Below are 57671 nucleotides of genomic sequence, written 5' to 3' on the forward strand. Positions count from 1 at the left end.
GCGTTCGCGGCGGATATGCTGTTCGTATCGGCGACCAATTCGCTGATGTCGGCTTTGCTTATCAATCTGCTGCCGCTGCTTATGTTCGCGTTCGCCATCCAAGCAATTTCGTTTCTTGCGTTCGTGGCCCATTATAAAGGTTGGGGTAAACTGCTGCCGGTGGCCGGCACGATTCTTCTGATCGTGTTTATGCCGTTTTTGCTTGTGCTCTACAGTTTACTCGGCGTGTTCGATGTGGCTTTTCCGTTGCGGGAAAGGCTCTTCAAATCTAGATAAGGGTCAGGGGAGAATAAATGCCGAAATTCTTGTCGAAACGATGGCATGGACAACATATGGTATGGACGTTTGCGCTGCTTGGTGCTTTAACGATCGTACTGTTTCTGTATGAATGGGTATTGGGTGTCGCTGCTCTGTTTGCCTCGGGACTTGTGCTGTACTTCTCGTGGAAAGCGGAGAGTGCTTTTCGTCACGATTTGAATGCTTATCTAGGCACCATGACGCACCGGGTTAAAAAATCCGCCGGCGACGTGATATCGGAGCTGCCGATCGGCATGATTCTATATAATGAAGAAAAAGAAATCGAATGGCATAATCCGTTCGTCGCCAAGCTCGCCAAAAAGGACTCCGTGATCGGGGATTCCCTGGAGGACGTATTTCCAAGCTGGAAGCCGGGCAAGGAGAAGGAAAAAGAAGAGACGTATGAAGTCGAGCAGGACGGCCAGGTGTACAAAATTTGGCACCGTCCCGACGAGCGTCTTCTGTATATCCGCGATGTGACGGATTACGTCCGGCTCGTTCAGAAGCATGACGAGGAAAAAATCGCGATCGGCATCGTTCTGATGGATAACCTGGATGAAGTCACCCAGGGAATGGACGATCAGACGCGGAGCATCATGCTCGCCCGGGTAACCGGTGAAATCACGGAGTGGGCTCACCGGTACGGAGTGTATCTGCGCAGGACCTCGTCCGACCGTTTTCTGATTCTGATGAATCAGAAGGCGCTGCGCGAGCTGGAGCAGAACCGCTTCGACATCCTCGATGAAGTGCGCGATCTCACGATGGAATACAAGCTGCCGCTTACGGTCAGCGTGGGGATCGCCTCCGGCATCGAGGAGCTCGAGGAGCTCGGCCGGGTCGCTCAGACGAGCCTGGACATGTCTCTGGGCCGCGGAGGCGATCAGGTGACCGTCAAGGCGGGCCAGCGCATCTCGTTCTACGGCGGGCGCACCAACGCCGTAGAGAAGCGCACACGCGTGCGTGCCCGCGTGATCTCTCATGCGCTGAGAGATCTGATCAAGGAAAGCGACAAGGTCATCATCATGGGGCACCGCTTTCCGGATATGGACTCCATCGGCGCGGCGATCGGCCTGCTGAAGGCCGTGCAGATCAGCAACAAGGAAGGCTACATTGTGCTGGAAGGCATCAATCCTTCGATCGAGAAGCTAATGGCGATGATCGAAGAAGACGAGAAGCTGAACCGGTGGTTCATCACACCGGCGCAGGCGATGCAGATCACGACGCAGCGTACGCTGGCCGTCGTGCTGGATACGCACCGGGCTTCGATGGTCGCCGAGCCGAAGCTGTTCAACCTGACACACCGTGTCATGGTCGTGGATCATCACCGCCGCAGCGAAGAGTTTTTCCATGACGCCGTGCTCGTGTATATGGAGCCGTACGCGTCTTCGACCTGTGAGCTGGTAACGGAGCTTCTCCAGTATTTCAACGAGAAGATGTCTCTGGACGCGCTGGAGGCCACCGTGCTGCTTGCCGGGATCGTGGTCGACACGAAGCAGTTCAGTCTCCGTACGGGCTCCCGTACGTTCGAAGCGGCTTCTTTCCTGAGACGGAACGGAGCGGACCCGACTCTCATTCAGAAGATGCTGAAGGAAGATCTTCAAGCCTACATCGAGAAGGCCGAGATTATGAGGCATACGGAAATGATGTATGATCATATTGCTCTGGCGGTCGGCGAACAGAATCACCAATATTCTCAGTTGATGATTGCCCAGGTGGCTGATACCTTATTAAATATGACCGGCGTTTTCGCCTCCTTCGTCATCTGTGAACGGCCGGACGGTTTAACCGGCATCAGCGCGCGCTCGCTCGGCGCGATGAACGTTCAAATCGTGATGGAACGGATGGGCGGCGGCGGCCACCTGACGAACGCAGCGACCCAGCTTGAGCTGACTCCGCAGGAAGCGGCGGCGAAGCTGAAACAAATATTGCAAGAGATAGAGGAAGAGGAGGGGCTTTTCGAATGAAAGTCGTATTTCTGAAGGACGTTAAAGGGCAAGGCAAAAAAGGGGAAATTAAAGAGGTATCCGAGGGCTACGCAACGAATTTCCTGATCCCCCGCGGATTGGCCGCAGCTGGAACGGACGGGGCGGTTAAGCAGGTTGACCAGCAGAAGAAAGCCGAACAGAAGCGTAAGGATCAGGAGAAAGAAGACGCGGAAGTTCTGGCAGGCAAGCTGAACGAAACAACGGTGACCATCAAGACGAAAGCCGGCGAAGGCGGCCGTTTGTTCGGGGCTATCACAAGCAAGCAGATCGCGGAGCAGATGGAGAAAGCCGGCTATAAGATCGATAAGCGTAAAATTTTGCTGAACGATCCTATCCGCTCCCTGGGCGTAACGAAAGTGCCCGTCAAGCTGCATACGGAAGTAACGGCCACGATCAGCGTGCAAGTGTCGGAAGAATAGACGGTGTTATTATTCCTTCTAAGTTTGGACAGGATAGAAACTAACAATAGAACAGGTGAAGGTTCATGAACGAAGAAATGTTCATGGGACGTGTTCTGCCGCAAAATATAGAAGCCGAACAGGCCGTTCTTGGCGCCATCCTGCTGGACAGCGACTCGCTGATCACGGCGATGGAACGGATGAGTCCGGACGATTTCTACCGTCCGGCCCATCAGCACATCTTCGAAGCGATGATCGAGCTGGCGGAGGAAGACGAGCCGGTCGATCTCGTGACGCTGACCGCACGGCTGCAGAACAAGCAGCAGCTGGAGGAAATCGGCGGCGTCGCCTATTTGTCGGAGCTGGCCAATGCCGTTCCGACGGCAGCGAATATCGACTACTACGGGCAAATCGTAGAAGAGAAGTCGCTGCTCCGTAGGCTCATCCGGACCGCCTCGCAGATCGTATCGGACGGCTACGCGAGCGCCGACGATGTGGGCATGATGCTCAACGATGCGGAAGCCCGCATTCTCGAAATTTCGCAGCGCCGGGCCTCCAACGGCTTCATCTCCATCCGGGACGTTCTGATGGAAGTCTTCGAGCGGGTGGAGTTTCTTTATTCCCATAAAGGCGGCTCCACCGGGATTCCGTCGGGCTTCAACGATCTCGACAAAATGACGTCCGGCTTCCAGCGCTCCGACTTGATCATCGTGGCGGCCCGTCCTTCCGTCGGTAAGACGGCTTTCGCCCTTAACATCGCACAGAATGTCGGCGTCAGGGCGAAGGAAACCGTCGCGATCTTCTCGCTCGAGATGGGCGCCGCTCAGCTCGTGCAGCGGATGATCTGCGCGGAAGCCAATGTCGACGCCACCCGCCTCAGATCCGGCTTCCTCGAAGGCGACGACTGGGAGAAGCTGACGATGGCGATCGGTTCGCTTTCCGAAGCGGACATCTATATCGACGATTCGCCTTCCGTCACGGTAGCGGACATTCGGGCGAAGTGCCGCCGTCTCAAGCAGGAGAAGGGGCTCGGCATGATCTTGATCGACTATCTGCAGCTTATCCAGGGCAGGGGCAAGGGAGACAACCGTCAGCAGGAGGTCTCCGAGATCTCCCGTACGCTCAAACAGATCGCGCGTGAGCTGAACGTGCCGGTCATCGCGCTCTCCCAGCTCAGCCGGGGTGTGGAGCAGCGTCAGGACAAGCGTCCGATGATGTCCGACCTTAGGGAATCCGGTTCGATCGAGCAGGATGCCGACATCGTGGCGTTCCTGTACCGGGACGATTACTACGACAAAGAATCCGAGAAAAAGAACATCATCGAGATCATTATCGCCAAGCAGCGTAACGGCCCGGTCGGCACGGTAGAACTGGCGTTTCTCAAAAACTTTAATAAATTCGTCAACATGGATCGCGCTCATCAGGAGATGCCGACAGGTTGACTGAAATATCCGAACAATCATACTAGAGATAGTATGATTGTTCGCGTTTTATTGACTTTGCTTCATGCGGTCTGCTACACTAAAGTGGTGTTTAAAAGAAGTAAGCAAAATGAGTGGCGATGCAATTCGCCTAACGGAGGTAATACAGAATGTCAACAGTGGTTGTAGTCGGAACCCAATGGGGAGACGAAGGGAAAGGGAAAATCACGGACTATTTGGCGGAGTCCGCGGAAGTGGTCGCCCGCTACCAAGGCGGCAACAATGCCGGCCACACCATTCTGATCGGAGGCAAGAAGTACAAGCTGACGATGATACCGTCCGGTATTTTCAATCACGATAAAATGTGTGTCATCGGAAACGGCATGGTCATCAACCCGGCTGCTCTGGTAGACGAACTTCAATATATTCGCGACAACGGATTCTCTGTAGACAACTTGAAAATCAGCGACCGCGCGCACGTGATTATGCCTTATCATCTGCTTCTGGACGAGCTGGAAGAAGACCGCAAAGGCGCGAACAAAATCGGCACGACCCGCAAAGGCATCGGCCCATGCTACATGGATAAAGCGGCGCGCAACGGCATCCGCATCGCGGATTTGATGGACGCGGAAGAGTTCGAGCGCAAGCTCCGGCACATCGTCGAAGACAAGAACACGCTGCTGAAGCAGGTGTACGGACGCGACGGTCTGGATGCGGACGCGATTCTGAAGGAATACCTCGGTTACGCGGAGCAGATCCGCATGTTCGTAACGGACACATCCGTTGTCCTGAACGATGCGATTGACGCCGGCAAGCGCGTTCTGTTTGAAGGCGCGCAGGGCGTTATGCTCGACATCGACCAAGGCACGTACCCGTTCGTGACGTCGTCCAATCCGACGGCCGGCGGCGTATGTATCGGTTCCGGCGTAGGCCCGACGAAGATCAACCAGATCATCGGCGTAGCGAAAGCTTACACGACCCGTGTCGGCGACGGTCCTTTCCCGACGGAGCTGAACGATGCCATCGGCGACCAAATCCGCGAAACGGGCCACGAATACGGCACCGTTACCGGACGTCCGCGCCGCGTCGGCTGGTTCGACAGCGTCGTGGTCCGTCACGCCCGCCGCGTGAGCGGCATTACGGGCCTGTCCCTGAACTCCATCGACGTGCTGACAGGTCTGGAGACCGTTAAGATTTGCACGGGCTACAAGTACAAAGGCGAGATCATCGAGCACTATCCGGCGAGTCTTAACATGCTTTCCGAGTGCGAAGCGGTATACGAAGAGCTTCCGGGCTGGAGCGAAGACGTATCCAACGCGAAATCGCTCAGCGACCTGCCGGAAAATGCGCGTCATTACCTGGAGCGTGTATCCCAGCTGACCGGTATTCCGCTGGCCATCTTCTCCGTCGGCCGCAACCGTGAGCAGACGAACCTGGTCCGCCCGGTTTACGCTTAACCAATCTTGAAGAGGTCGTATTCAGACGACTCTCCTAATCATCAACCCTAAGACCCCGCGCAACCGGACTTGCTTCCGGCTGCGCGGGGTCTTTTTTATTGTCCGGAAGGAAGGAATGGCAGGGGACGGGTGACCGCAATCTTGATGCCGCCGCGCCGCGCTTGGAGCTGCGCGCTGCAGGTTCTAAGGTTTTTTTTGGCGAATAGCGGGTTGATCCGGGTCTAAACCGTCAATACTGGGCTTATAGAGAAACCAGAATAAACGAGAAGTTTCAAGGCGGTGGATGAACCAATGAAATGGTTGGGACGGTTAGGCAGGTGGACGGCCGGTGCGGTTGTGATGTCTTTTTTGTCCATTTTTACGACGTATGTGATTGTGACGACAATGGTAGATGAAGTGCTCAAGCAGTTTCAGCTGCCGCCGATAGGGAACAAGCTGTCCTTCTCTCAGATTACCGGGAAGCTGGGCGAGCAGTTCGGTATCGGCGCCATAGGCAAGGGAGGCTCGGTTAACGATCGGGTGGAGCGCATAGCGGCCTCTACGCCGAAGCCCAGTCCAAGCCCGAGTCCGACCCCGTCCGCAGCACCCGGAGGAGCGGAAAAGCCCGTGACGGGCAGTCTGGACGGCTCTGGCGCGCCGTCACCGTCCTCTTCCCCGGTACAGGGTGGCGTTTCTTCGCCGGAGCCGAGCGGAATGCCGGATGCCGTCGCCGTAATGGGCGAGTTGAAGGAGGGGCAGGCAAGCCCCGATCCGAAGGATGCGAAGAAGCGGGACGTGGTCATGTCGACGGATGACTTTTCCAAGAAGAAGGACGCTCTGTCGAGCGGCGACAAGCAGAAAATCTTCTCCATTCTCGTCGCGAAGCTGCCTGCGGAAGAAGTTCAGAAGCTTTCCGCGATGGTGGAAGACGGCATTACGGCCGAGGAGCTGAAGGAAGTGGACAGCAAGCTGAAAAAATACCTGAATCCGGCCGAATATGAACAGCTTTCGGGGATTCTGAAAAAATATGGGGGCTGATTAAGCCCTTTTGAACCCCTTTCAATCCTGATTTTTGAGCTTCTTCCAAGCCGTTCCTAATAGTGGCAGCCCCCTGTTTTCTTGAAACCGCAAGAGAAGGTGTGGTAAATTATTAAGGAAGTTTTATGCGCTGGTAGAGTTGGAGATGATCGGCTGGGCCTATCATTCTCTTGCCAGGTAAAGAAACAAACGGATAAGGAGAAGGATATGAAAGGTTTTAAAGCAGTAGATTGGGCCAGGAAGTTGTGGAATCAAAGCCGGGCTCAGTGGCATAGCTTGACCGGGAATAAAGCGGAACCTTCCACCGAACTTGCGGCCGGGCCGGCAGGGCGGGGAAAAGGGTTCTTCCTATATAGCGTCAGTTCCATAGCAATAGTCGGATTTTTAACCGTTAGCGGTCAGCAGTATGTCAAAGCGAATCTCGCGGACATTTACCCGGTCAAAGTCGGTCAGGAGACACTCGGTTATATCAGTTCGAAGGAAATTTTGCAGGAGTACAAACAAGAACGTGAAGAAAAGCTGGAAAAGCAGTATCCGGATGTACATATGGCATTACCCGACATCGAAGAACCCAAACCGGAGAAAGCTTTTATGAAGAAAACGGACGATCAGAAGGTGCTCGCGCTGCTTGACGAGAAGCTGAAGCCTGTCGCTTCCGGTGTAGAACTGGTTATCGAAGGCAAAACGTATGCGATCGTCAAAGATCAGGCCACGGCCGACCGTGTGCTGGCGGAGATCAAGAAGCCTTTCGAGCAGAAGGAAAAGGAAAGCAAGGTCGCCGTTCTGTCGGCGGACGGCAGTCCGTCTGCGGCTCCGGCCACGGTCGAGAAGGTGGAATTCGTCCAGCAGGTCAAAACGGAGGAAGCCGTCGATATCCAGCCTCAGGATGTGATGAAGCCCGAGGAGCTGATCGCCAAGATCAAGACGGGCGGCGTACAGCCGACAAAGTATACGGTGGTAGCCGGAGATTGTGTGGGCTGCATCGCCCAGAAGCTGAACATCCCGAAGCAGGTGATTTACGACAAGAATCCCTGGATTCATGACGATATGATCCGCGAAGGCGATGTGCTCGATCTCACGGTCATCCAGCCGGCTCTGTCCGTCAAGACGGTCGAGAAGATGGTGGAGAACGAGGAAGTCCACTTCGAAACCGAAGTCGAAACGGATCCGACGATGAAAGAAGGCATTGTGGAGACGATCTCTCCGGGCAAGAACGGATTGAAACAGGTCACGTACGAGCTGACGAAGATCAACGGCCAACTGACGGACGAGAAAATCGTCGGAGAAGACATCGTTGAACAGCCGGTAACGGAGAAAGTAAGAAAAGGCACCAAGGTTGTAAAAGGGGAAGGCACAGGGACATTCGCATGGCCGGTTCTTTCTCAATCCATCACCTCTACGTTCGGTACACGTTGGGGCAAGATGCACAAGGGCATCGACATTGTAGGCAATCACACGATCATGGCGGCGGACAACGGGAAAGTGGTATCGGCCGGTTATAAATCGGATTACGGCAATTATGTTCTTATCGATCATATGAACGGGTACGAAACGATGTACGCTCACATGAGCAAGGTAGAAACCACTGCCGGTACCATCGTGGAAAAAGGAGAGCAGATCGGGATCATGGGAAGCACGGGCGACTCGACCGGCGTTCATCTTCATTTCGAGATCCACAAAGGCGGCAGCCTGGAAAATCCGCTGAAATATTTGAACCGGTAAATCGCGATGCGAATCGCCTATCATAGACGCAAGTTTTTCAAGAGAGATGTGGCCTCCCGGGCGGGGGCCATGTCTCTTTTTGCGTACAGGTATGTTACAATAAAAGGGTATGGTTTTCTAGGTGAAGGACAGGTGATGAGAGAAACATGTTCGGCACAAATGGCAAAATACTCGTGGTCGACGACGAACAACCGATTGCTGATATATTGAAGTTTAATCTGGAAAAAGAGGGCTACCAGGTCGTCTGCGCTTATGACGGCGGAGCGGCGGTGGAGCTGGCTTTTGCGGAGCGGCCGGATCTTATTCTCCTCGATCTGATGCTGCCGGTCAAAGACGGGATGGACGTGTGCCGGGAAATCCGCTCCAGGCTGAATACGCCTATTATCATGCTGACGGCCAAGGACACGGAGCTGGATAAAGTGCTCGGTCTGGAGATGGGGGCGGACGACTATGTGACGAAGCCTTTCGGCAACCGGGAGCTGCTTGCCCGCGTCAAAGCACATTTGCGCCGCCAAAGCAAAACCACGCCGCTCGGACAAGCGGAGCCGGAACCGGAGGAAGCCAACGGAATCCGGCTTCACGGGCTCTTTATCGACAGCGACATGTATGTCGTCTACCGGGACGGAGAACCGCTGGATTTGACCCACAGGGAGTTCGAGCTGATTCACTACATGGCGAAGCACCCCGGCAAGGTGATGACGCGCGAGCATCTGCTCCAGGCCGTATGGGGCTATGACTATTACGGCGATGTCCGTACGGTGGACGTCACGATCCGGCGTCTGCGCGAGAAGCTGGAGGCCGATCCGAGCAAACCGGAGTATATCGTGACCCGGAGAGGGCTCGGTTACATGATGCGGGGAACGAAAAACGGAGGCTTCTGAGATGAAGGTGATCCGGTTTTTCCAATCCATCCAGGCGAAGCTGATTATTATTTATGTCCTTCTGATCCTGATCGCGATGCAGCTGATCGCGGCTTATTTCTATCAGACGCTCGACAGCCATTATAAGAATGAATTCCGCGATTCCATCAACAGCCAGGCTACGCTTATTGCGGGTCTGGTGGAAAGCCAGTATTTGAACGAGCCGAGAAACAGCGATACGAAGAACTTGTCGGAAGAGCTGACCTACTTCGTTAACAGCCTATTCGCGCCGGGAAATACGGAAATACAGATTATCGACGCCGGCGGGGTTGTGCTCAGCACGTCGCTGGAAGCGAATAAACAGATTGTGAATCAGAAAACGACGAAAACGGAAGTGACCCGCGCCCTTCAGGGAATCCGGGATAACGACCGCATGTTCACGGACGTGGACAATACGCGCAAATTCGCGACGGCCAAGCCGATTGGCAGCGGCGTCCGGGTGCTGGGCGCGGTGTACATCGTCTCCTCGATGGAGGATCTGTACAAAACGATGTCCAGCATCAACCGGATTCTTATTGTGGCGACGCTGATCGCCCTTGCGTTTACGGCCGGGCTGGGCGTCATTCTGTCCGGTACGATCACGAAGCCGATCAAGGAAATTACCCAGCAGGCGACGGCCGCCGCCGAGGGGAATTTCGACCAGAGCGTGAAGGTCTACGGCAAAGACGAGATCAGCCAGCTCGGCCATACGTTCAACTTCATGATGAACCGGCTCAAGGAGGCCATCTTCATCAATGAGGAAGAGAAGGAGAAGCTGGCCTCGATTCTGACGAATATGAACGACGGGGTGGTCGCCACCGACGAAGCGGGGCAGATCATCCTCATGAACCGCCGGGCGATGCAGATCCTCCAGGTGAAGGAGGAGCATTCCGCACAGCGGCACATTTCGGAGCTGCTCGGCCTCACCCGCGAGGAGATCGACCAGTACGTGCACGGCGAGCGCAACACGACGCTGATCGATGTGCCTCTGCCGGATGACGAGGACGTGCAGACCGTGCGTGTGACGTTCACGACGATTCACCGCAGAGGCGACGGCGTAACCGGAGCGATTGCGGTGCTCCAGGACGTCACGGAGCAGGAGAAGCTCGAGCAGTCGCGCCGGGAGTTCGTCGCGAACGTGTCTCACGAGCTGCGGACGCCGCTGACGACGATCAAGAGCTACCTCGAGGCGCTGGAGGACGGCGCGATGGAAGACAAGCAGCTCGCTCCGCGCTTCCTGAGCGTGACGCGCAACGAGACCGAGCGGATGATCCGGCTCGTGACGGATCTGCTCCACTTGTCGCGCCTGGATTCGAAGCAGGCGCTGCTCACGAAGGAGCAGACCGATATCGCCGACATGCTGGAGGAGGTAGCGGACCGCTTCTCCTTCCAGCTGCGGCAGAAGAGCATCCGGATCCGCATCGTGGCGGAGCCGGGAATCCGTCCGGTGGCGCTGGATCGCGACAAGATCGACCAGGTGCTGGACAACCTGGTCTCCAACGCGATCAAATATACGCCGGACGAGGGGGCCATCACCATCTATGCCCGGATGGCGGAGGGGGATCAGCTCGAAATCTCGGTGCAGGATACGGGCATCGGGATTCCGAAGAAGGATCAGCCGCGCATTTTCGACCGGTTCTACCGGGTCGATAAGGCGCGTTCCCGCAACATGGGCGGCACCGGCCTCGGGCTCTCGATTGCCCGGGAAATAGTAAAAGCCCATGGCGGCGCCATGTCTCTGGAGTCCGAGCCGGGGTCCGGCACGAAAGTCACCTTTATGCTGCCGGTCCTGCCGGAGGAGGAGAATGCGTCATGATAGAGAAGCTGAAGTCGGTCACGCTGACCGTACTGATTCTGCTGAGCCTGCTGCTCAGCTATCTGCTGGCGTACAGCACACCGAACTATGAACCGCTGCCTCCTTCCGAATATATTTCCAGCGAACTGGAAGGGACGAAAGCCAAGCTGGAAGATCTGCTGTTCCCGGATCAGATTGTGCTGCATTTCGGCAATCAGCAGCATACGGTTCTTTATCCGGATTCCACTTCGTACTCCACCATTTTTGAAAGCGTCAAGCAGCGCAAAATGGAACGCTTCCGCAAAGTTACTTTGAATCAGGAGCGGACGAACTGGGACGAAATCCGCGAGAAGCAGGAAGGCGTAGAGGTCCGATTCCGGGACGGCCTTCCGCTGAGCGTGCTGCAGAATACGTTCCAGATCAAAGGGGATATCCCGGACGACACGGAGCTGATTACCCGGATCTGGATTTTCGCCAGCAGCGATAAAAAGTCTGCCGCAACGTACCTGTTCACGGATTCCGCGAATACGGCTTTCGAAGTGCTCGGAGCCGATTTTACGGCGAAGGATGTAGAGAACTTTACGGCCATTGCCGGAACAAACCCTCCTTATGCGGCGGCATCCGGCGGTGAGTATTATTTGCCGGTTAACCCTATACCGGTGAATTCCTATGACTTCGGCTATAAGGAATTTCCCACGGAGCAGCTGAAAAGCAGCCTTTTCGCCGATCCTTCCCTGACGAGGAACCTCAAAGACCGGGACGGCTCACAGATCTATACGGACGCGAAGCGGGGGCTGCAGATCAACCAGGAAAAGAAGTGGATGAAATATACCGATCCGCTCGCGGTAACCGACAGCAAGAACAGCATCAAGGAAAACCTCGATGCGGGGGTGCAGTTTATTAACCAGCACGGCGGCTGGAACGGGACGTATACGATCAGCAAGCCGCAGCAGCAGCACGCTTTTTCGAATCAGGTGTTTGTGTTCCGGCAGGTGTACGACGCGTTCCCGATTCTGACCGAACAGAAGGAAGGATACGGGGCCATTCATATTACCCTGCAAAAAGGAGTCGTCTCCAACTATGAGCGCTCCGTCGTTTATTCCGATTTGAAAATCATCCATCAGCAGAAAAGCGAGCTGATCGGCGGTGAAGCGCTGAACGCGAAGATTACGAATCATCCGAAGCGCTACAATATCGTGAACGTGTTCCCGGCTTACCGGCCGACGCTGGGCGTCAAAACCGTTAATCTGTCCCCCGTATGGGCGATCGAATTTAAAGACGGGACTTACGAATTTTTCCGCTGAGTTTTACGAAGAACTTGCAGGCGTTCAAGAATCAAATCAAGCAGATGAGGCGTTTACGCGAGTATCTACTATTTTTACGGGGAAGGAGGCTGCGCAGTTGAACTGGGGAAGAGCCAAAACCATTCTGATTCTTTCGTTTTTCTTTCTGAATGTGGTGCTGGGGTATCTCGTATGGACGGGAAAAGCGAAGCAGACCGAGCTGGCGACGGATATGACGGGCGTGCTGGAGGAGACGAACAAGCTTTTGAAGGGAAAAAGCATTCAGCTCAGCCACGAGCTGCCCAAGGAAGCGCCGAAGCTCAAGGAAATCACGTTTAAGTTCGTGGAGTCTTACCAGCCTAACGTCATGCTCAAGCTTCAGTATCCGTTCAAAATCGCCAGCCTCCTGAACCGGATTTCTCCGAAGGACGATTTGCCGAAAACCGACATTCCCAAACTGGACGCGTACAAGCACGACCCGGTTCTCAGCAAGAAAGGGATGTACGTGCTGAACCAGATGTACAACGATTATCCGATGTTCGATGTTCAATTAAAGCTCTATGAAACCGATGCACAAATTACCAGTTACCGGCAGGCGTATGTTGAAGTAGAATCAGGTGGAGAGGACAAGGAGCAGAAGGTGATCCCGGCCTATATTGCGGTGCGCAGTCTGGTTGAGAAATTCCTGCTCGACGGTTCGGTAATTACGGAAGTAAGGCTCGGTTACCACGGGCAATTGTTTGATTCACAGACGCAATATATGGTGCCGAACTGGCGTGTCACGATTAATAACGGCGATATTTATTATGTGCATGCTTTTAACGGGGCGGTCGAAATGCAGTCGGCCTCGGCGGAAGATGCAGCTGCGGATACTAAAAAGTAATCCGGTCTTTCGGGACGGGATTTTACGATAGAGGAGTTAACGCTTATGGGTTTACGATTTACGGTGCTCTCCAGCGGATCGACGGGCAATGCGACCGTCATTTGCGACGGGGAAACGAAGCTGCTGGTAGACGCGGGACTCAGCGCCCGGAGAGTCGAACAGCTCATGAAGGAACGGGAGGTCAGCGGGGATCAGATCGATGCGATTCTGGTGACCCACGAGCATTCCGACCATATCAAGGGCCTCGGGGCCATTGCGCGGAAGTATGATCTTCCCGTCTACGCCAACACCAAGACGTGGGAAGCGCTTGATAAACATATCGGGGCGATAGCGGAACCGAACCGCCGGATTATGGAGACGGGTACGGAAGAGTACTTCGGGAACATCCGGGTCGAGTCTTACGGCATTTCCCACGATGCTGCGGAGCCGGTCGGATACTGCTTTCACTGCGGAGGCCAAAAGCTCGCCATGGCGACGGATCTGGGCTACATGAGCACCAAGGTCAAGGATGTCATCGGGGACTCGGACGCCATTATTCTGGAGGCGAATCACGACATCGAGATGCTGCGGATGGGGCGTTACCCGTGGAACATCAAACGCCGGATTCTGAGCGATCTCGGCCACTTGTCCAACGAAGCGGCCGGAGAAGCGCTGCTGGATATTATGACGGCCCGCACGAGAGCCGTGTACATGGCGCATTTGAGCCAAAATCATAACCTGATGGATTTAGCCAGGCTTACGCTGAATAGTGTATTAGAAGACCGGGGCGTCTCCCTCAAGGAGCGCAACATCCGGCTGATGGACACGTATTTTGACCGTCCTACGAAATGGGAGGAGCTGGGTACGGACTAAAGCTGTTGTCGAGCTTGTCCATCCGGTTCTGAAGCTCCTGCGTGGTCAGTACCCCTTTGTCGATCAGAACGTCGATGAGGGCGGTAAGAATGAGCGAATTGCGGTAATGGTCTTCCTTAAGATCGGCAAGCTTGCCGATGAGCTGGACTTCATCCAAGTGGGTGCGGATACGGTTATTCATGGAGGGTAGCTCCTTTACGGATTAGTGGGCCGTCCTTGGTCTAGCATTCTTATAAAATCATTTACTATTATTGTAGGCGGTTTGGTCCGGAAACATTCCTGATTTCTCCGTATTTTCCCGAAATGAAGTACATCTTTTACAATAATCCGCCGATAGAGCGAGAGGTGTGATCGCGTGAGTTTGTTCGATGACGATTTCTATTCTACGAAGCAGCGCAAGGATCGGCGGAAGCAGGAGGAGGGGGGCTGGTCGAAGGGAAAGCCCTTCGCCCCGGGGAATCGGCCGTTAGCGGGCCTGAGAGGGCTTCCGGACCTGCGCAGCCGCACGGTGTGGCTGGCTGGGGGAACGGGAGCCGCTGTCATGCTGGTCGTCGTCCTGCTCGTGCAGGCGCTGGCCGGGACCGGCAGCGCCAAGCCGGCTGCCATGTCCTCCAAACAGATGGAGGACTCCTACAACAATGCTGTCGTTCAGGCCGCGGAGCGGGTGAAGCTGGCCATCGTCAGCATCGTCAATCTGCAGCCGAACGACAAGAACGAACTCAAACAGACGGGCATCGGGTCCGGCATCGTGTTCGAGAAGAACGGCTCGAAGGTAAGAATCGTCACGAACTACCACGTGGTGGACGGCGGCAAGCAGTTCGAGGTGTACACGGCATCCGGCGAGAAGAAAAAAGCCGAGCTGCTCGGCAAGGACCAGATCACGGATCTGGCCGTGCTGGAGACGGACGCGTCGAACTTGACGTCCATCGCGGAATTCGGCGATTCCGGCAGCCTGAAAGCTGGAGAAACCGTCATCGCGCTTGGCAATCCGCTGGGGCTCGGCTTTTCGCCGACCGTCACCAAAGGCATCGTCTCGTCGCCCAAAAGGTCTATCCCGATCTCGTTCGCCATGGACGGCCAGTACGACTGGGAGATGGAGCTGATCCAGACGGACGCCTCCATTAACCAAGGCAACAGCGGCGGCGCGCTCGTTAACCTGAACGGTCAGGTCGTCGGCATCAACTCGCTGAAAATCTCCGATATGGGCGTGGAGGGCTTAGGCTTCGCCATCCCCATCAAGGATGCGGAACCTGTGATTCGATCGCTGATCGACAACCACAAAGTCATTCGCCCGCTGATGGGCGTGTCGACCCAGGAGCTGCAGCTATTCCAAGGGACGGAGGAGCTTAAGCTGCCTGCCGACGTGAAGAGCGGCCTGATCGTCATCGAAGCTTCGGGACCGGCCAAGAGCGCGGGCCTCAAAAGCGAGGACGTCATCGTGGCGATCAACGGGAAGAAAGTCGAGACGACCGTCCAGCTCCGCAAGTTTTTGTATAACGAAAGCAAGATAGGGGATAAAATTGAAGTTGCGTATTACCGCGAGGGAAAGAAGCAGAAGACTGATCTGACGCTTGCCGAAGCGGGAGAGAATTAAGGGAAGAAGGGGCCGAGCAATGTATTCCGTCTGTAAAGAGCACCTGGAGCTGGCCATTGACGTATTCGTGGACGAATACGAGGACGCACCGGACATCGTGGATTTGGGCAAAGTGAAGTTCGCCGAGTGGGAACCTCCCGCTCATTGCGAGCACTGCAGGGAAAAGCCGGAGTATCTGGTCGTTTGACGATGTGAAAAAGAGGCCTCTGCACAAGGTTCGCTGAGAAGCGAGCTTGGTGCAGAGGCCTTTTGGTTTGAAGGGAGTGCAAAATAAAGCGGAGTAAGTTGAGAAAATTTTCAACTTCCAATAATATAGAATATAGGTAATATTTTCTTATTGAAGGAGTGTTGGGTTGAAAACTTTCTTGGAAACTTATAACAGAATAATGGTTCCTTCTACTGCGTTTTTTATTTTCGCCCTTGTCGGGGCGGGAATTTTATTGTTTAAGCAGGATGATTCCACCGAGGCTAAACGAAGCGCAAATCGGTATTTGACAGCAGTTATCAAACATAATGCGGAGGCGGTTGAAGAGAACGTGGTATATGATTTACCGCTTACTCCCCAGGAAAGGTCAGACTTTAAAAATTTCATTTGGACAAGTGACATCAGAGATTTTGAAATAAAAGACGCTGTCTTGTCAGAACCGGGCAAGTATGAAATGAGAGTTCTTATCATGAAGGAGGCTAGTCAGGAGGAAAGCAGGATTATGGTTATAAAGGCGGATAGCAAATGGAAGGTTTTAATAAAAAAGCCCGTTTGGTAAACCAAGAGACCGTAAAGACAAAAGAATTTGTCCTTCACGGTCTCTTTAAGTTTTTTGGAAAGCCGTTAGAATAATGGCTTACTTGATGGTCGTGCGGCGTTGGTACTCCGCGATAATCGAGAACTCCTGCTCCAGCTTGCGGTAGACACGGTCATAGAGATAGTAGAGTTCGATGTACGTAGGCGAAATCTCGATGTTCGGCTCCTGGCGCTCGGTAATCGGGATGAGCTTGTTCACGTCCTCCAGACGTTCCAGCGCGCCTACGGCGTACATAGCGAGCACGACGGCGCCGAAGCTGGAGCTTTCATGGCTCTTCGGAATGTGCACCGGATAGCCGAACATGTCGGACATGATCTGGCGCCATTCCGGAGAGCGGGCGAAGCCGCCGGACGCCCGGATTTCCGTCGCCGGACCGGCCAGGTCGCGCAGGGCGATGCCGATGCCGTAGACGGCGAAGAGAATGCCTTCGAGCACGGCGCGGATGAAATGCGGCCGCTTGTGGTGCAGGCCGATGCCGAAGAAGCTGCCGCGCGCGTCCGCGTTCCAGTACGGCGCTCTTTCGCCGGACAGGAACGGCAGGAAGAGCAGGCCTTCGGAGCCCGGTGCGACTTCCTTGGCCGCCGCGATCATGACGTCGTACGGGTCGCGGCCCGTGCGGCGCGCTTCCTCGACCTCCGGCCAAGAGAACTCGTCGCGGAACCAGCGGAGCATGAGGCCGCCGTTGCTTGTGGCCCCGCCGATGACCCAGTGATTCTCCGTGAGCGCGTAGCAGAACGTGCGCTCTTTGGAATCGGTAAGCGGCTTGGGCACGACGGTACGGACGGCGCCGCTTGTCCCGATCGTGAGCGCGACAACGCCGGGCTCGACCGCGCCGACGCCGAGGTTGGCAAGCGCTCCGTCGGCCGCGCCGACGACGAAAGGCACCTCGGGATCGAGGCCGAGCAGGTCGGCGAACTCCCGGTTCATGCCGCGCATAATGTGGGTGGTCGGAACAAGCTCGCTGAGCTGATCCTCACGGATGCCTGCGATGCGCAGAGCGTCCGGGTCCCAGCTCATGGTGTTCAGGTTGAAGAGACAGGTACCGCCTGCGACCGAATGATCGACCACGTAACGGCCGAAAAATTTGTAGAGAACATATTCCTTGATCGATATGTATTTAACGGCTTTTCCGAAAATATCCGGACGCTCTTCCTTCAGCCACATGATCTTCGGAAGCGGGGTCATCGGGTGAATCGGGATGCCGGTTTTATGATAAAGCATGCTGCTCAGATTCTCGTCCTTCAGGCGCTGCACTTGGGCCACACTGCGGTTATCCGCCCAAATGATGCTGTTCATCAGGGGACGGCCGTCGGCGTCCACCGGAATGACGCTGTGCATCGCTGTGCTGAAGCCGATCGCTTCGAGCTGTTTGCCGTCGATGCCTGCGCGCTGAATCGCTTCCTTGATGGATTGAAGCACGGCTTCGAACATCAGATCCGAGTCCTGCTCCGCCCAGGAAGGCTGCGGTACGGCCAGCGGATATCCGGCTTCGCCGGCTCCGAGGAGGGTTCCTTTTTCGTTAGTGATGATGGTCTTGGTGCTCGTCGTTCCAATGTCAATTCCCATGAAATAGGTCAATTCTAGTTCACCTCTGCGTCGGTATGGTCGATCTCCTTGCCTCAATGGTCAGCATCTCTATCTTCATTATAAGGCTTATCGGGCAGACTTTCGAAAATGCAGCGCTTTTTTATCTGTTTGACGGCTGCAAACCGCACTCCAAGAGGGTTTTCTCCGCGGCAGGAGCCCTGCTGGAAATTACCCCCTACTGGCATCATACCCGCTTGGGGGGAAACGTCAAGTGTGTTTTTTTCGGATCGGGCGGCGTGAAAATACGGGAATTGGCCGGGCGGGCGTTTTCCGGGACGGGACAGGTTGATTTCGGGTTGGATTCAGGTGGGATTTGGGGTACAGTAAGGGAAGATTAAGCCATTGGCCGGTAAAAAAGGAGCGACTTCGCTATGCACATCACGATTGCCTCTGTCGGCAAACTGAAAGAGAAATACCTGGTCAACGGGATTGACGAGTACGTCAAGCGCCTTGGCCCGTATGCCAAGGTGCAGCTTGTGGAGGTGCCGGACGAGAAGGCACCGGAGAGCATGAGCCCTGCGGAGGAGCAGCAGGTGCGGGCCAAAGAGGGCGAGCGGCTGCTGGCCAAGCTCGCCCCGGACGCTTACGTCGTGGCGCTGGCCATCGACGGCGAGATGTGGTCGAGCGAGCAGCTGGCGGGCTCGCTCGATAAGTTGGCCACCTATGGGCGCAGCCAGGTGGCCTTTGTCATCGGCGGCTCGCTCGGGCTGTCGAGCGAGGTGCTGCGCCGCGCCGACGCGAAGCTGTCGTTCGGGCGCATGACCTTGCCGCACCAGTTGATGCGGCTGGTGCTGGTGGAGCAGGTTTATCGGGCGTTTAAGATAAACCGGGGGGAGCCTTATCATAAATAGGGCGAACAATTTTATTGCGATTTCACTAATAGGTTTGGCTCTGCCCAACTTAAAATATCCACGACAGTAGCTTCATCTCTTCTGTACAATGAGGAAGTTAATCTGAAAGAAAAATGCTCAGTACCTTTTTTGGCTACAGGGATAATGGACACAGGCATAAACCTTCGTCATGGACATACGCATATAGCACTGCTATAATGGACATATGAACACATATGACAAAATATTAGCAGCTGCTCTTAAGGTACTCGAAGAGGAGGGTGGAGCACAGTTTTCGACGCGAGCCGTAACTGCAATCGCGCAGGTTACGGCTCCTACGCTCTACCACCATTTCGGCAATGCCGATGGACTTCTGAGTGCAGCTATAGTGGAAGCGTTCAAACAGTTATTTGAAAGCAAGATTGCCGCAGTGGAGTCGACCATACCTGAGATGGCCCTTCGTCAAGGATGGGATGACTATGTCCGCTTCGCGGCAGCCCGTCCTCGGATTTATGCGGCAATGATGGGGCGGTTGCTCGAGGGCGCCCATATCGAGGCGGCAGATCAGTCGTACCAAGCACTAGTGCGAAATATTCAGAGAGCCGCTGCCGAAGGCAAATTGGCTGTGTCAGCCCAGGCTGCGGCAGATCTGGTCTGGGCTTCCGCCAATACGGCCTCTTGGCTGTACGTGACGGCCCAGATTCGTAAGGCTCCCCCACCCCAACCCGACGTCGTTGATCTCATTCGGGAGAGCATAATGCAGATCATTTTGATCCAAAGGCCGGACGCTGATTCAAAATGAGGGATTCGATGACAGAGCCTGGAGACTTCAGGCAAAGCCCTAATTTAGAAGACGTAAAAGAAAGATCGCCTATCCAACCTGGACCTCCAGGAGGATGGCGATCTTTTTTATGTTTGGAGGATGCGAGCATTAGTTCTCTTGGATTTGTGCCAAGTATTTGGAGAACTGTGGCAGACTTGGCGCTGAAGAGGCTGACCCCCATTTCCATAAGTTCAACGCAACGATAAATCTCAACCCCTCCCGCCATGGTATCTCGTGTGCGCCGAGGTACATCACGCAGCGCCCGCCAAAATGATGTTCAGGCCGCAGGACAACTCTTCGTAAAAATATATAGCACTGATATAGACAGCTTTGTATAGCGGTGCTATAATACCTGTATAACAGTGCTATACAGTGATCCGTATCTTATCAAACCTAGGAGGGTTACTATGTCATTCAAAACTCAAGAACTGGTTGTCGTAACAGGTACGTCCAGCGGCATCGGCAGGGCTACTGCGGAGCAGCTCGCCGCTGAAGGATTTCACGTTTTGGCGGGGGTTCGTCGTCAGGAAGACGCCGACAAAATCAAACGAAAAAATATCGAGCCGGTGATCCTCGATGTTACCGCTATCGACACACTAAAGGCGCTGGCCGAACGGGTGGAGCAAGATCCGCTTGGTCGCCCTTTGCGGGCCGTGGTCAACAATGCCGGCATCGCTGTTAATGCACCTCTTGAGATGGTTCCGCTTGATGAATTTCGCCGCCAGATCGAAGTCAGCGTGATCGGGCAGGTCGCGGTTATTCAGGCGCTTACCCCGGCCTTGCTGAACAGCGGCGGGCGAGTGGTCAATATCGGTTCGCTTGGCGGTAAGGTCTCCATGCCCGGTTTCGGAATTTATTCGGCTGCAAAGTATGCTATGGAAGCGATCAATGACAGTCTTCGCAGGGAGATGTCCTCGTTCGGATTCAAGGTTATCATGATCACTCCGGGTGGTGTCAGCACGGGACTGTCGGAACAAGGGATTACGACAGCGGAGCGGCTGGCCAAGTTAATGACGCCGGACCAGCACAGGCGCCATGATCGTCTTTTTGATGCCGTGAAGGCTCAGGCTGAAACATGGGCAACGGACGGTATCCGCCCCGAGAAAGTGGCAGCAGTGGTTTCACGAGCAATCCACGTAAGTAAGCCGCGCACCCGCTATACGGTCGGTCGCGATTCGGCACTGCTGACCCGACTTGTCCGTATTCTCCCAGACAGACTCCTCGATCGGATGCTCCGCAGCCAGATGAAGCTGCAGTAACGGACATTTTACGAATGCCCGCCATTACAAAACGGGAGAATGAATGATGTCATACCAACAGTTTGAACATGCCATTATTGTAGGTGGATCTTTAGGTGGTCTAATGATGGGGCTTGCGTTATCCCGTTCTGGTTATGCAGTGACCATTCTTGAACGTGCAGATTCATCATTAAGAAATGGTGCTTTTATTCGCTTACACACAAAGCCTTATCGTAATAGTGAAATTGAACGAGAATTAAGACACTTGGCATCCAATGGCAATAACAATGTTGAAGCCTGGTCAGCCATTCAAGAACGTTTGCTCAATGCGGTCGCTAAAGAACCTGGTATTACCCTTCAGCACCATACACGAATTGTTAGTGTTGGGCAAAATGAATCATCTGCTTGGGCTACCAGTGAAGAGGAGCAGACGTTTAAAGGAGACTTTTTGATTGGCGCAGATGGATATCGCAGTATTGTCCGCCGTTATGTAAGCCCGGACAAACCATTTGCAGATTATGCTGGCTATCTGGTTTGGGTAGGAAAAGTGGATGAAAAATTGCTGCCAAAGCAAGACTGGAAAAAACGGCAGCTTTCAAACGCTTATTTCAACGATAGTGCTGCCGGTACATTGACAACTGCGGTAATGCCAGGGATAGAGGGGGGAACCATTCCTGGCCAGCGATGGATAGGTTTTTGCTGGTTTGATCAGTCGCATAATCAATTGCTGTCTGAATTAGGCGTGTTAAAGGACGGGATTGCCCAGCATTCCTTATACGGTGAAGCGATTCCGGATTCGCTACTGGAAGAACTATCACAGACCAGCCAAGCCAATTGGAGCAAAGAAGATGATGCCATTTTGCAAATCGCGATTAAGGATCGCAGTTTAATCGGGGCACCTGTTAATGAATACATCCCTACTATATTGTCAAAAGGAAGAATAGCCATGATCGGCGACGCAGCTCATACCATGTCGCCAATGACGGGCGCAGGCTTTAATGACTCACTTGATGATACGGTTGCCATTATGGACGCCATTAAAAAGTATCCGAATTCGATAATAAATGCTTTGAGTGAATACCAAACACGCCGTTTAGATGTGGTTCGTCAAGATACGAAGTATTTATAATTTAGGAGGAATTAGCATGAATGATACAAAGAACCGTTACGTTACTGTACTCTGGGAGGCGAGAGCTAAGGCAGGGAGAGAAGCCGAGATGAAGGCATTTATGACTGCTGCTGTCACCCCGTCACGCAACGACCTGGGCAACATTGACTATGAGGCTCACGAGGTAGAAGGCCAGCCTGGCACATTCATCATCTACGAGCGCTGGGAAAACCGGGATGCCCTTGATCGGCACCTGAGCGCCCCGCGGATGCAGGAACTGGTACCCCAGCTCTTAGAACTGATGGAGGGATCCATTGAGGAAGGGATTCGACTCCTGCAGCCGTTCCGCCCAGCGCAGTAAAATGCAACACCGAGGGGTTAAAGACTTTAGAGGAGGAGGCAAAACGTTGGTAACGATCGATGATTTTGCAGCACTAGATATCCGTGTCGGAACGATTAAGGAAGCGGAGTTTTTTGATGAAGCAAAGATCCCTGCGATAAAACTTAAAATTGATTTTGGACCGGAGATCGGGATGAAATCCTCAAGTGCACAAATAACTAAGCGATACAAGGTTGAGGAAATTATAGGAATCGTCAATTTTCCTCCTCGGCGTATTGCGGGTTTCAAATCGGAGGTATTAGTTTTGGGAGGAGTCCCGGAAACCCATTCCCCCATATTCGGATTTGAGTAAAGCATAGAGGGGGAGCGGGACTAATTACAAGTTTGACTTCGGTGAACAATTAGGACGGGATTATGGGAAACTTGCTTCGCTGCTTCCGCCTTCGTGATTTCTGACAGTAGTTCGGTAAGCTCTACGTTGCAGAGCTTAGTTGCAAAAAAGCAAGTTCGCTTTGAAGCCCGAAGCGCCGCCGCGCGGCACACTTTGGTGCATTTTTCGCTGCTTAATCCCGGCTAAAAGGCGGTTATAATGTGAAACGGTGCTTGTGCATTTTATTAAGCTAAAGGGCAGCATAGCTGATTGAAACCTAATGCTCAAATCATCGCTCAAACCGCCCTTAGAGGAGTTCCAGTGAAAATTAGCGAATAATATTGAATTCACTCTAAATCGAAGGTGATACAATGAATCTCTGTCCAAACTGCAGTGAATAGTTAGAAATTAAGTCGAACTTCTGTCCCAAGTGTGGAGTTGGGCTTCAATCTCCAGTGGAACCAGTAAATATCAAAAGAACAACTTCTACGGTCAAGTATAGCCTAATCGGAATGTTTTTGTCCGTTGCAATTGCCCTCGGCATATTGAGTCTAACAGACTTCGAATTGTATTCGTTCTCCTTCTTATTTATTCCAGCGGGTGGGTTAGCCCTTGGTATCATTGCGACTATAGGCTATTTTTATCGAATCGTGAATGAAGGTTATAAGCCTTCCAGGCAAAATTATCTCATGTCATTAGGGATGGTTCTCGTCACTTTCTTATTTATTCAATATGGTGATTACCGAATGAGCTATGTAACCAAAGACCATGCGATCAATCATCAATTTAAAGGTGACCCTATTAGCAGCTATCAGGACGAGGACGGGAAAGCCCTTACGTTTTATCATTATTATGCCTTTAAACTTAAGAATAGCGAATCAAGCTTACTTTACCATGGTAGGGAGGCCATTCAAGCGGATTCGTTCGCAGGTTACAACTGGTTCCGTTGGAGTTTGAGCTTTGTCGGATTCCTGTTAGGAGGCATATTTCCAGGTTGGTGGCTAACGCGGGGCATAACCCATTGCACGGCTTGCAAACAAGCCTATTTAACTGAATACAAGCTAGGGGATCTCAGCTCTGGGATAGTTACTGAATTCTACAATGTTCTTGTTCAAGAAATAGAATCCAATAATTTTAAAGCTTTTATTGACATTGTCAATCGATTTGATATTTTCAATAACAATGAATCCGATATTCATGAAGAAACCTACGTCATTAATATTGCTGCCTGCCCAAACTGCAAACATGGATTTGTAATTATGAAGCATTACTCGCGTGATGAAGAAGATGGGACATACCGCGAAAACGATAATAAAAAAATCGCACTTTCGACTGAGGGATCTTTTGCTGAACAGGCGCTTAGTTATGTGAAGGCTATATAACTGAAATATAAAGTATAGGATCAAGTAAATATTAGATATTGGTGAGCATTCGCGTTAAGTTAATGGAGAACGATAATCGAACCAAGTTCGACCAGGCCACCGATATACTTCGGTGGTCTTCGTGCATTACTAGTAGACATGATCATGCCCCTTGATCGGGCATTAAAAGGTTGGATAACAAAATCGTTGCGAATTTCTCGCCGATAGACCCGTTAAGCTGAAATGTATCATAAGTGACGGCGAAAAATAGGGGGCGCCTGCACTTCCTTTTTGCTGATATTGTTCTCTCATTAGAAGAAATCTTCGCGTTTTTTCAATAAGGCGAACGAATGAAATGCTTATTTTCGGAGCGAGGCATTATATCGGTGAGTGTATACAAACCATGTAATGCTTGCTGTTAATAATGCCGACGAAATCAAAGCTGTAAGAACACTATATGTTTGCCAAATAAGTATCGTTGACCAATCTAATGCACAACACATTATACACTGGACAATCGTAGCAATCAGCAAAATAGCTGTTACGATTATTCGCTTTTTTGTCATTGGCTGCCGCTCATTCGTTTTCCTTCTGCGTAATCCTAAGAGAAAGAACAGAACAGCCAATAGGCAAAGAATAATTGTGGTAGACGACAAAATGATGTCCAAAAGCTGTGTGCCGCTTATTCCATATGACTGCGTCAGATTGCCGTCTAATATATCTTTAACTTTTAGTACCATGCTTCTATTGATATTTGCGCCGTTGGTCAGCAAGCAGATGGCTATTCGTTCATTTGGCAGTATGACCACTTCGGTTCCGAAATTGGGATTGCCCCCTGGGTGCTCTATAATCGATTGGTTGGCGTTTACCGACCAGCCCGCCGCATAATACATTTCGTTGACAGCCGGAACAGACCTATCACCCTGATGTGATTTTTCGATAACCGTATGGAATATTTCGGGTATGTCCTGCACAATACCCATCTGTATGCCCATCCAACGCGCCATATCTTTTGTACAAGAAATGATGTAGCCTGCGGGTTTATTACCGGAATAATCCGGCGCGTTATATGGAGTTGTCATAAAAAAGGAAGAACGGTAGCCCTGTGCCAACTGTCCGGTGGCTTGAGCATCTTCTTTATAAACATACGTCTCGTGAAGACCCAACGGCTGAAATACCTGTTCCCTCATAAAGTCTTCATAGCTTTGTCCCGACACAATCTCAATAACCAGACCTAATACGTCATAATTAACAGTTCCGTAATTATACTGCTCACCAGGATAGAACGACAATTCAGAATCTACGAGCATTTCTACGGTTTTTTGCAACATATCCGGCGTATTGCCTTGTGGAATTTCTTGACTGTGACTGCCATTTGTTAAGCCGCTAGTATGGTGTAAAAAGTTATTGAGTGTAATACTTTGCATATCAACGTGTTTCCCCTGATACTTTAACGTAAACCAAGGCAAATATTTCTGGATAGGGTCTGACATTGACAGCAGTCCTTGTTCTTCCATCAGCAGAATACCCATGCCGGTAAAAGCTTTACTTACCGAAGCCAGCTCATATAGAGTATTTTCACTTGCGGACAGTCCCTTTTCACGATCTGCGTACCCGGAAGAAAAGTAGAGCACTTCATTGTCCGCAAGTATTGAGATTGACATTCCCGGTACACCTGATATACGGCTTGCATCATCCAACAATGCTTGTATTGATTCAGATTGCGAATCTGATAATGCATAACTTGGTGTTGCGAATCCGGTGAACAGTATAAGTAATGCAATCATAAAGACAATAATTTTTTTCATAGTCTCTCCATTCCGAAAAAACTCCCGTACGGAAAATATAAGTACGCCTTATTCCCCAAAAGTGTAATAAGATCTATATTATGAAGCTTGTTATTGCAAAATCTTATTGTATGTGAAGAATCATACGATATAAAAAATTAGATTGCTATCATAATCTTCTACTTACTACGAACTATTTTGCTAACACAAAAAGCCCCCTCTGCTTCATTAGCGGAAGGGGCGATAGTTGGAAGTATCCCTCAATTGATAGGAGTTAAGTTCGCTTTATAGATGATATGGTGAACCGTACCACAAATAAGGGCAAATTTTAAATATGCTCCCCTTTAAGTAGCAGGATTAATAAATAAACCGGCTACTTCAGAGGGGCATATCAGTTGTCGTGGATGTCGAATTCTTTGGTATCCTTTAAAATTGTTTTACCACATCATCTAAATCAGTGGAGTAAGCCAGCTCTTTCTGTGCTTCCAGAGCGGCCAGTCTGTCCAGCAGGGCTGACCGGATTTGCTCATAGGCGTCACTGCCCAACGCCATACGTATCGGACCCTCTCCCTGGTCGACACGACGGATAATCTGCTGTGCCATTTTATCCGGATCGCCGACAACCATTTGATTGAACATGCTCATATCTATACCAGGCAGTTCTCCCTTCATCAGACTAACGAATTGGCCCGCCTCCGTATCCCGGTATTCGTCCATCCGCTCGCCGAATACGGCGTTGCTTGTAATGAAATTCGTTCGGATTCCGCCGGGCTACACCATAGTGGTCTTAATATTGAACGGAGCCACTTCCTTAGCTAGCGCTTCAAAGGCTCCTTCGACCGCCCATTTCGAAGAGCAATACAGTCCCATACCCGGAATAGAATAATTGACCCGCCATACTCGAAATCTGTACCATGTGACCGCCGCCCTGCTTACGGAAAAAGGGCAGGACTGCACGCGCAGCACGTAGGGAGCCAAGCACATTGGTCATAAACTGATGCTCAATTTGCCTGTCGCTTGCTTCTTCCACTGCGCCATACAAGCCATAGGCTGCATTATTGACAAACACATCGATCGTGCCCAGTTCTAAAAATGCACGTTCCACCACTTCAGCAATTTGCTGAGAGTTTGTCAGATCTAGATTAGCCTACCAAAGTTGCGAGCCATACTGTACCTGCAGATCATCCAGCACCCCCGGCTTGCGTACCGTTGCGGCTACACGGTCCCCCTATCAAGCAACTGGCGAGTTATACGTGAAGCCAAGCCTCCTGATGCTCCTGTAATGAACCAAGTTTGCATGCTAAACACCCTCCATTCGTTGTCATCCACTGAATTATACAAACAACTAGAGGGAGCTAGCCGCAGCACGTCTATTCTATTAACGGGAGTAACAGTCTACGGTAGCTGCCTTTCCTGCTCAAGTAAACGTAATAATCTCTCCTCCGTACCTGAACCGGGCACCGGAACAAAGAAACACCAGTGCAGTCCAATAAATTTTGTGCTTGGTGTCAGTACGGTGAATCGTATCATAAGTGACGATGAAAAATTGGGGTTGTTGGTTGGTGACCTGAGTACCGACTCTGAAAGAAATATACAAAATGGATATATGGATATATTCCCCGGAGTTCATTGCGATTGAAGTTAACAAACGAAATAATAATTAGTTACCCCTGGACAAAGGATTTGAAAGTAAGCTTCCAGATCCTTTTTGTTTGGAGGGCAATTTCAAAAGTTTCATCCGTAACAAGGTTTTCGTCTGTCGCAATTATCATGTAGTTTTCGATACTTTGAGATGATTAAAGAATTTCTCAGGAAGGAAAGTAAGGAACCCATGTTAGGTTGCCCAAATCCCGCTTAATCGCGAGACCAGTCCCGCCGCAGCGAGAACAACTCCCGCAGCGCATCCGTCGACAGCTCGGTAATCCAGCCCTCCGAGCTGGAGATGACGTTGTCGCTTAGCTGCTGCTTGTTCACCAGCATCTCGTCGATGCGCTCCTCGAGGGTGCCGAGCGAGATGAATTTATGCACCTGCACGTCGCGCGTCTGGCCCATCCGGTAGGCGCGGTCGGTCGCCTGGTTCTCGACGGCCGGGTTCCACCAGCGGTCGAAGTGGAAGACGTGGTTCGCCGCGGTCAAGTTAAGCCCGACGCCTCCCGCCTTGAGGGAGAGGATGAACACGTTCGGCTGCTCGGACGGCGGAAGGTCGCGGGACTGGAACCGTTCGACCATCCGGTCCCGCTGCGCCTTCGGCGTGCTGCCGTTCAGGTATAGCACGGGTTCGTCCAGCTCGCGCTGCAGCACATCCTGTATCATCTTGCCCATGCCGATGTATTGCGTGAAGATGAGGCAGCGCTCGTCCGCCTCGCGCAGCTCCTTGACCATGGCCAGCAGCCTCTCCAGCTTGGAGGAGCGGGCGACGATCGCCTCCGTATGTAGAGGGCCATCCTCCAGCTCCGTTCCCATATCCTCATCCAGTAGAGCTGGATGGTCGCAAGCCTGCTTGAGCCGCGTCAGCGCCCCGAGAATAGCGCCTTTGCGCTGGATGCCGTCGAGCTTCTTCAGCTTCTCTAGCAGCTCCTTAACGCAATTGTCGTACAGGGCGGCCTGCTCGGAGGTCAGTGGAACATACGTCTTCATCTCATTTTTGTCCGGCAGGTCGAGCTGGATGGCGGGATCCTTCTTCTTGCGTCGCAGCATGAACGGTTTCACTAGCCGTTTTAGTTCAGCCATGCGACGCCCGTTCTGCTCGCGCTCAATCGGAGTGGCGAACCGTTCCTGGAACGCCTTGGCGGCCCCGAGATAGGTGGGTACGATAAAATCATAGATGGACCATAGCTCCGCCAACCGGTTCTCGATCGGCGTCCCGGTGAGCGCGATGCGATGGAGCGCGGGAAAGCTCTTGACCGCTGCGGCCTGCCTGGTCCCGGCATTCTTAATGTTCTGGGCCTCGTCCAAACAGACGGCGCCCCATTGGAATCCGGCGAGCGTCTCCTGGTCGAGCGAGGCGGTAGCAAAGGAGGTCAGTATGACGTCAACGCTGCGGGCCTCGTTCCGGAACGCGTCGCCGCTCTTACGCCCGGAGCCGTAATGCATGGCCACTCGCAGCGACGGGGCAAAGCGGGAGATCTCCTTCTGCCAGTTGCCGAGCACCGACGTGGGGCAGACGATAAGCGAAGGGAGTCCCATCCCCTCGTCCGCCTGTTCCTTGGCGTAGAGCAGGTAGGCAATCAACTGGACCGTCTTGCCGAGGCCCATGTCGTCCGCGAGACAGGCCCCGAGCCCGAAGCGGCGGAGAAAAGCCAGCCAGGTGAATCCGTCCTGCTGGTAGCTGCGCAGCTCGGCACGCAGACCGGCCGGCGGATCGAGCCGCGGCAATTCGCTCTGCTGATTAATCTTGGCGAATAGCTCGGTCAAATGCGCGTTCAGCTCGACATCGAGCTCAACGCGAGCAGCATTGGTCCCGAATGTCTCCGCGCCGGCATCCGTGGCCCCGCCATCCGCGCCGGCGTCCGTCTCGGCCTGCGAGAGCAAATGCAATTGCAGTACATCCTGGAAGCTCAATCCCTGGCTCTTGTCCATGCCTTCCATCATGCGGCGGATCTGGGCAATCAGCGCCGGGTCGAGCACGATCCAGCGGTCCCGGAACTTCACGAGACGCTCCCCTCGCGCGAGCAGCTCGTCGAACTCCTCCTCGTTCAGGTCGGCGCCGCCGATAGAGATGCGCCAGTTGAAGCTCAGAATCGCTTCCAGCCCGAATAAAGACTTGCCGCCGCCACGTTCTTTGGACTCGTCCTCCGACTGCACCGCCGCGCGCAGCCGCGGTTTCTTGCGGCTGGCGGCTTCCCACCATGCGGGCAGCAGCACCTGCCAGCCGGCTTCGAGCAGCCGGCGGCTGTCCTCGTTCAGAAACCGCCAGGCCGCCTCGTCGTCAAGCGGCTTGCCGAGCACGTCCTCGCCGCGCGACAGCCGATCGTGCGGAAGGCTGGCTCGCAGCCGTTGCAGCCAACCGTCCGAGCGGCTGCGGATAGCCTCCGCCCATGCGTCAGGCCACTTGCCGACCGCCGAGCCGTCGTCGCCGAGCCGTACTCTGCGGAGCTTAGCCGGATCGCTCTTGTCCTGCAGCACGAACCGCAGCCGCCAGCGGGAGTGCTCGTCGCCCTCCCATGGCTCCAATAGTTGCAGCAAGGGGCGGAACGGCGCGACATCCGCTTTCCAGCCAATCTGCACGAGCCAGCTCTCGTCGTCCAGGCCCGCCGTGGCGGCCGCCGCATTCTCGCGCGCGAACAGGGCCGGGAATTTGCGGCGCAGATCCGCCTCGTCCGGCTCCGTTCCATAGAAGCGGCTCATGACGGCCGCCGAGAAGGCCGCCTTCAGCCCGTCGCGCGCCTCATCGCTCCAACTGCCGCTCTTCAGGTCCAGTTCGTCGCGGCGCGCCTGTCCGAAGCTCGCACCGACCGCCGCCGCATCCCAGCTCCAGCGCAGCGAGCCGCTGCGGTAAGCCGCAAGATCGGGCGCGTACAGCCGCTTCTCCAGGCATTCCGCCAGCAATGGCGCCAATTCGGCCAAGCGCGCGGCATCGTCTTCCCACTTCCACTCCATATGCACCAGTAGAGGTCCAGATGCAAAGAAGGGGATGACCTCTTCGGCGGGCAGCACAATGGCTTCGAGCTCCCCGACCTTGACGAGCTCCAGCTCGGTGCCATAGAAGGACGGCTCGTGCCAGGCGAACAGGCGATGCTTCAGTTGAAGCCCGGTCCACTCCCGCAGCGAATCCGGGTCCGTGAAGAACAACGCGTCGCCATGCGGCGTTAACACCATTCGAACCGCGATGGTATCCAGATTATCGATCGTCGTCGTCATGGAATCAGCTTTCCTTTCCGCAGCTCTTCCTGGAGGGCCCGCAGCCGGCTATGCCGGCTCACGAATGTTTCTAAGTACACGTCCCACCGCTGCTCACGCTTTAGCTTCTTGTACAGCTTGGCCAGCCGTTTGAGCAGCTTCACCGCTCGCTTGTAGCCGTGGCGGCTTCTTAACAACACGTATTTCTCTGTGCCTTGGTGATAGAACGGCAACAGCGCCTCCGGGGCCTCCTTCTCGATGGGCTGCAGATCCTTCGCCCGGAAGTCGAGCGGATCGCTGCCGAGGCTAAGCTGATAATCAACCCACTGACGCCAATGGCCGAAGCGCATCAGGCTCTCCTCGTACAGGCTGCTGGAGTAGGGAAGCAGGCTCGTAATCGCGCTCCACATGTTCCTCTCGGCCTCCGGCAATTGTCCGACGACGGCTTCCCAGTAGCGTCCATATGTATCCAGGCTGCCGGGGCTGCGACCGACCCGCTCGGTGGCGCAATGGCTTAGCCAAGCCTCTAGCCGTATCCATTCGCCAGCCTCCTCCAGCACGCGCAGAAAGCGGAACACATGCCCGGGATTTAGCCGATGCCGCTCCGCTGCTTCGAGCAGCCGCCAAGCAGCTTGATCCTCTTGAAGCCAGAAGTGAATCCAAGCGCGGGCGACAAGCGGGAAGAGCTTATTTTCCTTGCCGAATCCATCGGCCAAATGGGACAGTTCCTCCTTAAAGAGGCGAGGGCTGTCCGCATCGGATGATACCAGGATCAACCACAGCTCCACATAGATATCCAAATAGGCTGGAGGGAACCACGCATTCGCCTTTACCGTTTCGCGGATGTAAACGGCCGTCTCCAGCAGTCGCCCTTGATGCTTGACCGCGAACTCCGGCGGCAAGCCGCTATTGAGGTGAGCCTCAATCGTATCTATCGTCTCGGATGCCGCCACCTGGGCGAAGTAGCCCGAGTGGCGGTCGGTCGATTGCTTGCGAAGCAAAAACAGCCCGATGTTCAGCTCGAGCAGCCAGGCCTCCTCGGGTGTCAATTCGGACAGAAAGAGACGCACTTTGGAGCGCACTTCGTTACCGTAGTTTATTTGAAACGGGCTGTTCACCGCTTCCTCGGCGCAGCCTGCGATCAGGCCCTGACACTCTTCAATGCTCAGCTCGCTCAGTCGATTTGACTCGGTTATCGTCATAATGCCGGACATTCCTTTCTTGAGCTTTGGCCGCTCGTAAATCCCTCCCTTCATTATAACGATAAATGGTAAAGATGGCATACAGCCCAAAGACCATTGATCTAAGACCCAATTAACGTCGGCTTAAAAACGACCACCCGCCACAATGACAGGTAATCCAATAAAGGCCACAAGGGATACAATGGGATTGAAGTTGGTTGTAAACAGTGTTATTCTGACAGCGGTAAATTCAAAATCTATGGTTTGCAATACATCTAATAGCCACTATTTTAGTGATAAAGAAAGGTAATACTATGATAAAACTCGATAACTTATCCTTCTCGTTTCCTCAAAAAGAACTATTTAACAACATTTCATTTACGTTAGAAGAAGCACAACATTGCGCTTTTATCGGAACAAGCGGCAGTGGGAAAAGCACATTGATAGATATACTGATGGACCCGGAAAGATATCTTTTCGATGGTAAATTAGAGATGGACCCCGATTGTACAATTGGATACGTAAGTCAGTTCTCAGAACTAGACAACACGAAAGAAACAACCGTTTTTGAATATATAGGAGAACCATTTATAAAGCTTCAAAATGAAATTCAATCGATTTGCACGGAAATGGAAACCTCAACAGATATAGAACCGTTACTGGAAAAGTATCAATTCGCTTTAGACGCATTGGATGCTATTGGCGGGGATGATTTTGAAAGCAACATTCATAAGCAGCTAAATGTAGCAAACCTTATGAAGCGAAGAGATAGTAAGGCAGCCGACCTGAGCGGCGGGGAATTCAAACTTATTCAAGTGATGAAGGAAATGCTTAATCGTCCCGACATATTGATTATGGACGAGCCTGATGTATTTCTAGACTTCGAAAACCTAAATGCGCTTAAAAAACTTATTCATTCGTACAAAGGCATACTACTGGTTGTTACGCACAACCGATATCTATTGAATCATTGTTTCAATAAAATTATACACCTTGAAAATAGGGAGATCCAGGAGTTTGATGGGCGATATATCGAGTATAACTTCTCATTGCTTCAGACAAAAATGGAGCTGCAAGAGCTCGCGGTCGCTGAACAAGAAGAGATGGAGAGAAACGATACGATCATCAACAATCTTAGAGTTATCGCAACTTACAATTCAGACGCTTCGAGAGGGAGAGCGTTAAAAGCTAGAGTTAGATTTCAAGAAAGACTGGAAGCGCGTCGAATTAAAGCGCCATTCGTTGAAATTAAACAACCGAATATCAGTTTTGGTGTGGATAACGAAATGGAAGACGCTATTGTTGTAAGTGTCCGTCATTATAGTGTTGGCTTTGATGAGCTGCTGCTAGACAATGTTAATTTTGAGATAAAATCTACGGATAAAGTAGCTATTATCGGCGCAAACGGTACCGGGAAAACGACCTTACTTCGAGACATCTTTAAAAATTATCATGCTTCCATTGAAATCAATGCTGATGCTAAAGTAGCTTATTTGTCTCAGCTTCAAGGTGAAATGCTAAAGGACGCTAATACAATACTAGAAGAATTCATCGATGCAGGGTTCAAAACTTACGATGAGATCGGATTGTATCTTTCCAACTATGGCTTTGAAGGGGAAACCCTTAGTCAAAAGATAGAATCTCTATCTGGTGGAGAAAAAAATTTACTTCAATTGGCTAAGGTTTCCGCCAGTAAAGCAAACGTATTACTTCTTGATGAACCGACAAGCCATTTAGATACCTATACACAACTAGCACTGGAGAAAGCCATTGAAAAATTTAAAGGCGCGATTCTCATGGTTTCCCATGATTTCTATTCTGTTGTAAATGGTATGGATTATGTTTTAATTATTGACGATAAGACGATTAGAAAAATGACTTTGCCAAAGTTTAGACAGATGATTTATGATAGTCATTTTGATAAAGATTATTTAGAAACGGAACAAAAGAAAAAATCAGTTGAAATGAAAATAGAATTGGCTCTAAAAAATACTGATTTTGAACTTGCAAAAGGATTGGTAGAGGAGCTGGAAGAGCTGATTAAATGGCTTTAAATGACAACCCTCGAAGTGAGGTCAGTTAGCAATAAAACATGATGATAGTGGAAAAATATCAACGATGTAACCCAAACAAACCACTCCATTCCCGGAAGTGGTTTGTTTGAATTCCCAACTGCACTAATAATGTATTCAATGCGACGCAGGACGTTGCCGCCATCTTCCCCCAATTATAGGCAGTTTGATGATACAATAACGGGACAAGATTATGGCGAATACGGAGGGATGCGCATGGAAAATAATCCTAGTCGAAACAAAGAGAACTCTCTTTCTCATTCCGAAGAGAAGCAAGAACATGAGAATGACCACCCATATGCAGACGAGGAGTGGGACTTTGAGTCGGAAGAGGAGGATGACGACGGGGGTTCATCGGCCAACCGACGGAAGTGGATCAGAAATACGGTCATATTCCTGCTCGTTGCCGCTCTAGTCGGAAATATATTGGCCTTCTGGCCGCAAATCTACAACATGAAGACGCTCCCGCTCTTGTTCGGGTCGAGGGAATTATCCAGCCAAGCTGAAATCCAAAGCTATAAAGAAGCGGTTGTTACAGTCAGCACGGACAACGGCAAGGGCACCGGATTTCACATTAACGGCGGCTATATTGTGACCAACTACCACGTCATCGAAGATAACGGCTATATTATAGTGAAATTCCCGGGGCAAAGTCAGAGTTATAAAGCGGAGCTGTCGGCCAGCGATCCCGATCTGGATATCGCCATACTGAAGGCGGACATCGGGGATCAACGGCTGCCGTTTATTGAAGTCGAGCGAGACAACAAACAGTGGGAGCCTGATGAACAAATCTACGTGATTGGCAATCCGCTTCATCTCACGCAAATCGCCATCAAAGGGGCTATTATCGGCATGGTCCCGATCCAAGGCCGTCGGACGCCGGTCATGGCCCTTGATGCGCCGGTCTATAAGGGCAATAGCGGCTCTCCCGTCATTAACAAGCGTGGCAAAGCCATCGCCGTTGTATTCGCCACTGCCGATGTCGAGCATCAAGACCAAATGATAGAGGCCGGTTTGGCCGTACCGATTGCCGACATGGAGACCTTGCTGCGAACTTCGCTTCCGCCAGTAGAATAAAAACTTTAATATTTTCGACATATTACTACAGCAGAAAGTTTCGTAAATAATTTTTCCGATAAAGGAAATTTTGATTATAGTGTGCAAAGTCTACAAAAACTTGACGAATTGCTAGAAGAGTTATGTGAGTATCAAATCGATGATGATACATTAGATTCTGTTTCTTCTATGGCTGGATGTTACATTTTTGAAGTGGCAAGAAGGAATTATGGGGGACGGTACATTTGGGTACAAGAAAGAGACCAACCCGTCTTAGTTACTGGAGAGCCTGAATATTCGATTTCTATATTTGCCTTCGATAAAGTTAGAGGCAGAATTCGGAATGGTAAAGAAGATGATATACCCTATTATTTCGATGGCTATATCGAAGCAGTTTAAAAAGGCAAGAATACAGGGTACAGAGCTACAATTGTTTAAGTAGCTTAGAGGAATTAAACAACTTATTCCAAACCCGGACCTTTCTAAAGGCCGGGTTTGTTTCGCTTATGACGGTATTTTAAATGCCCCTGTTATCGAGCAACAATAGAGATAACAAAAGATATGAAAATCTATATGATTTTAATGATATGTGAAACTAACCTGAATGTTCAAATCTCTATGCATGTCTCCAAAAACTCAAGATATTTCGGGTCGTCTTCCATAAAAATCTCAATACCGGCGCCCATGTAAGCCCGAGTTAACTCGTCAGCTGCCTTTTCAAAGTTTTCCTGTTCGTAATATAACTGCCCCAGCCGAAGATGAATATACGGATTCCCCAACCCCTTCGGACACTGTACGGCATTAAAAAAGCACTTGAAGGCCTTATCGTAATTCTTCATACGATAGTGGACATCCCCAATAGCTGCATATATCCAGGTAGCTGCCTCCCATTCTTGATGATTTTCAGGCAATAAACGGAGGGCGGCCATATAATTTTGCTTGGCGGCGTCAAGATCGCCTGTCTTCACTAAATCATCGCCTTGTTTACATAGAGCCCTAATTGCGGAATAAGTGGAATCTGGCAGATGCAACGCGATCTCTCCTGTTCTATTGATTGGATTAAGGAATTTTAGCCAATGATCGTTTGTTGGCTTTCATCAAAAATGATGGCATCTGGTATTACCGATAAATAGCCTATCGCCCCAAAGATATGATCCTTAAATTTCTTTTCATGATCAGGCGGAAATACGAAGCGAATGCGCTCGGCACAGTCTTTGACTTCAGGCTAACAATCTCATATGAGAAGTCTACCAAATTTTTAAGCCTAATTCATAAAATATAGCCTCTGAATCGAGTATTTAAAGGTAGGCAACTATGCGAGGCGACAAGCTCCTTTGGTATTTTCGCCGATAGACCCGTTAAGCTGAACCGAATCATAAGTGACAGCGAAATTTTTTGGTAGTGGCAAGTGCAGAAGCCTGTCCGGCAATCGGGTAACATAGCTAAATGTTACAAATACTCGGATTTGTTGGGATCGATCCTCAGGAGATCCTCGACATACTGACTTTTTCGTGCAGAAAATGCAAGGTAATTATTTTGTATCTGCCATAAAATTTATCTAGAAAGGAGGGAAAACGATGGATTGGTTGGACAGGATGAATAGCGCCTTGGAATATATCGAAACAAATCTAGCGGACAATATCTCATATGATGAAATAGCGCAGAGAGCCTATTGCTCCACATATCATTTTCAACGAATGTTTCCGTTTATTACTGGAGTAACGTTATCTGAGTACATTCGACGTCGACGGTTGACATTGGCAGCATTTGAACTGCAGACAACGGACGCAAAGGTTATTGATGTGGCTATGAAATATGGATATGATTCGCCAGAAGCGTTTGCACGGGCGTTTAAGAATCTTCATGGGATAATGCCAATATCTGCGCGAGATAAAGGTGCCTCTCTAAAAGCCTATCCTCGAATGTCCTTTCATATTTCAATAAAAGGAGATGTCGAAATGAATTACCGCATCGAATCAAAAGGTCCTTTTGAGATGTTTGGAGCTTATGGTCTGGTCAATTCCGATCCCCAAAAAGTATATGCTGAAGTTGCTCAATTCCGTCAACAATGTGATGTGGATGGCAGTGTTGAAGGGATAAATGGATTACTGGGACGCTTTAGTAACACCATCTTGCACGCTGCCTTATATGATCATACTGGAACATCTTTTAAATACATGGTGAGTTATTTTTTGCCAAAAGGGCCTGAAATTCCAGAGAGATTTACAAAACTTTCTGTTCCAGCATTAACGTGGGCGGTTTTCCCAGAACCGCAATGTGATTTAATAAAGTTATGGGAACGTATTTATTCCGAATGGTTTCCGACATCGGAATACGAACAGGTTGAAGGCCCTAGCTTCGAAATGTATTATGGAACGACAGGGTATGTTACTGGGGAGATTTGGATTCCGGTGAAGAAAAAATAGTTTTTACTCGAGTGAATGTATTGCACTAACGAAAATGAAAGAGAACAAAGTAAATCAAGGGAAGGCCATCCATAAAGGATGGCCTTTATTCAGAATTTGCCGCTACAGACAACGCGGTGAACCTTATCACAAGTGACGGCGAAATTACCACTCCTTTACCAATAGAGCTATTGTAGATCAGGCCTGTTGATTAACCAAATTATGTAACTTAAATAACCCCATCGGGATTACGTATCTGAATCATTTGCTGAATACTTACAATCCATTTTACTGGTAATATCAACAGGTCTGTAGCAGTATATAAAAATATATGAAGTTGAATGCTTTTGCGATTAATTGATCAGAAGCCTACACAAAATTAAATAGAAACTTTAAATCAGGATTTTGTTAATGAATAAAGATGAGGTAGAAGTACTTCTTGGATTAGACCGAGGTGCTCTTAGTGAAAGTAGGCAAAATGCAGTCGTTTTAAGTCTGTGCAATAAAGATATAAAAACTTAAACAATTAAACTAATTATTCGCGTAAGGGGATTAATTAATTGTGTGATTCTAAAAGTATAGTTTCTGATCTGCAATTCCAAAAAGCAAGTCGAAATGCAGAAAATGTAATTACTATTCAAGAAGTCAATTGAAAGCTTAACCTTACAAGGACGAAAATCAATAATGAAAGCATACTGGATGGCCTCGATACGTTTACGGCCCCACACACGCTCCATCAGGCCAGCACAAAGGAGAACGTCCATCACAGGCGTTCTCCTTTTCGTCACGGATGATCTTCCATTGTCTCTCTTTCTACTTGCTGCGCATCGGAATACCGAGCGAGCGCCGAATTTGTCCTGCGCTAAAAATGGTAAAGCGAAGCTTTAGCTCTGTGTTGACTGAACTCCTTATAACCATGTTGCATCAGGGCCGTAAAATCATCCGTCCGACGGGGCGAACTTCCCCACATCTGGTTCGAATGCCGCTCCACTCGCCAGGTTCAGCTCTACGTGGGTGGTTCCGCGATCGTCGGTCAGCACGATCATTCGCGACCCGACGACGGGAACGCGGTCGGCGCTGGTGCGCATGTGTGCTGAGACGACACGAGGAGCACCGTCAACGATATAGTTTACCTCAACCGTGAACATCGGGAAATTAAAGAGCCAACTGTTAGTAAAATTCACGGCGGTCAACGTCCCGGTCCATGACGAACCCTCCACGCGGAGTCGCTCGATGTCCGCCTGACGCCGCCGGGCGTGGGCGATAGAGCCGGGCAACCGCAGGAGCGCGAGAGCGGCCCAGAGGGCGAAGCACGCTCCGACGACGGCGCCGAGCTCTGGCGGGATCGTCGGCGATGTCGCTATGGCCTCGAGGTCAAAGGGGCGCGACAGGTCGCTTGTCAGCGTCCAGAGCAGGAGGACTCCCGCGACTGCTGCGAGTCCTCCTGCTACCGATAGCGTCGCGAACAGGCCGGCCACCCTGGTCTGTCCGAACTGCTCAATTGATCGCGAGTACACTCCGCCGGTGGTACCGATCGCGACGAACAGCAGTAAAACGGAGACGCCCACTGTGACCGGATGACCGAGGAGCATATTGATCGCCGGTGTCGGTGCCATGCCGAACAGTGCGCCGAACGGCACTGAGCCTGTCAGCGACCACAGTGCAGCGGCTGTGAGCAGCCACGGCATCAGCGGAGCCGCGCGTCCGACGCGACGTCCCGGCCGGAGCATAGTCATCCGTCCGTTCTTATCCGTGGTGGAGAACAGCGGCAGCGTCTCGATATGTTCTTGCTGCCCGTGCTTCTGCTGACCCTCCGCAGCATCCTTCATTGGCATCGCCCTCCCGAGGAAGATACTCGTACCCTGAGTGGCGGAGGGGGATTCCCCGCGACGCGGCCAGGACGATCAACTATAAAATGGAGGAGCTTCTCCCCTTTTTCTTCCTCATTCTTAAACGTTTTTTTGTAGGTGTTATGATATTCTAGGTGCCGTAATAGAAAGTTCAACTTCCTATTATCTTTGTACTCAGCCATACACACCTTCACCCCCAAAATTTCTTATCTATATTTTACCACTATAAGGTTGTCCGCTGTAATCCCCCCAAGTCGACATGCATTTCAACATGGCGTGAGCAACTAACAGGTACGATAGTTGAACGGAACAAGCAGATCACTGCGCAGCAGCAATTCCTTTCGCATTTTTCGCCGATAGTATCGTTAAACTGAACCTTATCATAAGTGACGGCGAAAAATTGGGTGCTGGGGATTGAGAGGGAATGTTAGTGGGTGTATATTTTCCAAATCGTCGCCCGTAATCTTATACGTTGCCTGGTAGGCTGGAAATGGCGGCGTCTCCGCTCCTTTGTACCCATAATGATAGGCACGTATAACAGGCTCGTCACGATGGGCGTTAAGCGCTGGCTCCTCCGTCGAGAGTCGATCCGCGCTTCATTAATGATTGCCGACTCCTCCCATTGCTCCAGCACACCCAGATCAGGCTGCCGATTTCTTCGGTGGCCTTCTGTGCATGTTATGTAGGCTTGATCATAGCCCCTGCTGGACGGGCATTGGAAGGTTGGCAACTATGCGAGGTGGCACAATTCTCTTGAAGAATTTTTAGGATTAATTATGTCGAATAACTCAAACACAAACGGCAAAAATGCCGTTTGTTTGTTGTTGAAAAATCATTCTTGACTTGGAGTTAACTCCAAGTTATAGAATACAGGTAATCCTACGTAGGGAGCTGTTAATAAGGTGAGTGACAATTTCACAATCAAAGAAATATCGAAGCTAAGCGGCTTAAGTGAAGATACTATTCGCTACTATGAGAAAATTCAACTCCTGCCCCCGGCAAAACGAAAAGATAATGGGCATCGGTTCTATAGTTCAACGGATAAAGACATCATGTCTCTAATTACGTGTATGAAGAAGACGGGAATGTCACTAAACGAGATGAAACCATTTTTATTTTTATCACAAGAGGGAGACATTCAATTAGACCCTAATTTATATAGTCTTCTGCAAAGTCACAAGGAGAAAATCGAAGTTCAAATTAAGGGAATGCAAATCATTTTGGAGTTCATTAATAATAAACTGCAAAAGGGTGAAGGTTTCGGAAAGACATTTTACGCTGAATAAAAACATGGAGTGTTGCTCTTTGGATACTAAACTACAAAATAAGGTAGCTCTTATTACCGGTGCAAAATCCGGAGTCGGGTTCGAGTTAACAAAACGGTTGCTCTCGGAGGGAATGCAAGTAATAGCTTTGATCCGATCTGATTTCCGGAATAACGATTCTCTTGTTCGAGAGTCTCTAAAGAATAACCATCTTCGAGTCTATAAAGCCGATTTGAGCGATTTTAAAAGTTTGAAAGCAGCACTGAATGAGATCAAATCGAGCGAAGAACGAATCGATGTGATTTTTAATAACGCGGGTATTATGCCGGAGAAGATAAACTACTCCAAACAGGGGCGGGAGATGCAATTCGAGGTACATGCGGTAGTTCCTTATATCATATTTATGGAATTAAGAGAACTGCTGTTAAAAGGAGTGATGAAAACGATAGTCAATACTTCATCCAATGCTTTGCTAATGGTGAAACGGTTTGAACTAGAGACGCTAGAGAAACCGGCCAAATTCAAAAAATTAATGGGTGGATATGCAACTTCAAAGCTAGCTCTTTCTCTCTGGACGCAAGCGGCATCACAGACAACTTTTGCAGAAGGGATCGAAATAAGGAGTGTTTGCCCAGGACCCAATAAAACCCCTATGAGCGGAAGTTCGGGCATGCCCCTATACATGATTCCGATTCGTAATCTTTTTTTCTCCCCTCCAAGTAAGGGGGCTGCGCGACTTTATGAAGCTGCATTCGGAGTGAATAGGGGCAAAACGGGTGTCTTCATCAACAAGGGGAAAATTACGCCTGTGAAATTCATGCAGGAAAGTCGAAATGTACTGGAAAAAGTAGATTTTATTTACAAGCTGGAGTTTCTGGGCATTTGATGAAACTCCTAACAGTCTGCATCCAAGACATGTGCCCAATAAGCTGAACCGTATCACAAGTAGGGCGAAATTGATTTGCTGTTCTTCGTGTTACCCGGCGCTCCAGGAGGCTTAACCTGACATATATTTGTCAAGTTTTAACGGATATACTGAGCCTAGAGGTGAGCAAATGCAGATAAGCAGATTATTTCAGCTGATTTATATTTTGTTGGAAAAGGGGACCGTTACGGCTGCCGAACTGGCAGGGCGGTTCGAGGTGTCTGTCAGAACGATCTATAGAGACGTCGAGGCCTTAAGTCAGGCCGGAATTCCGATCTATACCAGCCAAGGAAAAGGAGGCGGCATTTCCCTTTCTGACAGGTTTGTCTTGAACAAATCATTGCTTTCCGACAAGGAGCAGGATGAGATCCTTTTTGCCCTGCAAAGCTTGTCCGCAGCCCAACTTCCCGATTCCGACAAGGTTTTCTCGAAGCTGAGCAGCCTGTTCAGAAAAAACAGCACCAACTGGATTGAAGTAGATTTCTCCTCTTGGGGAAGTGGGCAAAAACAAAAAGAGCTATATGTATTGCTAAAGCAGGCCATTCTGGAGCATAAGGCGATTTCGTTTACCTACTTGAGCCCTGCCGGAGAACAAAAAAGCCGGGAAGCCGCGCCAGTGAAACTGCTTTTTAAGGATAGAGCCTGGTACGTCGAGGCCTACAGTTTTGAAAAAAATGCGCTAAGAACCTTTAAGATTGCCAGGATGTCGAATGTGTGGCTTTCAGGCAGGGATGGGATTGAGGGCTTAGAGCTTCAGCAGGCGTGGGCGGAGACTTCCTTGGCTTCTCCTGCGGAAGAATCGAAGATCTCGCTGGTCTTAAAAATAGAACCGGCGGGCGCCTATCGCATCGTGGATGAGTTTAAGAGAGAAGACATTTTGCAACAGCATGATGGGTCTTTCCATGTTACTGCAGACATGCCTTCCGGAGAATGGCTTTTTCAATATCTGCTCTCCTTTGGAGATTTGCTGGAAGTTATGGAGCCGCCGTCCGTCAGGCTCGAAATGAAAAACCGCACCGCCAAAATGGCCAAAAAATATTTGAGATAACTGGACACGGCGTTGTCAGGTTCTATTGGCTAAACTAGCTTTGTACCCAACAGTTGAAGGAGGATTTGAGCCAAAGGATGGAAAACAGCGCGTACTTACTGGATATGAGCAAAGAATTTGCAGGTAAACGAGCCCTGGTGACCGGCGGAACCCGGGGAATCGGCCGGGCGATCGTCCAACGTCTTCATGCAGCAGGAGCTGAGGTTGTGGCTACGGCTAGATCGCTGCCCGAAGCATTGCCGGAAGGAGTAGGGTTCATTCAGGCCGACGTCAGCACTCCGGCAGGCGGGGAGCACATTGTTCAGGAAACGATTCAGAAATTCGGCGGTCTGGATATTTTGATTAACAATGTGGGAGGTTCCACAACAAACACGGCAGGGGCATTAGCTTTAAAAGATGAGGATTGGCAGACGACGTTTAACGCAAACCTGTTCTCTTCCGTCCGCCTCGACCGTGGATTTCTGCCTTACATGGTTGAACAGCAAGGCGGAGTGATTGTCCATATCTCTTCTATTCAACGCAAGCTGCCGGGCAATATGACCATGCCTTATTCAGCTGCCAAGGCTGCGCTCGTCAACTACAGCAAAAACCTGGCGACCCAATTCGGCCCTAAGGGAATAAGAATCAACGCATTGGCGCCGGGATTCACCGAGACGCAAGCGGCGGAACGGTTAATCGAGAGAATGGCTGAACAAGCAGGAACCGATTATCTAGCTGCCCGTCAGCAGTTAATGGACGAGCTTGGCGGCATTCCTCTCGGCCGGCCGGCCAAACCGGAGGAGGTTGCCGAGCTTGCAGCCTTCCTGGCGTCAAGCAGAGCCTCTTCTATTACGGGCTGCGAGTACGTCATTGACGGCGGAACCATCCGCACCGTGTAACGAAGTGATAAGGAGTTGATCTTATGGAGCTTAAGCTGCTCCCGCAAGTGATCCAAGACATAATAGCGGCTTCCAATAAACCGGACCCGGATGCTTATGTCGACTGTTTCTCGGAGGATGCTCTGGTTCTCGATGAAGGCAAAGAGTGGGCTGGCAAAGCCGCTATAAGAAGATGGAGCGCCGAGCATCATTTTCGTGCAAACGTATTTCTTGAACCCATACAGGCTAAACAGCATGAGGCGGAAATCGTGGTTGTATTTAAGGTGGACGGCGATTACGACAAAACCGGTCTCCCGGATCCTCTCTATTTGAACTTTTATTTTCAGATTCGCGACCATAAGATTAAGCGGCTTGCGATACGGCTGTCTAAAGGACCAGAAAGCATCTGAGGAAGCGCAAGGGTTTGTAGTATAGGAGCACTCGGCAAGCGAGGGGAGAGCAGGCTAATCGATAGGTTTGTCAATGTGGTCCCCATAGTAGTCAAAATACAACTGATTTTGCGTACCTCTTACGGCATAGAACACGTCCGATACGGACTTGTTCCGCTGCCGCAGTACTTGCTCCAGCCACTGGACGGTCAGCCCGTTGTGAACGAGATTGTCTTCCATGATTATGCCGTCCATAATCAGCTCGACAGGGAACGACTGGACGGCCGCGGCGTGTAGCTTCAGATCTTTGCGCGTCACCCACTCATACTCGCTTTTTTTCTTGACGGACAGCTTCCCGTGATCCTCCAAGCAAGCGTACTCGACCTCCGCCATATTGAAAATATCTTTTTCACGCAAAGATTGGGCCAGGGAGTCCAAGGTGTAACGGATTTTACGCATGTTGTCCTCGAGAATTTTGCCGTTCTCGATGACGACGGTTGGAGTGCCGGATACCAACCGGTTCCACGCCCGGTTTTTGAGCGCGATCTTGGACACGAGAAAAGAGATGCCGAAGAAGATCAGCAGCGACACGACGATGAGCCAATGGTTGAGCTTATCGTTAAACGCCAAATTCGCCGCAATGGCACCCAGCGTGATGCCGCTCACGAAGTCATGGAAGGTCATAGTGGATATCGTCTGCTTGCCGAGAATTCTCGACGTGATCATGAGGAGGACAAAAGCGGCGATCGTTCGAAAAATAACTTCCACGTATGCTTGCAATGGGCGGACTCCTTGCTCCAATTTATGGGTGCTGTCGTACGGCTCGATAATAACAATATGGACGGTTGGAGCCGGGGTTATAACTTTTCGCATTGGGGGCTGGAAAGAAAGGTCATACCATAAGAATGGCCTTAAACTTGCCGATATAGACAGCGCGAAGAACCTTATCATAAGTGACGGCGAAAATTGGGTTGTGGAGAACTCAGGAGAATGTGTTGGTTGATACGTCCAACTTTCTTCAACATGCAGGCGTATCGCCTCTTTTTTTAGTTCCTCCGTATAGTGTTTGAACTTTTGTCCTTTTCTCGCTGGCATAAAAAATGCACCCCCTAGAATTTGATCGGGTAACCCAAGGGTTTTTCCAATGTTCATTCTAAGGGGTGCACTTCAAATTAATGATGCATCCAAATCCGGCTTTTTCATAAAAGGGATAACTGCTCTGGTTACGCAGACAGTCCCAAATACATTCACATCAACCATATATGCTGCCAGGCCTCTATATCCAATGTTTCAAAATCATTAAATCCACTGGCTATTCCTGTATCATTTACGAGTATATCGAGATGGAATGAGATAAGTGAACTCCTTATACAATAGGAAGCCAGCCAGGGAAGCTAGTATAGTACTCCCACATTTTATCAGAAATAGCCAGTTCTTTTTGATCTTTTTTAGATAATGTTGTACGGATTTTGTCTTCTTCACCAGCTTGTACTTTTTGTACCCACTGAGGTTCCATTATCAATTCTCTCCCTAAAGCGATTAAAGGTACACCTGTTTCAAATGCTTTCATCACTTCACCCGGTGTCCGCAGCATCCCAACACCCATCACAGGAACACGATCGCCGACACGCTCATGGATCATAACAACTCGGGAGGTCTGATCGTTATCATCACGGATTGATCCGTTCCAAAAGCCGCCGACAGAAATATGGAGATAATCCAGGTCCTGGTCCGCTAACTTGTCCACTAATTGCAGCGTATCTTCCATGGTGATGCCAGGATTCTCTCTTTCTTCAGGCGATAACCGATAGCCGATGATAAAAGGTTTTGTTGCATGGTCTGAAACTGCTTTTTTAACAGCGTCAACTACAGCAAGCGGGAAGGACATACGTTTTTCCAGCGTTCCACCCCACTTGTCAGTTCTGCGATTTGAGTGTGGAGAAAAGAATTGCTGAATTAAATACGTGTTGGCACCATGGATTTCAACTCCATCATACCCAGCTTCGATTGCTCTTCTGGTTGCTTCACCAAATGCTTTAATAATTTCATCGATTTCGTCTGCTGTCATTTCCCGAGGTACCATGGCATCGTCCCGGTCCGCTGCTACCGCACTCGGAGCAATTGGTTGACGATCGAGCAATTCTTCAGGCGGGCACATTCTGCCACCGTGAAAAATTTGTAAAATCGCCTTTGAACCTTTTTCCTGTATAGCTGTCGCCACACGTCTTAAACTAGGGATTAGGGAATCGGAATCTGCACCAAATTCACCCGGGAATCCTTTTCCATTCCTGGTGACGTATGTGCATGCGGTAATTACCGCTCCTACACCACCGGCACGTTCTTGATAATACGCAACTTCTTCGTCTGATACTTCACCATTTTCATGTGCCGCCGTATTGGTCATAGGTGCCATTGTAATAGGGTTCTTTATTTCAACTCCGGAACGAAAGGTAAATGGTTTAAAAGCAGCTTCATATTTTGGATTCATCTTTTTTCTCCTTTTGTTTACATCAAGTTTTGTTAAAGGCTTATATAGAGATACATTAAAAGCTTGCCATAAGGATCGGCCAGTTTTGGCCTACTTTAGCTGAGTAATTTCTGCCAATATTTCATAGGAATGGAGGCGGGCCTTATGATCGTAAACCTGGGCGATTGCCATGATTTCATCGGCTTGACTTTCATCCAGAAACTTTTCCAGCTTTTCTTTTACGATTTGAGGACTGCCGACAATCGAAGTTCCTAATTGATTCTCAAGGGCAGCTATTTCATAGTCTCTCGCTATATCATTAATATTATCCACTGGCGGCTGCAAGGGGACTTCCTTCCCGCGCATCAAATTCAAGAACTGCTGCTGCAATGTTGTAGCGAGCCGCTGAGCTTCTTGATCTGTGTCGGCCGCAATGATGTTTAGTCCTACCATTGCATGCGGCTTGTCCAGTACTTTAGAAGGCTTAAACGAACGGCGGTACAGCTCGATAGCCGGCAGTGTGTTATGCGGCGAGAAATGGCTCGCAAAAGCAAAGGGCAGTCCAAGCTCTCCTGCGAGCTGGGCACTGTATCCGCTTGAACCTAACAGCCAAATAGGGATGTTCAATCCCTCACCCGGAATTGCTTTAACATGACTGGATCCTTGTGCCAGCGAAGGGTCAAAGTAATTGCGGAGCTCAACCAGCTGCTCCGGGAAATCTTCTCCTGAACTTCTCAAGTCACGTCTTAAGGCACGTGCGGTAAGCTGATCAGTGCCTGGTGCACGGCCCAAGCCAAGATCAATACGTCCTGGATATAATGATTCCAGAGTGCCAAATTGCTCGGCAATAACAAGAGGTGCATGATTCGGCAGCATAATGCCGCCTGAACCTACCCGGATTTTTGATGTTCCTGCTGCAACATGGGAAATGACTACCGATGTTGCAGAGCTGGCGATAAATGGCATATTATGATGCTCGGCGAGCCAATATCGGTTATACCCCAGCTTTTCAGCTAGCCGGGCCAGCTCCAAAGTATTGCGGAAAGAGTCAGCCGGCGTACTTCCATCTGCAATTGGAGAGAGATCCAGGACCGAGAATGGAATATCCGTAATTTGTTTTGTATCATTTTCAGGCATATGCTCATCTTCTTTCTTTAAAAATTTCGTTCAAACCTATAATTTAATTGATTTAATATCTGCAGAAAATACATCCTTTATTAGACTAGACACTGTTTAATTTACTGCAGCCTGAGCCAAAATTTCATAAGAGCGCAGCCGTGCCTTATGATCAAAAATCTCTGTATGAGCCATAATTTCATCAGCGTCAGTCTTTTCTATTAACTCATGGAGCTGCTGCTTCACACCTGCAGGGTCCCCGATGATGGAAGTGAAAAGCTGTTCTTCAACCGCCCTGCGTTCATTATCGTTCCAAAGCTCGTCCATATTATCAACAGGAGGCAAGATGGGCGAAGGTTGTCCGCGGGTTAACAAAAGAAATTTTTGATACATCGAAGTGGCAAGCCTTTGTGCCTCCTGTTTCTCATCAGCAGCCACCACTTGAACGGCTAACAGTACATAAGGCTCCTCCAAAAATTGTGACGGACGAAAAGAATCCCGGTACAGTTTTATGGCCTCCATCATGTTGCCTGGAGCAAAATGTCCAGCGAAAGAAAATGGTAACCCAAGTATTCCAGCCAATTGTGCACTATAAAATGCTGAACCTAAGAGCCAAATTGGCACATTTGTTTTTTCGCCGGGAATGGCGTGAAAGCTAAATGAACCATTTTTAGTGGCTGTTCCTGTACCATAAAGATATGCGATAAGCTCCTCAAGCCGGGCATCAAATTCAGGTTCGCCAGCAACCCGCTGCCGCAATACATTTGCTGTATATTGGTCGGTGCCAGGTGCCCGCCCCAATCCAAGGTCTATCCGTCCAGGGAAGAAGGTTTCTAATGTTCCAAATTGCTCAGCCACGGAAAGAGGAGAATAATGGGAAAGCAGCATTGCGCCTGATCCAATACGCATTTTTTCCGTGACAGAGGCTACTCGTCCAATTACGATCGGGGATGCTGAACTCGCCATTCCTACCCAATTATGATGTTCAGCAAGCCAAAACCGTTTATATCCCCACTGCTCTGTTTTCTTTGCTAGATCAAGCGTGTTTTGAAGGGAGAGTTCGGCTGATCCTCCCTCGACAATTGGGGAGGGATCTAGTACTGAAAGTTCTATTTTCTTTCTCATAATTCTTCCTCCTTTTATACAATTTAATTTTTTAAAGCTGGCCTGTACCTTTATGGGTTGGGAAGTAAGGTACAACAAATTCTCCAAGTTCCTGGATTACTTCCTCTGCAGGGCGCTTGGAAAAATACAGAACAAACGCCAAATGGTTGACACCAACCGCTTGAAATTCATGAAGTAGATCAACTAAACGGTTTCTTCCCACAGAATAGCCTAAGGGTATGGGAATAGGCGTTTCATCGGGATTTTCCGATAAATCGATGAACAAGCTTTGAGAGAAGGGTTTGAAATCTCCTGGAGCATGAACTTCAGTTAAAGCACGATAATCCTGGATAAGCTGTGCTTGTTGAATAATGCTTCGTGGGTATTGAAGCCATCCATCCCCATTCCTGGCTATCCAATGGATAGACTGATTGCTGAATCCAGTTACCATGGTCGGAATCGAAGATACAGGCTTTGGGAATAACCTCATATCTGTACCATCGATCAGCCCGGCGTGGCTGTGGATTGTCGGCTGATCCTCTCTTAACAGCCGGTCGAGAATTTCGAAATTTTCTTTAAATAACGGGCCGCTTTCTTGCTTAGATATCCCTAAAGCTGTAAAGTCTTTTTCCCTGTCCCCTGATGCCACTCCCATAATCAATCGACCTGGAAACAATTGATCGATTGATGCAGCTTCCTTGGCTACCCTGACGGGGTGGCGCAAGGGGAGAACTACACTTCCTGTCACTAATGCAATGTGCTTCGTATAGGCAGCAAGATACGTCAAATAAATCCATAAATCGTACTTTTGGCCGTTATCATCAATATTCAAATTCTGCATCGTAATATCACGGAGCCATAATGAAGCAAAGCCATATTCCTCAATTTTACGGGCAAGCTCCAGCTGATTCTCCATAATCGGATTTTTAGACATCCTGGCAGTCGGGAGGATAAATCCGAGTGTCATTTTGTCTTTCTGGTACATGCTGTTATAGGCACGGTGATTTTCAAAACTCACTCATGATCCTCCTTAAAAGGTTATATTTTTAAGCCTATATACTTTTCAAACTGTTTAATGGTTTCCTCATTGCGTCGATAATAAGTCCATTGTCCGATTCGTTTCATTTCCACCAGCCCGCTTTGCCATAGGATAGACAAATACTGGGAGGTAGTGGACTGGGAAAGTCCTACTTTGCTGTGAATATCACTAACACAAACCCCGCCATCAAAGCCGTTTTCTTTGATGACATGGGCCTGCGCGGAAAAATTATTATCAGGTTCTTTCAACATTTGCAGAATATTTACTCTTATTTGATTTGACAGAGCCTTGAAGATTTCAACTGCCTGTTCGTCATTTATCATAGTTGATTCCCGATTCAACGGTTCCGCCCCTTTCTAATCTTAATAAAATCTATTTTGCTTGGAATGCGTATAAACTAATCAAACAAAAGGGTATTGATAATTTGCGATATCTCTATATTACTTTAATTTATACCCAAAATCAAATTTATGCTTTAGACATGGCTAGGAAACGGTTTTAAAGGAACTACATAAATTAGCTTAGAGAACAGGTGGCGGAGAGATGCGGATGTTATAGATGAGTTGCTATGGAGAGGAAAAACATGATATTTAGTATGTCTTTGAGAGAGAGGATGGAAAAGGGATTGTTCATCTTTGTCATGTAACGGAGGTCATCGTGGATATTGCGCTTCCATCAAAATTGCGCTCGACAAAAAACAGTCGGACACACTTCACAGTGTGCCGATTGGTTTTTTTGTGGAGCCGATTCTTCAAATATTAAGGCCCGGTAGTAGCAGGCAATACACCAGGTTACCTGCTTTTTGATCGCAAGTGAACTTCGTGCTCGTTAAGCTTAACCATACTATAAGTAAAGCGAAAGACTGAACTGCAAATCGAGTCCCAATGTTATATCCGCTATATTGCACGAGTAAAAATGATTAACCTAGTTGTTGCACTCCTTTGGACCATACGCCTTGGATGGACAAGGTATCCGAGATATTGGTTGTCGGATCGCCATCTACCAATACAAGGTCAGCGAGCGCCCCTACTGCAATTTGGCCGCGATCGTTAAGACCAAAGCGGCGGGCCGGTTTTGAGGTAGCGGACTGAAGTGCTTCTATCGGAGTAAACCCGGCCATAACCAGCAATTGCATTTCATGATGAACGCTGGCACCATGCGCGAGGCCTCCGAGATTCGGAACGGGAACGGGGGAGACATCCGTACCGACCAGAATATCCACTCCGGCCCGGTGAAGATCCATCACGTTTCTAAAGCTATTCTCCATCTGGCCTTGCGGGAAAGTATTGAAGCTAGAGTTCAAAATATCGATCCATTCCGGACTTAATTTGGAATATACACGCGGATCATTCGCCAATTCCGATGCCGGGTTCCCAAGAATGGACGAGTTCAATACCAAACATGGTGTCACGAACGCGCCTGAATCGGCTATGGATTTCACCAATCCGGCCGTGTATCCGGGCCTGTCGATAAACAAGTGGCCCAATCCGTCCACTCCGATATCAATGGCGCTCTGCGAGGAATCAGCGGTCAAGACGTGAGCTATGACGATTTTATCGCGCTTATGGGCTTCTTCAACGGCTGCTTTTAGAATCTCATCGCTCAAAACAGGCAGGCCAGGAGCAGCCATGACCGTCCCTTCTTCGATCATGATTTTAATATAATCGGCTCCATTCTCCACTTGGGTACGCACATGTTTGATCGCTTCCTCCACAGTCGTTACTTGGGGCACTTCTTCGTGATCGTGAGCGTAAGCGGCTAGCATAGCTTCCCGGTCCTCCTTCGATAACTTCTCCAATTCCTTTAATATGAAATCAGGGATTTCATCCCCATCCGGAAGCAGTTCATCCGGATGACCGCCTGGAGCAGTGATCGCTGTACCGGCAGAACGTACATCGGCGGCGTCATTCACATTTTTCAACTGGATGGCCCGCCCTCTTTCCGTAAAATCACCGTTCATTTCGAGTTCTGTCGTAACGCCGAATTTTAAGGCATCCCTTAGTCCGCCAATGGAAGTGTGAACATGCGCATCAATCAAGCCAGGCAGTAATGTTGCGTTTTTCGCATCAATGATGGTAGCGTTTGCCGGAAGATCTCCGCCTACCGCGATAATGGTTTCCCCTTTGATGACAACATTTCTTGAGTCGATAACTTTTTCCCCATCAAAAATACGTGCATTTGTAATCGCCGTAACTTGTTCTACAGAAGAGCTTTGGGCTGCATTTTTCATTTTGTTATTCCTCCTTGGAGTTGTTCGTGATTCACTTTGGAGTATAACTGTTAGAAAACTAACTGTCAATAAACTAATATTTATTTGACATGCAAGTTAGATCTCTGTATAGTTTATTTACTTACAGTTAGCTTTCTAACAATTTGGGGAGGGACGATCATGAAACCTCGTAAGGATACGCCTTATCTGGATTTGTTTCAGATTATTGGCCTTAAGCTAAAGAAAAAGGCGGACGAGAGCATAAAAGAGTTGGGGTTAAACGCTCAACAAGGAAAAATAATTGGCTATATCTACGAGAATCAAGAAACTGAATTAATTCAGAGGGATCTTGCCGATCGGTTTCACCTGCGCGGGGCTAGCATTACAACTATGCTTCAAGGTCTTGAGCAAAGAGGATTCATCGAGCGAAAAATTCCAGCCAATAATGAGCGGCAAAAAAATATTTATGTTTTACCAAAGGCCGTTGAATTGATTGAAGACTTTAATGACTCCTTCCAAAAGGTGGAGGACGAAATCGTTCAAGTCCTTTCCGAAGAGGAGAAGCAAACCTTAAAGGAATTGTTGATCAAAATAAATGAACGCTTATAAATGACGGCGAGGGCGATCTAAACGCGATGTAAATTAGGCATCCATCACAATAGAAAAATTATCAAGAACCAGGCATTACAAGAAATATTGATCATATATAGATGATATCCGTTCGGATTTGATGAGGAGGATATCATGCAACCTATGTTACCTAAAGAAAAATATTTTGGGCAGTTTGAACTGGTGCATGCTTTTTATGGAGCTATGCCTACAGGTGTCAGCGTTTCCGAAACCGGCCGTATTTTTGTTTGCTTTCCGAAATGGGGAGACGACGTTCAATTTACTGTGGCGGAAATTGTTGCGGGTGAATTGCAGCCTTATCCCAGTTTAGAAACCAATTTGGTTAATACGGGAAATATTACGATGTCTTTCGTCAGTGTCCAAAGTATCGTTGCGGATGGAAGAGGAACACTTTGGGTACTGGATACGGGAGCACCAAATTTTTCTGAACCTATTCAAGGGGGAGCAAAATTAGTTGCAGTTGATTTAAGCACGAATACAATAAGGAGAGTATATACCTTTACGGAAGATGTTGTCTTGCCAACCACTTATCTGAATGATGTCCGTTTGGATTTCCGGGTTGGAAGAGCAGGCTATGCCTATATAACGGATTCTTCTTCCAATGGGCCAGGGGCTATTATCGTCGTAGATTTAGAAAGTGGGAACGCGTTTAGGCGGTTAAATGGGGCCATGTCAACTTCACCTGATCCCTATATGTTACCGAAAGTGGAAGGTCAAATTTTGATGAATCGAAACCCGGACGGCTCGACTTTCCCATTTAGATTGGCTTCCGATAGTTTGGCGATTTCTCCTGATGGAAAGGTTTTATTTTATGCTGCGCTAACCAGCCGCCAGCTGTTCTCGATCTCAACAGAAGTCCTAAGAGACAGAAGGATACAGGACAAGGATTTATCCCACTATGTGCAGTATTGGGGGGAAAAAGGGGCGTCTGATGGAATGATCACCGGCGCAAAAGGAACCGTTTATGCGGGAGACTATGAAAACAACAGTATCCGGAAGATATTGCCGAATGGCGCAATGGAAACCATCGCACATGACCCGAGAATTTTATGGCCGGATACTTTTTCGATTGGCCCCGATCAATACTTATATGTCATTGTAAATCAATTACATCGGCAGGCGAGATTTCATTATGGAAGAGACCTGCGGGAAAAACCATATAGTTTACTTCGTATGAGAATTGATGAATTCCCTGCTCCTACCTTTTCATAATGAAGATAGCTATCCTTCATCAGGGAGCTGGCCATCACCGGCTCCATCGGATATGACTCTAAACAAAGCCTGCCCAATGGCAGGCTTTTGATGTTCCACTAGATTGGATTTATTAAACATAAACTTAAGCTGTAAGGTTATCGTTGCGAGTATATATTCCATAGATTAAAATCAAAACTAGCAGAGGCATACTGTATTTTGTGCTTACACCGCAGGGAGAGACGATCTATAAACTGCACGAGCGGCTGGATGAACGCATCCAGGCCGCTGCAGCCCACTTGATGGCCGAGTATACAGGGGAACAGCTGGAGTTCATCCGGGATTTCATGAACAAGCTGACGTCCCATTCTTTTCTTCAGCTTGACGAAGAAAAAGCACGAGAGTCAAATTTTTAACACTGCTTAATCGGATGCGGAGAAAAAAATATTTTATTCAATAATACACGCAGTCCCTCTCGATAGAAGTGCTGCTTTAATGGACGCTCAGTTGGAGCGCAGCGGTGCGGGTGCCGGAATCGCTGCGGAAGTTCAAGGAAACGGTCAGCGGCTATATTCGGGAGTTGGACGGCGTCAGCCTTGAGCAGCTGCTGTGGAAGCCCTCGGAAGACGAATGGTCGCTCGGTCAGATTAGCCGCTAACGACCGAGGACGCGGGTACTCATTTCTTTTTCTCCAACTCCGCCTTTAATCGTGCATTCTCTTCCATTAGCTTTTGAACGTCCGCGACATCCTTGCCGGAAACCCAGCCATACAAATCGTCTCTTGCTGCATACACCGGCAATTGATCACGAAGGACCATTTTAATGTGCCGCACGTCTTCAACATAATAGATCGGGATTTGTTCCATGACCGATTGCTTAAACTCTTGAAACTTCTGATAGTATTCAATTGCCGCGAAGTCGTATGGCTTTTGTCTTAATGCTTCCTCTGTGACAACAAAAGCAAATCTAGGTTTGCCCGTTTCTCCGGCATACTCGTACTCCCAATGCGTATAGCTCTTGGATTCATCAGGAAGCGTTAAACCATAGAATCCTCCGAGAATCAGGATATATACATCGGACTCGTCTATCCATCTCTTCCTAATTTTCACTGGACTTTCCTTGAAAAATTGCTCGATTCCAGCAGGGATATGACCGGCTTGAAGTACGGCTTCAACAGCGGTATGTCTCTCCTCAATAAGATCGTTGAAAGTAGACGATATGTAAATTTGTAATTTTTTTCTCATAGGCTCACCCAAATTAAAGAATCAGTATAGATTAAATCTACTACTCTCTCGCTTTATTTGTCAAAATTAACCGGGTTGTGATTCGGGAAGAAAGGATGATAGAAATGCCAAATGAGGACCAAGCTCGTCCTCCCGTCGGTTCTATTAAAGAAGATGGCCGTTATCCCATTGACCTGACAGGTCCGGGCAGTCACACTCTTGTCAGACAAAAAGGTGTGGGCAGCCTATCAATTGGACCCTCCCATTTGGGGAAAAAGGCAGACCTTCACGTCGCGCCCGATTCGCATATCGATTGGACCGTATTCGATGCCTTTTCCACGCCGGCGGGGTCGCCCTGGCCGCGATTTCTGCATTATACAGGAAGCGATGCAGGTTTCTTTGACTGGGCGCAGAGTCGACCCATTGAAGAGATGACGTGGGCTCCGATTCTATCTGAAGATACGGTGGTCGATGCCGGCCCGTCCATTTTGCATGGCTTGACTATCGAGTTGGGTCCGTCCGGAGGGCACCTGAACTTAAAACTTCCGAGGAGGCCTTTCCGTTTGAACGTGTCCGGCGATCTATCACGTTTCTCGGCCACTGGCAATATGCCATCCTCTCTGACATTAGCGCCGCGCACCGGCAGACGCAAGAAGGATACCTCCTTCTTGATGCCCGACCTAGGTGAATTGCACCAGGTGACGGGCCTGACGCTGCAGAACGCGCCGCTGGGACAACCCATCTCGCTGAAGTGTCTGGACCGGTTCCCGAACCTAAACTCACTGAGTTTGTGGGGGAACTTCTGCGACGTGGACTTGTTGGCCCGGCAAACCCGGTTAACGAATCTGGAGCTGCGCTTCATGCCCGATCTGGAGGACCTCCCGTCCTTGAACGTGTGGCCGCTGCTTGACCGTTTTATCGCATACAATGTGGAAGAGTTCACGGGTAAGCGTCTGAAGCAGCAAATGAAAACACGCGCTAAAACCCGCCCGTGGACCGGCCATGCTTCAGTGAGCCAATTGCGAAAGCCTGAGTGGTGGTCGACCGAGTTCGGACGCCCGTTCTCGTCCTGGCCTAAACGTCTGGCCAAGCCGGCTAACGAAGCTTACAACGTTGCACAGGCAAATTTAGCACAGGCCCGCAGCTTTGCCGATGCCGAGGCGGTTATTACCGCTTTTACCGTGCGTTTTAATACGCTCAAAGGCATCGAAACCACCGAACGAGAAGACCTTGGTGAAGCGGTTTGGCAGCTTAGCCAGTCTGATCATCTGATTGGTCAGCCGATAACGGAGGAAATGGCCCAACGCTGGTTCGATGCAGCACGCAATTACTGATTGAAATGAGTCGGCTCTGAGGAAATGTTTGAAGCGGGTAGACAACTGCTGTTAATTGGAATTGAAAGTAAGGTCACGGAGGCATTGCAGGACAGATAAATAAAATGGATTTAAAGTAAGCGTCAAACAGTCCCCACCTTGTCATTTAAGTTGAGGACTGTTTGACGCTTACAAACCTAATGTACCTGGTGTTGATAAAAACTTCTCCAAAAAGAAGAAGAACCAAACAGTTACCAAACGTCCGTGCTAGCGGATGGAAAAAGAGTCGCTCCCGAAGGAACGACTCTTTCCTAATTTAGATAAGTTACATGAATTTTTCCGAAAAACGGAACAAATTGAAACCACAAACCGTCTATAATATGAACCCACATATGGGTTCATCTGGATACCTAACTGATTATTGGATATTTTCTTGTTTTGCTTGGTTTTCTTTTTCTTGTTTTGCTTGGTTTTCTTCTGCTTTAATTTGGGCTGATCTTGTAGCTACTTTTTGTTCAATTTCTTCTTTTTGCTGGGGTGTTAAGAGGTCAAATAATGGATCATTTTTATCAGTAATGTTAGGAGAACTTTGAGCACTGAAACTTGGTGGCCATTGAGTTGGTAGATTACTATTATTCCAATAATTAACTCCTAGGTTGATAAACTCTTGGTCCATTGGATCATCAAAATATGAATTCCACCAGCCTATGGATGCAGTTCCCGAATAAATTTGATAGGCACCTGCTGCGGAGCTTAATAGAGTGTTTGAAAATCCAGCCGCTCGTCCAACGTATCCGTAGTGCATATTACCAAGGTCTTCGCCACGCATCCAGTTACCACCGAATCCATATCCATCAGCATTTTTGTATACCTTTTTGTAATCCCAAGGTCCTCCGGAAGGTACTTTGCTAGCGAACTCTTTGCCTGTTCCAATTGGCCATGTATTTTGTTGCGCATCATTTAAAGCATAATATGCCATATACGCGGCATTTTGTCTCATTTTTAACGAAAACTCTGACGTTATAGGGATGACAGAAGCAAATGCGGTACTGCTTAATGAACCAAAAAGGGTGAGTGCAACTAGTGAGGATAGAATTTTTTTTCTATTAAACATATATTTCCTCCTTTGGTATATTCTTCTAGAGTATATTTAGATAGAATGGAAAAGTCAAACAATTTATTTCGAAAGAGGTGCTTCAATGAAGAGATTTTTGAAGATTAGTCTTGCTACGACTTGTTTAATTGGCCTCTTGATAGGCTACGTGATTTACTATTTCTTTTTCTCAATGGGAAATTTACCTAAGGGGGAATTAGTAAAAATACTAGATTCTCCTGACAAGAGCTACACGATAAATCTATACCTAGTAAACGGGGGCGCGACTACCGATTTTTCAATCAGAGGAGAACTGATCAATAATAAGTCAGCATCTAGTAAAAATATTTATTGGGCTTACCATGAATCGCGTTCTGAACTTTCTTGGGTAAATGATCATACGGTTATCATCAATGGTCATGAGTTGAATGTGAAAAAAGATAAGTATGATTGGCGTCGAAATTAAAGAAGATAAGCGTAGATCCGAAAGCGAAAATTGATTTCTTCTCTAAGTTGAAAGTCAAACAGCCCCACCTAGGGATGGGAGAG

The 57671-nt window shown here is 49.6% G+C and carries 55 protein-coding genes (1 of these 55 cut by a window edge); 37 read left to right on the forward strand and 18 right to left on the reverse strand.

Annotation, left to right across the window (positions count from 1 at the left end):
- The 12 genes from ACI48J_RS26605 to ACI48J_RS26660 all read left to right on the forward strand — a co-directional run.
- Positions 1–276 carry the end of a DUF2232 domain-containing protein gene (locus ACI48J_RS26605; RefSeq protein ID WP_405080971.1) on the forward strand. Its footprint begins 657 nt before the window's first position, so 276 of the gene's 933 nt are visible here — the last part of the coding sequence; its start codon lies beyond the left edge, outside the window; its stop codon occupies positions 274–276.
- A gap of 17 nt (positions 277–293) precedes the next feature.
- Positions 294–2261 (forward strand): DHH family phosphoesterase, encoded by a 1968-nt coding sequence (locus tag ACI48J_RS26610; RefSeq protein ID WP_405080972.1) that lies wholly within the window; start codon positions 294–296, stop codon positions 2259–2261.
- Positions 2258–2701 carry a 50S ribosomal protein L9 gene (gene rplI / locus ACI48J_RS26615; protein ID WP_405080974.1) on the forward strand — a complete coding sequence of 148 codons (444 nt, stop codon included), beginning with the start codon at positions 2258–2260 and terminating at the stop codon, positions 2699–2701. The genes ACI48J_RS26610 and rplI overlap by 4 nt, the downstream gene beginning before the upstream one ends.
- Before the next feature lie 65 nt (positions 2702–2766).
- Entirely contained in the window at positions 2767–4122 is a 1356-nt protein-coding gene (gene dnaB / locus ACI48J_RS26620; protein WP_103995364.1) for a replicative DNA helicase, read from the forward strand.
- Positions 4123–4271: 149 nt separating this feature from the next.
- Complete coding sequence (locus ACI48J_RS26625; protein WP_326050498.1) at positions 4272–5558, forward strand: adenylosuccinate synthase; 1287 nt, start codon at positions 4272–4274, stop codon at positions 5556–5558.
- 291 nt (positions 5559–5849) lie between these two features.
- Complete coding sequence (locus ACI48J_RS26630) at positions 5850–6575, forward strand: hypothetical protein (protein ID WP_405080975.1); 726 nt, start codon at positions 5850–5852, stop codon at positions 6573–6575.
- A 207-nt stretch (positions 6576–6782) separates the two neighbouring features.
- Positions 6783–8297 carry a peptidoglycan DD-metalloendopeptidase family protein gene (locus ACI48J_RS26635; RefSeq protein WP_405080976.1) on the forward strand — a complete coding sequence of 505 codons (1515 nt, stop codon included), beginning with the start codon at positions 6783–6785 and terminating at the stop codon, positions 8295–8297.
- A gap of 146 nt (positions 8298–8443) precedes the next feature.
- Positions 8444–9178: a response regulator YycF gene (yycF, locus tag ACI48J_RS26640; RefSeq protein WP_326050503.1), complete on the forward strand. Its 735-nt coding sequence runs from the start codon at positions 8444–8446 to the stop codon at positions 9176–9178.
- A gap of 1 nt (position 9179) precedes the next feature.
- Positions 9180–11012 carry a cell wall metabolism sensor histidine kinase WalK gene (walK, locus tag ACI48J_RS26645; RefSeq protein WP_009673424.1) on the forward strand — a complete coding sequence of 611 codons (1833 nt, stop codon included), beginning with the start codon at positions 9180–9182 and terminating at the stop codon, positions 11010–11012.
- Positions 11009–12295 carry a two-component system activity regulator YycH gene (locus tag ACI48J_RS26650; RefSeq protein WP_326050504.1) on the forward strand — a complete coding sequence of 429 codons (1287 nt, stop codon included), beginning with the start codon at positions 11009–11011 and terminating at the stop codon, positions 12293–12295. The genes walK and ACI48J_RS26650 overlap by 4 nt, the downstream gene beginning before the upstream one ends.
- Positions 12296–12392: 97 nt before the next feature.
- Positions 12393–13157, forward strand: a complete 765-nt coding sequence (gene yycI / locus ACI48J_RS26655) for a two-component system regulatory protein YycI (protein WP_405080978.1) — start codon at positions 12393–12395, stop codon at positions 13155–13157.
- Positions 13158–13202: 45 nt separating this feature from the next.
- Complete coding sequence (locus ACI48J_RS26660) at positions 13203–14009, forward strand: MBL fold metallo-hydrolase (RefSeq protein ID WP_326050507.1); 807 nt, start codon at positions 13203–13205, stop codon at positions 14007–14009.
- Here ACI48J_RS26660 and ACI48J_RS26665 read toward each other — a convergent pair.
- Positions 13978–14190, reverse strand: a complete 213-nt coding sequence (locus ACI48J_RS26665; RefSeq protein WP_405080980.1) for a hypothetical protein — start codon at positions 14188–14190, stop codon at positions 13978–13980. The two genes, ACI48J_RS26660 and ACI48J_RS26665, sit on opposite strands and share 32 nt — an antisense overlap.
- Positions 14191–14364: 174 nt before the next feature.
- On the opposite strand from ACI48J_RS26665, the gene ACI48J_RS26670 reads away from it, so the two are divergent.
- The 3 genes from ACI48J_RS26670 to ACI48J_RS26680 all read left to right on the forward strand — a co-directional run bounded on the left by ACI48J_RS26670 (position 14365) and on the right by ACI48J_RS26680 (position 16367).
- Positions 14365–15603 carry a S1C family serine protease gene (locus ACI48J_RS26670; protein WP_405080982.1) on the forward strand — a complete coding sequence of 413 codons (1239 nt, stop codon included), beginning with the start codon at positions 14365–14367 and terminating at the stop codon, positions 15601–15603.
- Between the two features lie 19 nt (positions 15604–15622).
- Positions 15623–15790, forward strand: a complete 168-nt coding sequence (locus ACI48J_RS26675; RefSeq protein WP_326050511.1) for a CxxH/CxxC protein — start codon at positions 15623–15625, stop codon at positions 15788–15790.
- 166 nt (positions 15791–15956) lie between these two features.
- Entirely contained in the window at positions 15957–16367 is a 411-nt protein-coding gene (locus ACI48J_RS26680) for a hypothetical protein (protein WP_405080984.1), read from the forward strand.
- A 78-nt stretch (positions 16368–16445) separates the two neighbouring features.
- On the opposite strand, the gene ACI48J_RS26685 is transcribed toward ACI48J_RS26680, so the two are convergent.
- A complete protein-coding gene (locus ACI48J_RS26685) occupies positions 16446–17972 on the reverse strand; it encodes a gluconokinase (RefSeq protein ID WP_405083289.1) in 1527 nt (508 codons plus the stop codon).
- A gap of 392 nt (positions 17973–18364) precedes the next feature.
- Here ACI48J_RS26685 and rlmH point away from each other — a divergent pair, with 392 nt between their 5' ends.
- The 7 genes from rlmH (at position 18365) to ACI48J_RS26720 (ending at position 24084) form a co-directional block, all read left to right on the forward strand.
- Positions 18365–18844 (forward strand): 23S rRNA (pseudouridine(1915)-N(3))-methyltransferase RlmH, encoded by a 480-nt coding sequence (gene rlmH, locus ACI48J_RS26690; RefSeq protein ID WP_326050513.1) that lies wholly within the window; start codon positions 18365–18367, stop codon positions 18842–18844.
- A gap of 205 nt (positions 18845–19049) precedes the next feature.
- Positions 19050–19625, forward strand: a complete 576-nt coding sequence (locus ACI48J_RS26695; protein WP_405080986.1) for a TetR/AcrR family transcriptional regulator — start codon at positions 19050–19052, stop codon at positions 19623–19625.
- A gap of 428 nt (positions 19626–20053) precedes the next feature.
- Entirely contained in the window at positions 20054–20905 is an 852-nt protein-coding gene (locus ACI48J_RS26700) for an SDR family NAD(P)-dependent oxidoreductase (RefSeq protein ID WP_405080988.1), read from the forward strand.
- A 43-nt stretch (positions 20906–20948) separates the two neighbouring features.
- On the forward strand, positions 20949–22013 hold the full coding sequence (locus tag ACI48J_RS26705) for an FAD-dependent monooxygenase (protein ID WP_405080990.1): 1065 nt from the start codon (positions 20949–20951) through the stop codon (positions 22011–22013).
- Between the two features lie 16 nt (positions 22014–22029).
- Positions 22030–22353 (forward strand): putative quinol monooxygenase, encoded by a 324-nt coding sequence (locus ACI48J_RS26710; RefSeq protein WP_013312741.1) that lies wholly within the window; start codon positions 22030–22032, stop codon positions 22351–22353.
- A 46-nt stretch (positions 22354–22399) separates the two neighbouring features.
- Positions 22400–22684: a tRNA-binding protein gene (locus ACI48J_RS26715; RefSeq protein ID WP_405080992.1), complete on the forward strand. Its 285-nt coding sequence runs from the start codon at positions 22400–22402 to the stop codon at positions 22682–22684.
- Positions 22685–23157: 473 nt separating this feature from the next.
- A complete protein-coding gene (locus ACI48J_RS26720) occupies positions 23158–24084 on the forward strand; it encodes a hypothetical protein (RefSeq protein ID WP_405080994.1) in 927 nt (308 codons plus the stop codon).
- Positions 24085–24422: 338 nt separating this feature from the next.
- On the opposite strand, the gene ACI48J_RS26725 is transcribed toward ACI48J_RS26720, so the two are convergent.
- The 5 genes from ACI48J_RS26725 to ACI48J_RS26745 form a co-directional block, all read right to left on the reverse strand.
- A complete protein-coding gene (locus ACI48J_RS26725; protein ID WP_405080996.1) occupies positions 24423–25871 on the reverse strand; it encodes a serine hydrolase domain-containing protein in 1449 nt (482 codons plus the stop codon).
- A gap of 405 nt (positions 25872–26276) precedes the next feature.
- Entirely contained in the window at positions 26277–26567 is a 291-nt protein-coding gene (locus ACI48J_RS26730; protein ID WP_405080998.1) for a hypothetical protein, read from the reverse strand.
- A 106-nt stretch (positions 26568–26673) separates the two neighbouring features.
- The gene (locus ACI48J_RS26735; protein ID WP_405081000.1) at positions 26674–26958 is read right to left on the reverse strand and encodes an SDR family NAD(P)-dependent oxidoreductase; all 285 of its coding nucleotides are present in this window, start codon (positions 26956–26958) and stop codon (positions 26674–26676) included.
- Positions 26959–27704: 746 nt separating this feature from the next.
- Positions 27705–30710: a DEAD/DEAH box helicase gene (locus ACI48J_RS26740; RefSeq protein ID WP_405081002.1), complete on the reverse strand. Its 3006-nt coding sequence runs from the start codon at positions 30708–30710 to the stop codon at positions 27705–27707.
- Positions 30707–31972 carry a hypothetical protein gene (locus ACI48J_RS26745; RefSeq protein ID WP_405081005.1) on the reverse strand — a complete coding sequence of 422 codons (1266 nt, stop codon included), beginning with the start codon at positions 31970–31972 and terminating at the stop codon, positions 30707–30709. The genes ACI48J_RS26740 and ACI48J_RS26745 overlap by 4 nt, the downstream gene beginning before the upstream one ends.
- Before the next feature lie 212 nt (positions 31973–32184).
- Here ACI48J_RS26745 and ACI48J_RS26750 point away from each other — a divergent pair, with 212 nt between their 5' ends.
- The 3 genes from ACI48J_RS26750 (at position 32185) to ACI48J_RS26760 (ending at position 35397) form a co-directional block, all read left to right on the forward strand.
- Complete coding sequence (locus ACI48J_RS26750) at positions 32185–33924, forward strand: ABC-F family ATP-binding cassette domain-containing protein (RefSeq protein WP_405081007.1); 1740 nt, start codon at positions 32185–32187, stop codon at positions 33922–33924.
- A 234-nt stretch (positions 33925–34158) separates the two neighbouring features.
- Complete coding sequence (locus ACI48J_RS26755; RefSeq protein ID WP_405081009.1) at positions 34159–35019, forward strand: serine protease; 861 nt, start codon at positions 34159–34161, stop codon at positions 35017–35019.
- Between the two features lie 81 nt (positions 35020–35100).
- Positions 35101–35397 carry a hypothetical protein gene (locus ACI48J_RS26760; protein WP_405081011.1) on the forward strand — a complete coding sequence of 99 codons (297 nt, stop codon included), beginning with the start codon at positions 35101–35103 and terminating at the stop codon, positions 35395–35397.
- 209 nt (positions 35398–35606) lie between these two features.
- On the opposite strand, the gene ACI48J_RS26765 is transcribed toward ACI48J_RS26760, so the two are convergent.
- On the reverse strand, positions 35607–36029 hold the full coding sequence (locus ACI48J_RS26765; RefSeq protein WP_405081012.1) for a tetratricopeptide repeat protein: 423 nt from the start codon (positions 36027–36029) through the stop codon (positions 35607–35609).
- Positions 36030–36575: 546 nt separating this feature from the next.
- Between ACI48J_RS26765 and ACI48J_RS26770 the strand changes: the two genes are divergently transcribed.
- Positions 36576–37424 carry a helix-turn-helix domain-containing protein gene (locus ACI48J_RS26770; protein ID WP_405081014.1) on the forward strand — a complete coding sequence of 283 codons (849 nt, stop codon included), beginning with the start codon at positions 36576–36578 and terminating at the stop codon, positions 37422–37424.
- 917 nt (positions 37425–38341) lie between these two features.
- On the opposite strand, the gene ACI48J_RS26775 is transcribed toward ACI48J_RS26770, so the two are convergent.
- On the reverse strand, positions 38342–39232 hold the full coding sequence (locus tag ACI48J_RS26775) for a hypothetical protein (RefSeq protein WP_405081015.1): 891 nt from the start codon (positions 39230–39232) through the stop codon (positions 38342–38344).
- 923 nt (positions 39233–40155) lie between these two features.
- Here ACI48J_RS26775 and ACI48J_RS26780 point away from each other — a divergent pair.
- From ACI48J_RS26780 to ACI48J_RS26800, 5 genes are all read left to right on the forward strand, one after another.
- Positions 40156–40539 (forward strand): MerR family transcriptional regulator, encoded by a 384-nt coding sequence (locus ACI48J_RS26780; protein ID WP_405081017.1) that lies wholly within the window; start codon positions 40156–40158, stop codon positions 40537–40539.
- Positions 40540–40558: 19 nt separating this feature from the next.
- On the forward strand, positions 40559–41404 hold the full coding sequence (locus ACI48J_RS26785) for an SDR family NAD(P)-dependent oxidoreductase (protein WP_405081019.1): 846 nt from the start codon (positions 40559–40561) through the stop codon (positions 41402–41404).
- A gap of 169 nt (positions 41405–41573) precedes the next feature.
- Positions 41574–42491, forward strand: coding sequence for a helix-turn-helix transcriptional regulator (locus ACI48J_RS26790; protein WP_405081020.1), 918 nt, complete (start codon positions 41574–41576; stop codon positions 42489–42491).
- A gap of 77 nt (positions 42492–42568) precedes the next feature.
- Entirely contained in the window at positions 42569–43369 is an 801-nt protein-coding gene (locus ACI48J_RS26795) for an SDR family oxidoreductase (RefSeq protein ID WP_405081021.1), read from the forward strand.
- A 23-nt stretch (positions 43370–43392) separates the two neighbouring features.
- Positions 43393–43758 (forward strand): nuclear transport factor 2 family protein, encoded by a 366-nt coding sequence (locus ACI48J_RS26800; protein ID WP_405081023.1) that lies wholly within the window; start codon positions 43393–43395, stop codon positions 43756–43758.
- A 54-nt stretch (positions 43759–43812) separates the two neighbouring features.
- On the opposite strand, the gene ACI48J_RS26805 is transcribed toward ACI48J_RS26800, so the two are convergent.
- The 7 genes from ACI48J_RS26805 to ACI48J_RS26835 form a co-directional block, all read right to left on the reverse strand.
- On the reverse strand, positions 43813–44517 hold the full coding sequence (locus ACI48J_RS26805) for a DUF421 domain-containing protein (protein WP_405081025.1): 705 nt from the start codon (positions 44515–44517) through the stop codon (positions 43813–43815).
- Positions 44518–45103: 586 nt separating this feature from the next.
- The gene (locus tag ACI48J_RS26810; protein WP_405081026.1) at positions 45104–46225 is read right to left on the reverse strand and encodes an NADH-dependent flavin oxidoreductase; all 1122 of its coding nucleotides are present in this window, start codon (positions 46223–46225) and stop codon (positions 45104–45106) included.
- Positions 46226–46315: 90 nt separating this feature from the next.
- Entirely contained in the window at positions 46316–47341 is a 1026-nt protein-coding gene (locus tag ACI48J_RS26815; RefSeq protein ID WP_405081027.1) for an LLM class flavin-dependent oxidoreductase, read from the reverse strand.
- Positions 47342–47437: 96 nt separating this feature from the next.
- Complete coding sequence (locus tag ACI48J_RS26820) at positions 47438–48445, reverse strand: LLM class flavin-dependent oxidoreductase (RefSeq protein WP_405081029.1); 1008 nt, start codon at positions 48443–48445, stop codon at positions 47438–47440.
- Between the two features lie 31 nt (positions 48446–48476).
- Positions 48477–49442 (reverse strand): TIGR03571 family LLM class oxidoreductase, encoded by a 966-nt coding sequence (locus ACI48J_RS26825; RefSeq protein ID WP_405081030.1) that lies wholly within the window; start codon positions 49440–49442, stop codon positions 48477–48479.
- A gap of 20 nt (positions 49443–49462) precedes the next feature.
- Positions 49463–49786 (reverse strand): metalloregulator ArsR/SmtB family transcription factor, encoded by a 324-nt coding sequence (locus ACI48J_RS26830; protein ID WP_326051407.1) that lies wholly within the window; start codon positions 49784–49786, stop codon positions 49463–49465.
- A 596-nt stretch (positions 49787–50382) separates the two neighbouring features.
- The gene (locus tag ACI48J_RS26835; RefSeq protein WP_405081031.1) at positions 50383–51693 is read right to left on the reverse strand and encodes an amidohydrolase family protein; all 1311 of its coding nucleotides are present in this window, start codon (positions 51691–51693) and stop codon (positions 50383–50385) included.
- A 159-nt stretch (positions 51694–51852) separates the two neighbouring features.
- On the opposite strand from ACI48J_RS26835, the gene ACI48J_RS26840 reads away from it, so the two are divergent.
- The 4 genes from ACI48J_RS26840 (at position 51853) to ACI48J_RS26855 (ending at position 54151) form a co-directional block, all read left to right on the forward strand.
- The gene (locus ACI48J_RS26840; RefSeq protein WP_326051236.1) at positions 51853–52281 is read left to right on the forward strand and encodes a MarR family transcriptional regulator; all 429 of its coding nucleotides are present in this window, start codon (positions 51853–51855) and stop codon (positions 52279–52281) included.
- A 135-nt stretch (positions 52282–52416) separates the two neighbouring features.
- Positions 52417–53514 (forward strand): L-dopachrome tautomerase-related protein, encoded by a 1098-nt coding sequence (locus ACI48J_RS26845; RefSeq protein ID WP_405081033.1) that lies wholly within the window; start codon positions 52417–52419, stop codon positions 53512–53514.
- Between the two features lie 200 nt (positions 53515–53714).
- Complete coding sequence (locus tag ACI48J_RS26850) at positions 53715–53909, forward strand: hypothetical protein (RefSeq protein WP_405081034.1); 195 nt, start codon at positions 53715–53717, stop codon at positions 53907–53909.
- A gap of 104 nt (positions 53910–54013) precedes the next feature.
- Complete coding sequence (locus ACI48J_RS26855) at positions 54014–54151, forward strand: hypothetical protein (RefSeq protein ID WP_405081035.1); 138 nt, start codon at positions 54014–54016, stop codon at positions 54149–54151.
- 19 nt (positions 54152–54170) lie between these two features.
- Here the strand turns inward: ACI48J_RS26855 and ACI48J_RS26860 are convergent, their stop codons facing one another.
- Positions 54171–54737, reverse strand: a complete 567-nt coding sequence (locus ACI48J_RS26860; protein ID WP_405081037.1) for a DUF4062 domain-containing protein — start codon at positions 54735–54737, stop codon at positions 54171–54173.
- Positions 54738–54841: 104 nt separating this feature from the next.
- On the opposite strand from ACI48J_RS26860, the gene ACI48J_RS26865 reads away from it, so the two are divergent.
- Complete coding sequence (locus ACI48J_RS26865; RefSeq protein WP_405081038.1) at positions 54842–56050, forward strand: hypothetical protein; 1209 nt, start codon at positions 54842–54844, stop codon at positions 56048–56050.
- A 397-nt stretch (positions 56051–56447) separates the two neighbouring features.
- Here ACI48J_RS26865 and ACI48J_RS26870 read toward each other — a convergent pair whose 3' ends face one another.
- Positions 56448–57143 (reverse strand): polymorphic toxin type 44 domain-containing protein, encoded by a 696-nt coding sequence (locus ACI48J_RS26870; RefSeq protein ID WP_405081039.1) that lies wholly within the window; start codon positions 57141–57143, stop codon positions 56448–56450.
- An 85-nt stretch (positions 57144–57228) separates the two neighbouring features.
- Between ACI48J_RS26870 and ACI48J_RS26875 the strand changes: the two genes are divergently transcribed.
- On the forward strand, positions 57229–57588 hold the full coding sequence (locus ACI48J_RS26875; protein WP_405081041.1) for a DUF5412 domain-containing protein: 360 nt from the start codon (positions 57229–57231) through the stop codon (positions 57586–57588).
- The last annotated feature ends 83 nt before the right edge of the window (positions 57589–57671 follow it).

The sequence above is a fragment of the Paenibacillus chitinolyticus genome, assembly GCF_045038035.1.
Classification (GTDB): Bacteria; Bacillota; Bacilli; order Paenibacillales; family NBRC-103111; genus Paenibacillus_F; species Paenibacillus_F chitinolyticus_A.

Excerpts from the sequence above, each read along its gene's own strand:
- ACI48J_RS26610 (WP_405080972.1), top strand. The coding sequence starts at position 294 with ATGCCGAAATTCTTGTCGAAACGATGGCATGGACAACATATGGTATGG.
- rplI (WP_405080974.1), top strand. The coding sequence starts at position 2,258 with ATGAAAGTCGTATTTCTGAAGGACGTTAAAGGGCAAGGCAAAAAAGGG.
- dnaB (WP_103995364.1), top strand. The coding sequence starts at position 2,767 with ATGAACGAAGAAATGTTCATGGGACGTGTTCTGCCGCAAAATATAGAA.
- ACI48J_RS26625 (WP_326050498.1), top strand. The coding sequence starts at position 4,272 with ATGTCAACAGTGGTTGTAGTCGGAACCCAATGGGGAGACGAAGGGAAA.
- ACI48J_RS26630 (WP_405080975.1), top strand. The coding sequence starts at position 5,850 with ATGAAATGGTTGGGACGGTTAGGCAGGTGGACGGCCGGTGCGGTTGTG.
- ACI48J_RS26635 (WP_405080976.1), top strand. The coding sequence starts at position 6,783 with ATGAAAGGTTTTAAAGCAGTAGATTGGGCCAGGAAGTTGTGGAATCAA.
- yycF (WP_326050503.1), top strand. The coding sequence starts at position 8,444 with ATGTTCGGCACAAATGGCAAAATACTCGTGGTCGACGACGAACAACCG.
- walK (WP_009673424.1), top strand. The coding sequence starts at position 9,180 with ATGAAGGTGATCCGGTTTTTCCAATCCATCCAGGCGAAGCTGATTATT.
- ACI48J_RS26650 (WP_326050504.1), top strand. The coding sequence starts at position 11,009 with ATGATAGAGAAGCTGAAGTCGGTCACGCTGACCGTACTGATTCTGCTG.
- ACI48J_RS26660 (WP_326050507.1), top strand. The coding sequence starts at position 13,203 with ATGGGTTTACGATTTACGGTGCTCTCCAGCGGATCGACGGGCAATGCG.
- ACI48J_RS26665 (WP_405080980.1), bottom strand. The coding sequence starts at position 14,190 with ATGAATAACCGTATCCGCACCCACTTGGATGAAGTCCAGCTCATCGGC.
- ACI48J_RS26675 (WP_326050511.1), top strand. The coding sequence starts at position 15,623 with ATGTATTCCGTCTGTAAAGAGCACCTGGAGCTGGCCATTGACGTATTC.
- ACI48J_RS26685 (WP_405083289.1), bottom strand. The coding sequence starts at position 17,972 with ATGGGAATTGACATTGGAACGACGAGCACCAAGACCATCATCACTAAC.
- rlmH (WP_326050513.1), top strand. The coding sequence starts at position 18,365 with ATGCACATCACGATTGCCTCTGTCGGCAAACTGAAAGAGAAATACCTG.
- ACI48J_RS26695 (WP_405080986.1), top strand. The coding sequence starts at position 19,050 with ATGAACACATATGACAAAATATTAGCAGCTGCTCTTAAGGTACTCGAA.
- ACI48J_RS26700 (WP_405080988.1), top strand. The coding sequence starts at position 20,054 with ATGTCATTCAAAACTCAAGAACTGGTTGTCGTAACAGGTACGTCCAGC.
- ACI48J_RS26705 (WP_405080990.1), top strand. The coding sequence starts at position 20,949 with ATGATGTCATACCAACAGTTTGAACATGCCATTATTGTAGGTGGATCT.
- ACI48J_RS26710 (WP_013312741.1), top strand. The coding sequence starts at position 22,030 with ATGAATGATACAAAGAACCGTTACGTTACTGTACTCTGGGAGGCGAGA.
- ACI48J_RS26725 (WP_405080996.1), bottom strand. The coding sequence starts at position 25,871 with ATGAAAAAAATTATTGTCTTTATGATTGCATTACTTATACTGTTCACC.
- ACI48J_RS26730 (WP_405080998.1), bottom strand. The coding sequence starts at position 26,567 with ATGGACGAATACCGGGATACGGAGGCGGGCCAATTCGTTAGTCTGATG.
- ACI48J_RS26740 (WP_405081002.1), bottom strand. The coding sequence starts at position 30,710 with ATGACGACGACGATCGATAATCTGGATACCATCGCGGTTCGAATGGTG.
- ACI48J_RS26745 (WP_405081005.1), bottom strand. The coding sequence starts at position 31,972 with ATGCCATCTTTACCATTTATCGTTATAATGAAGGGAGGGATTTACGAG.
- ACI48J_RS26750 (WP_405081007.1), top strand. The coding sequence starts at position 32,185 with ATGATAAAACTCGATAACTTATCCTTCTCGTTTCCTCAAAAAGAACTA.
- ACI48J_RS26755 (WP_405081009.1), top strand. The coding sequence starts at position 34,159 with ATGGAAAATAATCCTAGTCGAAACAAAGAGAACTCTCTTTCTCATTCC.
- ACI48J_RS26770 (WP_405081014.1), top strand. The coding sequence starts at position 36,576 with ATGGATTGGTTGGACAGGATGAATAGCGCCTTGGAATATATCGAAACA.
- ACI48J_RS26775 (WP_405081015.1), bottom strand. The coding sequence starts at position 39,232 with ATGAAGGATGCTGCGGAGGGTCAGCAGAAGCACGGGCAGCAAGAACAT.
- ACI48J_RS26790 (WP_405081020.1), top strand. The coding sequence starts at position 41,574 with ATGCAGATAAGCAGATTATTTCAGCTGATTTATATTTTGTTGGAAAAG.
- ACI48J_RS26795 (WP_405081021.1), top strand. The coding sequence starts at position 42,569 with ATGGAAAACAGCGCGTACTTACTGGATATGAGCAAAGAATTTGCAGGT.
- ACI48J_RS26800 (WP_405081023.1), top strand. The coding sequence starts at position 43,393 with ATGGAGCTTAAGCTGCTCCCGCAAGTGATCCAAGACATAATAGCGGCT.
- ACI48J_RS26810 (WP_405081026.1), bottom strand. The coding sequence starts at position 46,225 with ATGAATCCAAAATATGAAGCTGCTTTTAAACCATTTACCTTTCGTTCC.
- ACI48J_RS26815 (WP_405081027.1), bottom strand. The coding sequence starts at position 47,341 with ATGCCTGAAAATGATACAAAACAAATTACGGATATTCCATTCTCGGTC.
- ACI48J_RS26820 (WP_405081029.1), bottom strand. The coding sequence starts at position 48,445 with ATGAGAAAGAAAATAGAACTTTCAGTACTAGATCCCTCCCCAATTGTC.
- ACI48J_RS26830 (WP_326051407.1), bottom strand. The coding sequence starts at position 49,786 with ATGATAAATGACGAACAGGCAGTTGAAATCTTCAAGGCTCTGTCAAAT.
- ACI48J_RS26835 (WP_405081031.1), bottom strand. The coding sequence starts at position 51,693 with ATGAAAAATGCAGCCCAAAGCTCTTCTGTAGAACAAGTTACGGCGATT.
- ACI48J_RS26840 (WP_326051236.1), top strand. The coding sequence starts at position 51,853 with ATGAAACCTCGTAAGGATACGCCTTATCTGGATTTGTTTCAGATTATT.
- ACI48J_RS26845 (WP_405081033.1), top strand. The coding sequence starts at position 52,417 with ATGCAACCTATGTTACCTAAAGAAAAATATTTTGGGCAGTTTGAACTG.
- ACI48J_RS26860 (WP_405081037.1), bottom strand. The coding sequence starts at position 54,737 with ATGAGAAAAAAATTACAAATTTACATATCGTCTACTTTCAACGATCTT.
- ACI48J_RS26865 (WP_405081038.1), top strand. The coding sequence starts at position 54,842 with ATGCCAAATGAGGACCAAGCTCGTCCTCCCGTCGGTTCTATTAAAGAA.
- ACI48J_RS26870 (WP_405081039.1), bottom strand. The coding sequence starts at position 57,143 with ATGTTTAATAGAAAAAAAATTCTATCCTCACTAGTTGCACTCACCCTT.
- ACI48J_RS26875 (WP_405081041.1), top strand. The coding sequence starts at position 57,229 with ATGAAGAGATTTTTGAAGATTAGTCTTGCTACGACTTGTTTAATTGGC.